The sequence below is a fragment of the Amycolatopsis kentuckyensis genome (assembly GCF_002155975.1).
GTDB lineage: Bacteria > Actinomycetota > Actinomycetes > Mycobacteriales > Pseudonocardiaceae > Amycolatopsis > Amycolatopsis kentuckyensis.
In genome coordinates, this window is sequence record NZ_MUMI01000313.1 from 1 (window position 1) to 51,531 (window position 51,531).

Sequence of the window (51,531 nt, forward strand, 5' to 3'; positions counted from 1 at the left end):
CTTCGGTGCGGACGAGCACACCGCCTCGCACCGGTGTGAACGTCCAGACGTGCACGCCGCGGTCGATGCGCAGCCCGTCGCCGATCGCCGGGCCGGTCCAGCGGACGCACCGGCCCGGCTGCAGCTGCCCGACCGTCGAGGTGATGACCAGCGTGGTCGCCGGGGTGGTGGGCGTGGGCGGTGCGGGCGTGGTCCAGCGGAACCGCGAACCCGGGCGCAGCGGGCCCGCGTCGAGCCGGTTCGCGCTGGTGACGGCCGGTTGCCACGCGGGCCAGCGCGCCACGTCGGTGTGCAGTTTCCAGACCGCGGCGGCCGGCGCCTCGATGAACGTCTCGGTCCGGTGGTGCAGCCGGGCGGCCGGATCGATGCCCACGCCGCGGCAGCTGAGGGCCGTCACCGGGGTGGCGTCGGCGACGGCGGCGGTGCCGGTGAGCCCCGCGGTGACCGAAAGTGCGAGCAGTGCCGGACGGAGCCGGGTGCCGATCATGCTGTCCTCCAAGTTGTTAGTGCTTGTTGTGATGGTTAGAAGCTATAATCGACCTGGCGTGAGTGTCAATAAGAAAAGTGATAACCTCTAACGGTGATGAGCGAGAGTCCGCGAGAGCGTTATCGAGCCCAGGTCCGCGAGGAGATCAAGCGCCACGCGTGGGAGCAGATCGCCGCGGCCGGCGTGCCCGCGCTGTCGCTCAACGCGATCGCCAAGCAGCTCGGCATGAGCGGCCCGGCGCTGTACCGGTACTTCGCGAGCCGCGACGAGCTGATCACCGCGCTCATCCGCGACGCCTACCGCAGCCTCGCCGACACCGTCCGCGCGGCCCGCGCCGCCGGGGCGGGCCTGCCCGGGCTGGCGGCCACCATCGGCGCGTGGGCACGCAGCGATCCGCAGCGGTACTTCCTGATCTACGGCACCCCCGTGCCCGGCTACCACGCCCCCGATGACACGACCGCGATCTCGTTCGAAGTCATGGCCGTGCTGATCGACGCCTGCGCCGACGAGGGCGGCGACGAGCCGCCGACGCCGTTCGACACCCACCTCGAGACCCGCCGGGAGTGGGCGGGCGGCCACCCTGCACCGGCCCCGGTCCTGCACCGCGCGCTGTCCTTCTGGACCCGCCTGCACGGCGTGCTCTCCCTGGAGCTGGCCGGGCACTTCGCCGGCATGAAGTTCGACCCGGACCTGCTGATCACCGAGGAACTGGCGCCGCCGGAGCGGCCGTGATCACCCGGTCTGTTCGCGGATCCAGTCCGCCACGACGTCCACCCGGGCGATCGTCTCGGGCCCGGGCTGGGGGCACGGCGGCCCGGTGTTGACGATGGCCACCAGCGTCCCGGTGCGGTCGTCGTCGGAGACGAAGAACGGGCCGCCCGAGTCCTCGGGGCACGGGCCGTTTTCGACCGTGCGCCGGCCGACCGGCTGGGCCTCCAGGGTCGCCTGGCCGATGCCGGACACCGTGAACCGGCCGCGTTTGAGGTGGTCGGACGGGCCGAGCACGGTCGCCGAGAGGGAACCCCAGCCGGCGAACTGGAGCTGCTTGCCGACCGACGGCCGGGTCGTGGCCAGCCGCACCGGGACGATGTCGTCGATCGGGCTGCCGAGCTTGGCCACCGCGAGGTCGTTGACCGGCGACTGCCGGACGTCGACGACCTCGCTCGTGTACCCGCCGGGGTCGCTGTCCTTCAGCCGTCCGACGGTGACGGTCATCGTGTACGGCGGCCGCCCGCCGATCCGGGCGTCCTTCAGGTCGTGGAAGCAGTGCCCGGCGGTGACGATCCACTGCGGCGCGACCAGCGCTCCGCTGCAGGCGCCGCTGCGCACCCCGCCGCCGGGGACGGGGATGTCGTCGGAGGTCAGCTTCGCGTTGAACGGCAGGACCGGGTTCGGTGCCGGCCGCGCCGACGTGGTCACCGGCTCCCGCGCCGGAGCCGAAGCCGGAGCCGCGGCCGCCGTGTCGGGCAGGCTGTGCCCGCCGGCGGCCGCGGCCAGGATGGAGCCGGCGATCGTCGCGCCGGTGACGGCGTGAGCGAACGCGAGGCCGGCCCCGGCCAGCACCGCGACCGCCACCGCTCGTGCCCGGAACTGCCGTCGTCGATCCGAAGAGGTCCTCACACCTGTAATGCACGGGTGGGAGCCCGGAATGGTTGCGAGGACCGGGCGGGACTTGCGTCGGCGCCGGTCAGGGGCGCTGTCCCACCTCGTCGACGTAGGTCTTCACGGTCACCGCGCTGTCGGTCGTGCCCAGGAACTGGTACGTGGTGGCGTCGAAGACCATCACGATCGGCTTCGCTTTCGGGCTCGAGCCGGGGGGCACCGGGAACGTGATCCCGACACCCGGGCGGCCGGCGCCGTCGGTGACGTGGTCCAGGGCCGTCAGTCCCGGTATCCTCGCCGCCGCCTCGAACAGCGCCGCGTAGGACGCCGGCGGGAGGACCTGCTCGTGGGCGAGGCCGTAGACGTCCTTGCCCATGGCCGTGGCGTTGTCCTTCTGGGCGCCGGGCTGAGCGTTGAGGTAGGCCAGCATCCCGTCGGCGGTCGTCGGCAGGTCCGTCCGGTAGACCGGCTTGGGCTCGCAGTCCTCGAGCATCCCTTCCTTGCGCGGGTCGTTCGTGCCGTAGTTCGGCGCTTTGCCGTTGCGGCAGCCACCGATCTTGGTGGTGCCGATCAGCCCGTCGCGGGTGCCGTCGACCGAAAACCAGACCTCGCGGACGTGGGGGCCGGGGGACTCGGTCTTCACGTACAGGAACTGGTTCGGGCGGGGCGGCTTGGCCGGTTCCTTCAGCGCGGTGCTCGCCGCTGCGGTCAGCACCTTGACCGGGTCGGCGTGCGCCACGCCCGGTCCGACACCGACCTGCTCGGCCGGGGCCAGCGAGACGACGGCGGTGATCGCGGCGGCCAGGCCGATCGAGGCGCCGGCGAGCCAGAACCAGCGTCGCGGCCGGTGCCGCCGTTCGCCGCGCGCGGCGGCCAGCAGCCGCTCGCGGGCCGGGGCGAGGTGCTCCGCCGGCGCGAAGCCGACGGTTTCCGCGCGCTCGCGGATCAGCTCCAGGTCATCCATGATCCGAGGTCTCCTTCACGAAGTCGAAGGCGCCGAGCTCGGCGCGGACGCGGCCGCGAGCCCGGCTGAGGCGGGATTTGACGGTGCCGACGGGAATGCCGAGTGCCTCGGCGACTTCCTGGTAGGGCAGGCCCTCCGCGGCGACGAGCAGCAGGACGTCCCGCTCGCGGGGCCGCAGGGCGGCCAGTGCCCGGTCGAGCCGGGTGGCGAGGGCTTGCGCGGTGACCCGGTCGGCGACCCGGTCGGCGTGCCCTTCGTCGGCGGACGGCGGTCCGACGGCGAGCCGGAGCTTCAGCTCGCGCACTTCCGTCCGCCGCTGCCGCGAAACGAGGTTCGTGGCGATGCCGTAGAGCCACGGCCGGGCGTCGGACCGGGCCGGATCGAACTTCGCCCGCTTGTCGAAGGCGATCAGGAACGTGTCCGCCAGGACGTCGTCGGCGGTCGTCGGTCCGAGCCGCCGGACGAGGTAGCGGTGGATGTGCCGCGAATGGCGGTCGAAGATGACCGCGAACAGGCTCGGCTCGTGCCGCGACCGCGCGATCACGCTCGCGTCGTCGTCGGAATCGGTGTCTTCCGGGGTCATCGCCCGCCTTTCGATCCAGCCAGTGTCATGGGCTGTTCCCGGGCGGCGCGGAACGGGTTCCGGAATCGGCGTCGATCAGCGAAGAAAGTGACGCAGGTCACTCAGGAGCAGGGGTCTCCGGTGGCGAGCATGCGGCGGTTCGCCTCACCGAGGCCGTCGGCGAGCGCGTGCAGCTGGTCCGGCGTGAGGACGTCGATCAGCAGCTCGCGGACCAGGGCGACGTGCCCGGGCGCGGCCTGTTCCAGCAGGGTCATGCCTTCGTCGGTGAGCACGGCGTAGACGGCGCGGGGATCGTTCTCGCACGCGCGGCGGCGCACCAGGCCGGCCCGCTCCAACTGGCCGATCTGGTAGGTGAGCCCGCTCTTGGAGTTCGACACCGCGCAGGCGAGCTCGGCCATCCGCAGCTCGTGGTCCGGGGCCGCGCTCAGCCGCGCGAGGATCACGTACTGGAGGTGGGAAATCCCGGAGTCCTGCTTGAGCTGCTGGTCCAGCCGCCGGTTGAGCAGCTCGTAGGTGCCGAGGAACGCGTTCCAGGCGCGCTTCTCTTCGGCGTTCAGCCACCGCGGACGACCCATGTCACAACGGTACCTGTTGTTCAAATTCGAACTCAAGGGGTACGGTGCGATCAAGGTTCAAATTTGAACGGAGTCGCCATGATGCCCGTCGCCACCGTCCGCACCCGGGTGCGGGTCCCGTTGCGCTTCGCCGACGGCTACTCGGCCTCGGCCGAAGTCGTCACCTTCGACGGCTTGGCCGACGGTGCCGAGCACCTGGCCCTGGTGTTCGGCGACCCGGTCCGGCCGCTGGTCCGCCTGCACTCGGAGTGCCTGACCGGCGACGTGTTCGGCTCGGCCCGCTGCGACTGCGGGCCGCAGCTGCGCGAGGCGGTGGAACGGATCGACGGCGCCGGCGGTGTCCTGCTCTACCTGCGCCAGGAGGGCCGGGGCATCGGCCTGTACGCCAAGCTGGACGCCTACGCCCTGCAGGACGCGGGGCTCGACACCTACCAGGCGAACACCGCGCTGGGCCTGCCCGAGGACGCCCGCGACTACACTGCCGCGGCCCAGATGCTCGCCGCGCTGGGCGTCACCGAGGTCGACCTGCTCACCAACAACCCCGACAAGGTCCGCCAGCTGCGCGAGCGGGGTGTCACGGTCGCCGGGACGGTGCCCACCGGCGTCCACGCGACCCCGGACAACCTGCGGTACCTCGACGCCAAGGTCCGGCACACGAACCACACCCTGGCCCTGCCCGAGCTGGCCGGCTGAGGCCGGTTCCGCACCGGCGCGACCGACACGGTCCGCCTCGACGGCCCACGCTGGGATCGTCGCCTGCGCCGGCCCGTCTCAGCGCCGTGCGGCCACGGTCGCCAGCTGCTCGGTGATCTCCGCCAGCAGCTCGGTGGCCGCGTCGCCGAGTGCGGCGAGGTCGGCCAGGGTCGTCTCTTCGGTCGTCACGGGCACAGCTCTTCCTCCAGGGCCTCGTGGCGGGCGACGACGGCCTCGGCGAAGGCGGTGTGCACGCGCAGGTACTCGTCGCGGCCGACCGCCGTGTCGGCCCATTCGTGCCAGCGGATGTGTGCTTCGGCGACGTCGATCTTCGCGGCCGCCGCCACGGTGGCGGGGGAGGTGCCGGCGAGGATCGCGTGGTGCATCAGCGACGGCGAGGAACGCCGGGCGAGCTCGGCCAGCGCGGCGAGGCGGCCGAGCTCCGCGAGCGTGTCGGACGTGACCGGACGCGGGCGCGGCCGGGGCACCGGACGCGAGTTCCCGAGGTTGTCGGCCAGGACGCTGGTCATCAAACGACTCCTGAGGCGGAAAGCAGCTGGAGCAACCCGAACGGCGGATGTTTACCCCGGCCAAGCGGGGGTAAACGCTGTCGCTCGTGATCTCCGTCTCACCGCATCGGGTGGGCCACCCGGACGAGTGGCCCACCCGGAGTCAGCCGGCCCGGACCGCCCCGCAGTGCCACGGGATCCGCTGCGGCCGCACGCTTTCCAGCGTCGGGACGACCGGGGCGATCGTGCCGTCGCGGCGGAACGTCAGCTTGTCGATCGTCGTCTCGCGGTGGGTGCCGTCGCCGCCCGGGATGCCGAAGCGGTGGTAGGCGAGGTACCAGTCGTCGGTGCCCGGGACCTGCAGCATCGAGCTGTGCCCGGTGCCGAGGACACCCAGGTGGGCGTCCTTGCTCAGGATCAGGCCGCGGTTGGTGAACGGCCCGGTGGGGCTCGGTGCGGTGGCGTAGCCGACGTGGTAGTCCGGGCTGCGGGTGTCGTCGATCGACCAGCTGAGGTAGTACGTGCCCTTGCGCTCCACCATGAACAGGCCCTCGCGGAAGTCGGTCAGGCCGGTCAGGCGCGTGATCTTCGCCGGGTCGTAGGACACCATGTCGTCGTTCAGCGGGACGACGTAGGCGTTGCCGTTGCCCCAGTACAGGTACGGCTTCCCGCTGTGGTCGATGAACACCGCCGGGTCGATGGCCTGGCCGCCGTCGGGGTTCTTCGCGATCAGCGGCTTGCCGGAGTCGACGAACGGGCCGGTCGGGGAGTCGCTCACCGCGACACCGATCTTGGCCTCGGCGCAGAAGTAGAAGTAGTACTTCCCGCCGCGCTTCGCGATCGTCGGCGCCCAGGCGTTCTTGTCGGCCCAGCTGACGTCCTTGCCGAGGTCGAGGATGACGCCCTCGTCCTTCCAGTCGACGAGGTTCTTCGACGACCACGCCGAGAACTTCGTCCCGCTCCAGCCGTCGAAGCCGTCGGTGGTCGGGTAGAGGTAGTACGTGTCGCCGAACGCGACGATGTTCGGGTCGGCGTGGTACCCGGGGAGCACGGGGCTGCGCACCTCGTGCGCCTCGACCGTCCACACGCGACGGTCGCCGCCGGCGCCGGTCACGGTGAACTGCTTCGGCGAGCTGAGGTTGACCGGCTTGACGGTCGCCCCCGGCGCCAGGCCGAACTTCGGCGCGAGCCGGCGCAGGTCGGTGCCCGGCTTGACCGGCAGCACGACCGTCCCGGCGCCGGCGTCGATGACGGCCGGGGTCTTGAGCGCGTCGAGCTGGACCGAGCGGATCGCGGTGCTGTTCGACGGGAGCGTGGCGACCTCGAGCCCGGACAGCGCCCGGTTGTAGAGCCGCACGTCCTTCATCTTGCCGGTCAGGGTCTTGTCGCCCGCGTACACCGAGCGGCCGAGGTAGTTCGCCGCCGTGACGCCACCGCCGAGGTCCGACGGCTTGATGGTGGCATTGGCGTTGCGGCCCACCTCGACGCCGTCCAGGTACAGCACCTCGACGCCGTTGCCGACCGTGAGCGTCACGTTCTTCCACACCCCGCGCGGCAGCCCGCCGCCGGAGTCGGCCGCCTGTTCGGTCGTCCAGTTGCCGGTCGCGACGGCGCCGCGGAAGCCGCCGCTCGCGGTGCCGCCGGTGGTGAACAGGTAGCCGTTGCCGGTGCCGTCCTTGGCCGTGTTGCCCAGGCCCCACAGGAAGTACGGCGTCTGCTGGTTCGGATCCACCAGGACGTCGGCCGACACGGTGGCCGCGGCGGCGCCGGTGAGCAGGTTGTTCGGCAGCTGGACGTGCCCGTTCTTGCCGCCGAAGGCCAGCGCGCCGTCACGCCAGCTGACGTCGCCGGCGAGCGCGCCGTCGTAGCCGTGGCCGGTGGAGTCGGTCGCGACCGTGCCCGACTTCGCGTCGAGCGGCCAGTGCGCGACCAGGCCCTTGGCGTCGGCCTTGACCGGCGCCGGGGGAGCGCTCAGGCGGTTCATCTCGGCTTGGGTGACCGGCAGGACGGTGCCGTGCCGCGGCGACGCGGGCAGGTGCGCGCCGGTCGACATCGTCCACTTGCCCGAGTTCAGGTCGGTGGTCTCGAACGGGACGTACCCGCGGCCGCCGAACTCGTCGATGAACAGGTACCACTTGTTCTCGGTGTTGGACTTGAACCCCGTCGGCCCCTCACCCGCCGACAGGCCCGGGCTGGTCGCGGTGGCCTTGCCGATGCAGTCGGCGACGAAGCCGTAGTGCGGGTCGAGCAGGTCGGTGGCCTTCTCCTCGGTGATGAACTTGCTGCACGGGGTGGACGAGGTGTTGTTGCGCTCGTCCTTGGTGAACCGGTAGTAGGTGTCCTGGTTCTTGATGACCGTCGAGTCGATCACCGAGTAGCCCGGGTCGATCCACACCTGCGGCGCGCTGAAGGTGCGGAAGTCGCGCGTGGTCGCGTACATCATCCGGTTGTAGCTGTCGCCGAGGTGGTTCGGGTCGTTCTCCGCGTACAGCTTCGAGGCCCAGTAGACGACATACGTGCCGCGCTTGGCGTCCCAGAAGGCTTCCGGGGCCCACGTGTTGCCCGCGGTCGGCGGTGACACCTGGACACTGCGCTGGCGCGACCAGTGCGCGAGGTCGGTCGACTCCCAGACCATGATCGACCGGCTGCCGGTGCGCTGGGCGGCGTCCCAGCCGCGGCCGGCGTAGATCCGCAGGTCGGTGGCCAGCAGGTAGAACTTGTCGCCGTCGGGGGAGCGCAGGATGAACGGGTCGCGCACGCCCAGTTCGCCGAGGCTCGACTTGAGCACCGGCTGGCCGTTGTTGAGCTCGCTCCAGTTCAGCGGGTCGTTGCCCTTGCTGAGCGCCGAGTAGATCTGCTCGCCGTTGGAGGTGCCTTCACCGGTGAAGTAGAAGAAGCTGTAGCCGGCCAGGGGTTCCTGGGCGGGCTTGGGGACCACGGTGGCGGTGAACCGCCGCGTGGTGCTCTCGCGGCCGAGGCTCAGCTTCGCGGTCAGGACGACCTTCGCGGCGGCCGCGCCGGTCGGCGGCCGGGTGACCTCACCGGTCGGGGTGATCACCGACGGCGCGGACGACGTCCAGGTGACGCTCGTGCCGTCCGGGCCGCTCGCCGGCAGCGTGAGGTTGCCGCGGACGTCGTCGATGTCGGGGACGGACAGCGTGCTCGCGGCGGCGCGGAGACCGGTATCGGTGTCGGCGGACGGCGCCGCACCGGCACCGGCGCTGCCGAGGGGGACGAGTGCGGCCGCGACGGCCAGCACGACGCCGAAACGGCGCGGGGAGAACAACTTCATCGTTGTCGGTTCCTTCGGGGCACGTCGGGGACCTGCGCATGTTAACGTTAACATGATTCGGGTACGCTGACTTTAGGTCGACGTGGTCCGGTGGTCAAGAGCCGGACGGATGGCGGGCCAGCCGCTCGGCGATCGCTTCCCGCGGATACGGCGTCTTCCGGCTCTCGGTGTGGAGGGCGAAGTAGAAGTCGTTGACGACGGCGGCCAGCGGGGCGTACCGGCGGAGCACCGGTGCCTGGTCCGGCACTTCTCCGGCGGCGCAGGCGCGGACGAAGTCGTTGCGGGTGCGGGCATCCGGCCACGCGCGCAGGCCGCGGACGTGCCGGTTGACCAGGTGGGTCAGGACATACGCCCGGTCGTGGCCGTCGTGCTCGGCCAGGAACTCCGCTTCGGCGTCCGCGAGGTCGAATCCCGCGGCCACGGTGAGGCCGAAGTCCGTGAGGTACAGCCGCTCGCCGTCGGTGACGATGTTGGCGAAGTGCGCGTCGAAGTGCTGGACACCCCGGGCGGCCAGGAATTCGGTGATGTGCCGCAGGTCTTCCTCGAGCGGCAGGTCGTTCCCCGGCCACTCGGCGAGGCTGTGCGGCAGGTACTCCAGGAACAGCACGAGGTCGGTGGTGGCGCCGGCAAGCGCTTCCAACCGCCGTCGCACGCCGGCGTCGCCGTGCCAGAACGCGACGTCGGCCTCGATGTCGGCGGACGGGCGGGGCAGTCCGGGCCGGAGCCGCCAGTGGTGCAGGAGCGGGAAGTTCGCGCACTCGCCGCCGAGGACCCAGGCGGTCGTCATGCGGTGCGCTGCCAGTTCGCGCCAGGCTCCGCCGCCCGCGGACCCGACGCCGTAGTGCGACCACGGCGGCAGCCCGTAGAGGTCGGCCGTCGAGTGCGGGTTCGCCAGTTCGACGGCGGTGAGCGGGATCCGCTTGACGAAGACGGGCTCGCCGGCCACCTCCAGCAGCCAGGACGACCCGCCGATGCCGGTGCCGAGCGGACGTGCGGTGGCCAGGAGGTCGTCGCCGGCTTCGGTCAGGGCGGCGGCGATCTTCTCGTGGCGCGTGCGCCGGTCGGTCATGCGCGCACCAGCGGCAGGTAGACCTCGTCGACGATGCCGACCAGGACGTCGTCGTCCACTGTGGTCAGTCCGTGCGTGAGGTATTCGTTGCGCAGCAACACGAGCGCCACCGTGGCGACGCGCGGGTTCAGGGCGTCCGGCCGGGCCTCGCCGCGGTCCACCGCCTGGCCGACGATGGTCAGCCAGGCTTCGGTTCCGCCGGAAGCGGCCTGCTCGTGCAGCTGCTCCCGGAGCTCGGGCTCGTCGCCCACACCGGTGAGGAGGCTGCGGAGGGCGCGCGCGGCGGGCGAGGACTGGCCGCAGTTGATCGCCCGCAGCAGCGTCAGCGCGTCTTCGCGGAGGTCGCCGGTGCCGGGCGGCTGCACCGTGTCCTCGGCGAGGTGGCGGTAGGCGGCGACGCCGAGCGCGGCGCGGTTCGGCCAGCGCCGGTAGATCGCGTTCTTGTTGGTGCCGGCGCGCCGGGCGACGCCTTCCACGGTCAATCCGGGGTAGCCGGCCTCGGCGAGCTCGGCGGCCGCCGCGCGCAGGATCGCCTCTTCCAGCTCGGTGCCCCGGCGCCGGGTCTTCGGTGTCGCCACGGGCCCATCCTAGCGACGATGCGGTACGGTACGGACCGTACCTTAAATCCACTGGGAGGACGACATGCGAGCCAAGGGGATCGGCTACGACACCGGGTTCGAGGTCGGCGGGCGCGTCAACCGCCCGTTCGACCCGGGCCTGGTGCGGCGCGAGCTGACGATCATCCGCGACGACCTGCACTGCACGGCGGTGCGGCTGATCGGCACGGACCTCGACCGGATCGAATCCGCCGCCCGCGAGGCGGCCGCGCTCGGGCTGGAGATGTGGTTCTCGCCGTTCCCGTGGGACCGCGGCCCGGAGGAGCTCCTGGACCTCTTCGCCGACGGCGCCGAGCGGGCCGAACGCCTCCGCGAGGCGGGCGCCGAGATCGTGTTCGTCACCGGCGCCGAGCTGAGCCTGTTCTGCGCCGGCTTCCTGCCGGGTGGCAGCATCACCGAGCGGCTGGAGAACCTCCTGGCGTCGCGGGAACTCCTGGCCGGGCTGCCGGAGCGGATCAACGCGTTCCTGGCCCGCGCCGCCGAAGTGGTCCGCGCCCGGTTCGGCGGCCGTGTCACGTACGCGGCGATTCCGCTGGAGCGCGTCGACTGGGCACCGTTCGACATCGTCTCGGTGGACGCGCACCGCTCGAAGGAGGTCGAGCACCTCTACCGCGAAGGCGTCCGGAACCTGGTCGCGGCGGGCAAACCGGTGGCGATCACGGAGTTCGGCGTGACGCCCTACCGCGGAGCGGCCGATCTCGGCGCCCGCTGCGGCGAAATCCTCGAGTACGAGGACGACCTCCCGGTCCGGCTGAAGGGCGACTACGTCCGGGACGAACAGGAGCAGGCCCGCTACCTGCGCGAACTGCTGGAGGTCTTCACGGCGGAGGGCGTCGACGCGGCGTTCGCCTGCACTTTCGTGTGCTACGGGCTGGTGCACCGCGCCGATCCGCGCACCGACCTCGACATGGCGAGCTGGGGCGTGGTGAAGGTGCTCGAAGAGGGTGCGGGGGAGACGTACCCGGACGTGCCGTGGGAGCCGAAGGCCGCGTTCGGCGCGCTGGCGGAGTGCTACGCCTGAGCCGGGAACTCCACCGTCGCGGCCGCCGGTTTCGGGCTGCTCGTCGCCGTGCGGTGGTGCCCGGCAGCCGGGCGGGGACGCGGCGGGGTCATCCGGCGCCCTGCGGCCAGGCAGGTCCGGGTCGATCGCCCGGTGTCCGTAGTTCGCGACCCTCCCGCTCGGCCGGGCCAGTCGCGGCCCGAGCCGGTGGTCCCGGGAAGAGCACCTTGGCCCGTCCGATGAATTCTTGGCGAACCCGGGCGGTAACTGGGGTGGCGTTGACAGAAAGCGCTGTCTCTTCTAGCTTCATAGCGCAAGACATCGGATGTCCAGCCCGGTTTGCCGGGTCCGTCCGCCGACCGATGTGCACCCCTGCCGAACTGCTCGTCAGGAAGGACACACCGACGATGCCGGAATTCCCCCGCCGGACGGCGCTGCGCTCGCTCGCCGTCTCCGCTCTCGCCGTTCCGATCGTGCTGGGCGCGGCCGTCCCCGCCCACGCGGCCCCGCTGTGGCACCCGGACCCCGCCACCGACGGCCTGAAGGCCTTCGAGGGCATCGAGGCCGACCGCGGCAACCACCACCCCGACCGCAAGTACGTCGTCGTCGAAGGCGACCACTACCGGTTCAACATCTGGAAGGACGACCGCGACACGACCGGCGGCGGCGACCGCCAGCGCACCGAGTCGAAGGGCATGGTGCAGAACGGCACCACGCTGAAGATGCACAACGGCGAGACGTGGACCCTCTCCTACGAGATGTACATCCCCGCCTCCCTGCACGGCACCAGCAAGTTCACCCACATCTTCCAGACGAAGACGCCGTCGACCAACGGCGGCCCGTGGGTGACGCTCGACCTGACCCGCAGCGGCGGCAAGGAAATGCTCAACGCCCGCGCGTACGCCAACTCGGGTTCGCCGAGCATCGCGGCCACCGATCTGGCGCCGCTGCGGAACAAGTGGATCACCATCGAGTGGACGTTCACACCGGGCTCGAAGGGCAAGGCGGCCTGCGTCATCCGCAACGGCACGGGGTCCGGCGCGCCGGTCGCCGCGCAGGGCAGCATGAGCAATGTGAACCTCCCCGACCAGGGCGACTACGTCCGCCCGAAGTGGGGGATCTACCGGTCGGTCCAGAGCGCGTCGTCCGACATCCTCGACACCTACCTGCTGTTCCGGAACTACACGGCGGCCCGCAAGTAGGTGCGCGTTCGCGCGACCAGGGTGACACTGGCGGCATGAGGGTCGTCGACGGGTACCCGGGCACACACCACCCGTCGGCGGCCGCGCGCTACGTCGGACCGCCCCCGCTCAGACGGGGTCCGGTGCTGGTCACGGCCGCGTTCGCGGCCCTGGGCGGCGCGTTGATCCCGGCCGCTTCGGTGGCGGGCCTGTGGCGGGTCTGGCAGTTCTACGCGATGTTGTTCGCCCTGGTCGCCGCGGTCGGGTTCATCGCCTTCGTCGCCGTGTTCGGGTGGCCGACGCGCAAGACCGCCCACGCCGGCGCGGTCACCTCGGCCGCCGGCCTCGCGCTGTGGGTGGCGAGCCGGCCGCTCGGGCTGCTGACCCGGCTCGATCCGTGGCAGCCCGCGGACACCGTCGTCGGCTTCACCGACTACGTCGCGGCCGCGCTGCAGGTCATCGCCATCCTCGGGTTCCTGGTCGTGGCGCGGCGGGGAGCGCACCCGCGGCCGTCGGCGCCGCGGCGGGTGGCGGCGTGGATCGTGCTGTTCCCGGTGCTGCTGCTGGTGCTCGCGGCCGGGGCCGCGGGCACGATCGCGGCCGGCGACCGCATCGCGAGCCCCGCCGCGTCGACCCTGCTCGACGGCAGCACCGTCGAATACTGCCGCGCGGGCGGGATCCCGCTCGCCATGGACCTCACGCGCCCGGCCGCCCGCGGCGCCCCGGTGGCGCTGTTCCTGCACGGCGGCGGCCTGATCGCGGGCAACCGCAGGCCGTCCGGGCCGGGCGCGCTGCTGGCGGGGTCGCGGCTCGTGCCGTTGCGCGACGCACTGACCGCGCGCGGATTCGCGGTCGCCTCGATCGACTACCGCCTCGCGCCCGCCGCGCGCTGGCCGGCACCCCTGGACGACGCCCGTTGCGCCGTCCGGTTCCTCCGCGCCAACGCGGCCGAGCTGGGCATCGACCCGGCCCGGATCACGGCGGTGGGGACGGGCGCGGGCGGAACGCTGGCGTCACTGCTCGGGGTGGCCGGGCCGCCGCAAGTCCGCGCGGTGGCGGCGATCGAGGCCCCGGCCGCCTTCGACCTCGCGGGCCTGGACCCGCTCACCCGCGCGTCGGTGCTGGTGGCACTGGGCCGGTCGCCGGCAACGCTGCGCGAGGCGAGCCCGCTGACGTACCCGGGCACGGGCGCCCCGCCGTTCCTGATCGCCGGCGGCCGCCGGTCGGCCGAGTTCGCGGACCACCTGCGCGCGGCGGGCGTGGCGGTGACGACCGGCGGCGGCGACCCGGCCGAGGTGGCGCGGTTCCTGGCGACGGCCACGGGCACACTGACACCATGACGACGGACGCCTCCGCCCGAGCCGAGATCCGGTACCTGCTCACCCCGGACATCGAGCCGGAGACCTACGTCCCGGAAGACCCCGAGCGGTTCATGTTCCTGGTCCAGCTGATCGCCGGGCCTGCCGGAGAGCCCGGTGAGGAGTCGTTCGACTTCGAGGTCTGCAGCCCGGGGTGGCTGGCCGAGCAGGCCCGCGGCGGGCCGGTGTCCGGCCGTCACCACGTGATCGTCGGGCGGTTCGACTGGCCCGCGCTGGTCGCGTACTTCGAAGACCTGGTCGCCCGCTGCACCGGCGCGGACTGGGCCGAGGTCGCCGCGAAGCTGAGCCGGTACGGGCACTGGGAGTTCGAGGACTACCGGCCCTGAGCCTCACTCCCAGACGACGACGTTGCGCCGCGTGGGCACCGACGTCGGGTCCGTGCTGAACAGCTCCGGCGACTGCTCCCGGATCCGCTCCACGTCCTCGAACACCGCGCGCAGGTGGCGGCGCATCGCCGCGCGGGCCACCGCGACGTCGCCCGTGCGGACCGCGTCGAAGATCTCCACGTGCTGGGTCGCGAACTCCGCCGGGGACTGGGCGTCGTAGAGGCCCAGCCGGCGGGCCCGGTCCAGGTGGCCCTTCGCCGACGCCACCGTCGTCCACGCGTTGCCGTGCCCGCTCAGCTTCAGCAGGCCGTGGTGGAACGCCTCGTCCAAGGCGAAGAACTCCTCGAGCCCGATGTCCGGGTGCTGCTGTCGCGCGAGGTTGTCCAGCAGGTCCTCGACCACGGCGTCGTCCAGGGCGGCCGGCAGGTCGTCGAGGGCCGCCAGTTCCACGGCTTCGCGGAGGAACTGCGCGTCCGCGACGCGCTGGGGGTCGACTCGGGAGACGAACGAGCCGATCTGCGGGAAGACCTGCACCAGGCCCTCGTCCGACAGCAGGATCAGGCCCTCGCGCACCGGGGTCCGGCTCACGCCGAGGCTCGCCGCCAGCTCGTTCTCCGACAGTGCGGCGCCGGGCGGCAGCTCCAGTGTCAGCACCTTGCGCCGCAGCGTCTCGTACACCGCGCGCCGGTTCGTCCCGCGTTTGTTCCGCTCGCTCACCCTTGACATCCTAGCCGACAGCAACTTGTATACAAGTACTGATGAACAGGAGGTGCCGTGAGCAGGATCGAACGCGCCGAGGTGCTGGTCGCCTCGCCGGGCCGCAACTACGTGACGCTGCGGATCACGACGTCCGACGGGGTGACCGGGCTCGGGGACGCGACGCTCAACGGCCGTGAGCTCGCCGTCGCGAGCTACCTGCGCGACCACCTCGTCCCGCTGCTGATCGGCCGCGACCCCGCGCGCATCGAGGACACCTGGCAGTACCTGTACAAGGGCGCGTACTGGCGGCGCGGGCCGGTGACGATGACCGCGATCGCCGCCGTCGACACCGCGCTGTGGGACATCAAGGGCAAGGTCGCCGGCCTGCCGGTCTACCAGCTGCTCGGCGGCCGCGCCCGCGACGGCGTGCTGGTCTACTCCCACGCCAGCGGCGAAGACGTCCCGGCGCTGCTCGACGACGTCGCCCGCTTCCGCGACCTCGGCTACCGCGCGATCCGCGCCCAGGCCGCGGTGCCCGGCGTCGCGGGCAGCTACGGCGTCCGGCACGGCAAGGTCTACGAACCGGCCGCGACCGCGCTGCCCGACGAACAGCCGTGGAGCACCGAGGCCTACCTCGACTTCGCGCCGACGTACCTGCGCGAAGTCCGCGAGCGCTTCGGCTTCGGCTTCCACCTGCTGCACGACGTCCACCACCGGCTCAGCCCGATCGAGGCCGCCCGGTTCGGCAAGAGCGTCGAGGACTGCCGCCTGTTCTGGATGGAAGACCCGACACCGGCGGAGAACCAGGAGGCCTTCCGGCTGATCCGCAGCCACACGACCACGCCGATCGCCGTCGGCGAGGCGCTCACCTCGATCTGGGACGTCCAGCACCTCATCACCGAGCAGCTCATCGACTACGTGCGCACCACCGTCGTGCACGCCGGCGGCATCAGCCACCTGCGCCGCATCTTCGACCTCGCCGCGCTCTACCAGGTGCGGACCGGTTCGCACGGCGCCACCGACCTCTCGCCGGTGACGCTCGCCGCGGCGGTGCACGTCGACATCTCCGTGCCGAACTTCGGGATCCAGGAGTACATGGGCTTCGCCGACGAGACCGCCGAGGTCTTCCACGGCGGCCCCACGTACGCCGACGGCATGCTGCTGCCGTCCGAAGAGCCCGGGCTGGGGGTCGAGTACGACGACGAGGTCGCGGAGAAGTTCCCCTACGACCCCCGGTACCTGCCCGTCGCGCGCCGCCTCGACGGCTCCGTCCACGACTGGTGACGGCGATGAAGCGACTCAGCTCGTCCACTGCGGACCTTCCGCGGGCGGCACGGCCCCAGATCGTCCACTTCGGACTCGGTGCCTTCCACCGTGCCCACCAGGCCGTGTACACCGAGGCGCCGTGGGGCATCGCGGCGGTGGCCCCGCGCTCCACCGACGTCGTCACCGCGCTGCGCGCCCAGGACTGCCTCTACTCGGTGACCGACCCGGCGACCCGCGTGGTCGGGTCGATCGTCGAGGCGCTGCACCTGGGCTCGGACGCCGCCCGCGTCGGCGAGCTGCTCGCGTCACCGGAGGTCACGGTCGTGACCCTCACCATCACGGAGAAGGGCTACCGCGGCGGCCCGGTCATCGGCGCCCTCGCCGCGGGCCTCGCCGGCCGGTTCCGACGCGGCGGCGCGCCGATCAGCGTCGTCTCCTGCGACAACATGACCGGCAACGGCCGCGTGCTGGAGCGCGCCGTTCGCGAGTCCGTGACCGGGCCCGGCCGCGACCGGGAGCTGGCCTGGCTGGCGGAGTCGGTGGCGTTCCCCTCCACCGTGGTCGACCGGATCGTCCCGGCCACGACCCCGGAACACCGCGCGCGAGCCGCCGAAGCGCTCGGCCTCGACGACGCCGTGCCGGTGTTCGCCGAGCCGTACCGCCAGTGGGTCCTCGAAGACGCGTTCGCCGCCGGAACCCCGCCGTGGGACGGCGCCCGGTTCGTCCCCGACGTGACACCGTTCGAACAGCAGAAACTGCGGCTGCTCAACGGAACGCACTCGGCGCTGGCCTACCTCGGGTCCGCCGCCGGGTACGAGACGGTCGCCGATGTTCTGGAAAGCGAGTGGGGCGAGCGGTTCGTCCGCTGCTTCGGTGCCGAGGCGAGTGCGGCCCTGCCCGGCGACCACGGGCCGTACGTCGAGCAGCTCGTCGACCGGTTCCGCAACCCGGACATCCGGCACCGGCTGAGCCAGATCGGCTCGGACGGTTCGCTGAAACTGCCCGAACGGTGGTTCGGCACCCTCCGCGACCCCGGCAGCACCCCCCTGCTGGAACTCGCTCTCGCCGGCTGGGCGCGCGCCACCGAACCGGACGCCGAGACCGGCATGACCGACCCCCTGGCCGGGGAACTGGCCGCCTGCTGGTCCGCGCCGGACGACGTCGAAGCCGTCCGGCGGTTGCTGCACCTGGTCGGCGCCCCCGAGGACGGCACCCTCCCGAAATCGGTCGCCCGCCACCTGCCCGCCCTGCGGGCCGGGCGCATCGAAGTCTGACCCCCTGATCACGAGCAACGGAGCACAGTGATGACGGACAACCCACCGGCGGTGGCCGTGCAACCCCAGCAGAACCGCACCACCCGCGACCTGGTCCGGGCCGCGGTGTCCGGCTGGCTGGGCACGGCCATGGAGTTCATGGACTTCCAGCTGTACTCCCTCGCCGCGGCCATCGTCTTCAACAAGATCTTCTTCCCCGACGTCAGCCCGGCCATCGGCCTGATCGCGGCGATGGCGACCTACGGCGTCGGGTACGTCGCCCGCCTCGCCGGGGCCGTCTACTTCGGACGGATGGGTGATCGCCTGGGCCGCAAGAAGGTCCTCTTCATCACCATCGCGCTGATGGGCGTGTCGACGACGTTGATCGGCGCGCTGCCGACGTACCAGGCCGTCGGCCTCCTGGCCCCGATCCTGCTCGTCGCGCTGCGGCTGATCCAGGGCTTCGGGGCGGGCGCGGAGATCGCGGGCGCCACCGTGATGCTCGCCGAGTACGCGCCGGTGCGCCGCCGCGGCCTGATCGCCTCGCTGGTTTCGCTGGGCACCAACTCCGGCACGCTCGCCGCGTCCGCGCTGTGGGCGCTGCTGATCGGCGTGCTGTCGGACGAGCAGCTGCTGTCCTGGGGCTGGCGGCTGCCGTTCCTGCTCAGCTTCGTGCTGATGGTCTTCGCCGTCTGGCTGCGGCGCAACCTCAAGGAAAGCCCGGTGTTCGAGGAGCGGCCGGACGTCGTGGCCGGCGTCGCGCTGTCCCGCGCCGAGCTGGCGGACCAGGGCGTGCTGGAGACGGGCCTGCGCCAGCGCAAGGGGAAGGCGTTCTTCCTCGCGCTGGGCCTGCGGTTCGGGCAGGCGGGCAACTCCGGCGTCGTGCAGACGTTCCTCGTCGGCTTCGTCGCGACGACCTTGGCGGTCAGCAAGTCCGTGCCGACCACCGCGATCGTCTACGGGTCGCTGCTCGGGTTCCTGACCGTCCCGCTGGTCGGCATGCTCGGCGACCGCTTCGGCCGCCGCCCGGTCTACATCGCGCTGACGCTGCTGACCGCCGTTCTCGCGTTCCCGCTGATGTTCCTCATCACCAGCGGCACCACCCTCGCGCTGGAAGTCGGCATGATCATCGCGCTCAACGTCGGCGTGCTCGGCCTGTTCTCGCTGGAGAGCGTGGCGATGGCGGAGCTGTTCGGCGCCCGCACCCGGTTCACGCAGCTCGCGCTGGCCAAGGAGATCGGCGGCATCCTGGCCACCGCGATCGGCCCGGTGGTCGCGGCGACGCTCACCGCGGCGACCGGGCACTGGTGGCCGGTCGCGGCGATGCTCGTCGGGTACTCGCTGATCACGCTGGTGGCGACGATCCTGTCGCCGGAGATGCGCGGCCGCGACCTGGTCCGGCTGGAGGACGCGGCGTGAAGGCGGTGATCGTCCACGGTGCGGGGGACGTGCGCGTCGACGACGTCCCGGACCCGGTGCCCGGCCCGGGCGAGGTGCTGCTCGCCGTCGAGTGGGGCGGGATCTGCGGCTCCGACCTGGCCTACTGGCGCCACGGCGCGTCCGGGACGGCGACGCTCAGGCACCCGCTGGTCCTGGGTCACGAGGTCGCCGGGCGCGTCGACGGCCGGCCGGTCACGGTCCACCCCGCGCAGGTCGTCGGCGACGAGCCGCTGCCGGAGCGGCTCGCCGGGCGGACCAACCTGCACCGGCAGGTCCGCTACTTCGGGTCGGCGGCCTTCGACCCGCACACCGACGGCGGGTTCTGCGAGTACAAGGTGGTCCCGGCCGGCCAGGTCCGGGCCCTGCCGGACGGGGTCGGGACGCGCGAAGGCGCGCTGGCCGAACCCCTCGCGGTCGCCCTGCACGCCGTCCACCGCGCCGGCGACCTGCGCGGCCGGGAGGTCCTGGTCAACGGCGCCGGGCCGATCGGCGCGCTGGTCGTGGCGGCCGCGAAGCACCGGGGCGCCCGCACGGTCGTCGCGGCGGACATCGCCTCGGTGCCCCTGGACATCGCGCGGGCCATGGGCGCCGACGAGGTGCGCGACCTCGGCGCGGGGGACCGGCTCCCGGACGACATCGAGATCGTCTTCGAAGCCTCGGGAGTCCCGGCCGCGCTGGGCGGGGTGCTCCGGGCGACCGCGCGCGGCGGCACGCTCGTCCAGGTCGGGAACCTGCCCGGCCGGCCGGCTCCGGCCGAGCTGGGCGACCTGGTCACCCGCGAGATCACCTGGACCGGGTCCTACCGGTTCGCCGGCGAGCTCGACGACGCGCTGGTGGCGTTGGGCGACGGCCTCGACGTCACGCCGTTGATCACGCACACCTTCGGCCTCGACCGGGCCACGGAAGCACTGGCCGCGGCCGCCGGGGGAGCCGGCAAGGTCCTGCTGCGGATCGGGGAACGATGACGGGCTCGGTCGTCACGCTCGGCGAGACCATGGCCCTGCTGACCACCCCACCGGCCGGCCGGATCACCGGAGGCACGGGGCTGGCGGTCGGCATCGGCGGCGCGGAGTCCAACGTCGCGATCGCGCTGGCGCGGCTCGACGTGCCCTGCACGTGGATCAGCCGGGTCGGCGACGACGCGCTCGGCGCCATGGTGGTCAAGGAGATCCGCGGCGAAGGCGTCGACGTCGTCGTGCGGCGCGACGGCGACGCGCCGACCGGGATGATGCTGAAGGAACTGCGCGGCGGCCGCCCGTGGCGGGTCCGGTACTACCGGCGGGACAGCGCGGCGTCCCGGCTGTCCCCGGACGACGTCGAGGAATCGCTGATCGCGTCGGCCTCGATCCTGCACCTGACCGGCATCACGCCCGCGCTCGGTCCCGGGCCGTCGTCTGCGGTCGAGCGGGCGATCGCCGTCGCCCGCACGCACGGCACGCTGGTGTCGTTCGACGTCAACCACCGGCGATCCCTGTGGTCCGAAGCCACGGCGGCGCCGGTACTGGCGCGGCTCGTGGCGGCCGCCGACCTCGTGTTCGCCGGCCCGGCGGAAGCGACACTGGTGCTCACCGGCCGCTGGCCCGAGTCGGACGACTCGACGGTGGCCGAGGGAGCCGCCCTGGCGGCCCGACTGGCCGATCTCGGGCCCGGCACCGCCGTGGTCAAGCTGGGCGAGCTCGGGGCCGTGGCCCGGCAGCGGGGCGAACCGGTCCACGTCGCGGCCCGGCCGGTCGAGGTCGTCGACACGGTCGGCGCCGGGGACGCGTTCGTCGGCGGCTACCTGGCCGAACTGGCCGCCGGCCGGTCCGTTCGCGAGTGCCTGGTGACGGCGACGGCCGCCGGGACGGCGGTGTGCACGGTGCCGGGCGACTGGGAAGGCCTTCCGACGCGGGCCGAGCTGGCCGCGGCGGACCGCGAAGTCGTGCGGTAGCCGTGGCTTGACCTGGAGCGCGCTCCAGCCTCTAGCGTGAGGTCACGCCGACCAACCGTCAGGAGCACGCTTCATGGAACTCGGTTTCCACCTCCCCATCTTCGACATCGACGGCGGGACTCCCGCCATCGCCGGTGAGCTCGCCCGGGTGGGCGCCGCGGCCGAGGAGGCCGGGGCGACCTGGCTGTCCTTCATGGACCACTACTTCCAGATCGAGCCCACCGGCCTGCCCGCCGAGTCGAACATGCTGGAGGGCTACACGACCCTGGGCTTCCTCGCCGCGCACACGTCCCGGGTCGAGCTCGGCCTGCTCGTCACCGGGGTCACCTACCGGCACCCGGGCCTGCTCGCGAAGATCGTCACCACCCTCGACGTCCTTTCGGGCGGCCGGGCGGCGCTGGGCATCGGCGCGGCCTGGTTCGAGCGCGAGCACCGGGGGATGGGCGTGCCGTTCCCGCCGGTCGCCGAGCGGTTCGAGCGGCTGGAGGAGACGCTGCGGATCTGCGCGCAGATGTGGGACCCCGCTGACAACGGCCCGTTCGAGGGCCAGCACTACCAGCTCGCCGAGACGCTCTGCGCGCCCCAGCCGATCAGCCGGCCGAAGGTGCTCATCGGCGGCGGCGGGGAGCGCAAGACGCTGCGGCTCGTCGCCCAGTACGGCGATGCGTGCAACCTCTTCGCGTCGTCGCCCGCGGACGTGACGCACAAGCTGGACGTGCTGCGCCGCCACTGCGACGACCTCGGCCGCGACTACGACGCGATCCGCAAGACGGTCCTGGCCAACAACCCGCGTCCGACACCGGAAACCCGCGACGAGTTCGTCCGCGCGATGGCGGACTACGCGAAGCTCGGGATCCAGCAGGCGATCATCACGCCGACGACCGGTTCGCCGGCCGCGTGGATCGAAGGCATGGCGCCGGCCGTGCCGCAGCTGGCCGGACTGGGCTGAGCCTTTACTTCCCGATAACCCCGGCTCTGGTAGTCAGGAACCGGACCGGTGGACCGCCGGATCCGGGCCTGTCGCGCCCTCTTGGTCCACAATGGACTCTCTCTGGTCGTTTTTCCTTTCCGGTGAACCATTCTCGATGGAGCGCCGTGTGCCCTGGTGAGGTGGCGACCAGAGAGGAGGGGCTCGATGCCCCACGTGCGCAGTACCGGACGACACCGCAAACCGGCGACGATCGGGCTGGTCGCGCTGCTGGGAGTCGCGGGAGCGACCGCGACGGCGATCGCGCTCAGCAGCCCGGCGAGCAACGCGGCCACGGAAAGCTGCGGCGGCCTGGACACGGCGCTGCAGAACAACTTGACGTTCATCGCGGGCCAGCAGGCCGCCCCGGACGCCCAGTCGGCGGCGAGGATCACCAACCGCCAGGCGGTGGTGGAGCAGATCCAGCAACGCCGAGCGGCGGCCGGCTGCGACGGCGCGGTGGCGGCGAACGCGGTGGCGGCCGAATGCGCGGCGATCGCCCAGGCCGGCGAGGCCGTGGACCAGCAGGCCGAGGCGAACGGCAAGGCCGAGGGCAACGGCAAGGCGAAGAACGGCAAGAACGGCAAGGAAGCCAAGGACAAGGCCGCCGAGCAGGGCATGGCGGGCGAGAACGGCATGGCCGCCGAGAACGGCATGGCGGATCAGCAAGGTATGGCCGGCGAGCAGGGTATGGCCGGCGAAAACGGTATGGCGGACCAGCAAGGGATGGCCGGCGAGCAGGAAGCCGATGCCCAGGACGGATCCGCCGCCAACGGCAAGGCCAAGAAGAACAAGGCGGCCGAGAAGAACGCCGAGCAGGACGCGGCCGACCAGGGCGACGCGGCCGCTCAGGCGTGCGACGTGGTCGAGAAGTGCGTGGCGCAGGCCGCCGGGGTCGCCGACGAGAACGGCATGGCCGAGCAGAACGGCATGGCCGACGGCAACGGCGCGGCGAAGCAGAACGGCATGGCCCACGAGAACGGCATGGCCGGCCAGCAGGGCATGGCCGACCAGAAGGGTGCCGCCAAGCAGAAGGACATGGCGGGCGGCAACGGCATGGCCGACGAGAACGGCATGGCGCAGCAGAACGGCATGGCCGACCAGAAGGGCGCGGCCGAGCAGAACGGGATGGCCGAGCAGAACGGTATGGCCCACGAGAACGGCATGGCCGGCCAGCAGGACGCGGCCGAAAACGCCGCCGCCGACCAGAACTGTGCGGCCGTCCTCGAGTGCGTCGCCCAAGCCGCCGCTGCGGACCAGAAGGGTGCTGCCGCGGACCAGCAGGGTGCCGCCGCGGAGGACAAGCAGGGCGCCGCGGCCGGGAACGATGGCCAGGAGAAGGCCAAGAACAAGAACAAGAACCAGGCCGACGCGGCGAAGCAGGCCGCCGCGGTCGCGGAGAAGTGCGTAGCCGAAGCCCAGGACGCGGCCGCGACTGCCACCGCCGGGAAGTGAGACCAGGAGGGTGTGCACCGGGAGCGGGCCGGTGCACACCCTCCGTCACCGTCGCCACCCGATCCGGTGACCCACGGGAACTCCGCGCCGCCGTCGTTCGTTCACTGAACGCACCCCAGTAATCTGGTGCGTGCACCCGACGACCGACGACAGCACGAGGCTTCAGTGACCACCGACCCGGCGGCCGAGGACCTGCGCGAGGCGGCCGACGAGCTCGCCGTCGCCGGGCAGCTCCCTCGGTTCCTGCTGATGTACAAGTTCGCCATCGAAGAGCTGATGACGAAGCTGCGGATCCTCAGCGAGGAGTTCGACTTCGTCCACCAGCACGACCCGATCGAGCACATCACCAGCCGGGTCAAGCGGCCGGAGGCCATCAAGGAAAAGGTGCGCCGCCGGGGGCTGACCGGCGACTGGGTTTCCGCGGCCGCCGCGCTCGACGACATCGCCGGGATCCGGGTCGTCTGCCCGTTCGTCTCCGACGTCCACGAGGTCGCCCGGATGCTCACCGCGCAGGACGACGTCGAACTGCTGCGCACCAAGGACTACATCGCGCGCCCGAAGGCGAACGGCTACCGCAGCCTGCACCTCATCGTCCGCATCCCGGTCTTCCTGTCCGACCGCGTCGAAAAAGTCAAGGTGGAAGTGCAGCTGCGCACCATCGCCATGGACTTCTGGGCGGCGGTGGAGCACAAGCTGTCGTACAAGTACCGCGACAGCGTCCCGCCCGACTTCGCCGGCGAACTCGCGGCGGCGGCCCGGACGGCGGCCGACCTCGACCGCCGGATGGCCGCGCTGCACGAACGGATCCGCTAGGGCTCGCCGAGGGCGTCGAGCATGATCCGGAGCCCGAATTCGAACTCCGCTTCGTGGTCGCACACCGCCAGGTAGGGCGCCGCCACGGAGACCGCGGGCAGCCCCGAACCTTCGAGGTCCGCGAGGCGCTGGACGCTGCCGCCGAACGTCGGCGCGGCCTCGACCTCGCGCATCAGCGTGCCGATGAGGAACGCCAGCACCGCCCGCAGCCCGTGCACCGCGCGGTCCGGCTGAAAACCCGCCGCGAGCAGCGGCGCGAGCACCGCCTCCACCGGCGCCAGCGCCGTCATCGACGCGAGCCGGCGGGTCAGCACCAGCGGCGCCGCCCGCGGGTGGCCGAGCATCGCGGCCCGGAACCCGTGCGCCAGCGCCGACATCGTCTCCCGCAGGTCCGCCTCCGCCGGCGGCGTGGGGATCGCGGCGAGCAGGACCTCGGCGATCCCGTCCAGCAGGGCGTCCTTGCCGTCGACGTGGTTGTACAAGCTCATCGGGTCGACGTCGAGCCGCCGCGCCAGCTTGCGCATGCTGACGGCGTCCAGGCCCTCTTCGTCGACGAGGGCGAGCCCGGCGAGCAGGATCCGCTCGCGCGACAGGACGCCCTGGGCCGGACGGCCCCGCCGGGTGGTCACGGCGCGAGCACCGCGGGCAGGTTCTCGTAGCCACGCAGGATGCGCGTCGGCCGGCGGCGCCCACCGGGCAGCACGCGCAGGCCGGGGAACCGGTCGAAGATCGTGCGCAGCCCGATTTCCCCCTCCATGCGCGCCAGCGACGCCCCCAGGCAGTGGTGGCGGCCGGCGCCGAACGACACGTGGTCGCGCGCGCCGGCCCGGGTGACGTCGAAGACGGCTGGGTCGGCGAACACCCCGGGGTCGCGGTTGGCGCCCGCCAGCACGGTCGTGACCAGCGCCCCGCGCGGCAGCGGAACCCCGGCGACCTCGGTCGCGCGGGTGGCCATCCGGCCGGTCAGCAACACCGGCGGGTCGTACCGCAGCACCTCCTCGACGGCGTTGCCCCACAGCTCCGGCCGTTCGCGCAGCACGGCGAGCTGCCCCGGATCGCCCGCGAGCAGCGCGATGCCGCTGCCGAGCAGGTTGACGGTCGTTTCGAAGCCGGCCGCCAGCACCAGGCCCGCGGTCGACTTCAGTTCCGTCTCGGTGAGGCCGACGCCGCCGTCGCGGGCCGCGACGAGCTTGCTGAACAGGTCGTCGCCGGGGTTGCGGCGCAGGTGTTCGAGGTGCTCGCCGAGCCAGGTGTCGAACTCGGCCAGCGCGGTCTCGACGTGGCGGAACGTGCGCCAGCCGAGCCCGAGGTCGAGGCTGGGCGCCGCGGCCGCGCCGAGCGAAAGCACCTTGCCGAGGTCGGACGGCGGCACACCGAGGATCTCGCTGATCACCGTCACCGGCAGCAGCCCGCAGTAGGCCTCGACAAGGTCGATCGGGGCGCCGGGGTCGAGCGCGTCGAGCAGGCCGTCCGCGATCTCCTGCACCCGGCCGCGCAGCTGCTCGACCGCGCGCACGGTGAACACGCCGGTGACCAGCTTGCGGTAGCGGGTGTGCTCGGGCGGGTTGACGGCCAGCAGCGACGGCGGCCGCACCGGGTGCAGGTGCCCGGCGGCCGACCACTCGGCGAGCCGGCCGAGCGCCGAGCCGTCGGACCCCATGAAGCCGACGCGGAAGTCCTCACTGGCGAGCACTTCCCGGACGGCGGCGTGCGTGGTGGTCATCCAGCCGAAGCGGGTGCGCGCGAGCGGGCCGGCTTCGCGGATCTCCTCGAACAGGCCGGTCAGGTCCCGCCCGTCCGCCGCGGCGACGACCATCCGGCCCTGCAGGTCACCACGCCGGGCCTCGCGGCGCAGCACGGTCCGGGGGAGTGCGTGGCCGAGGCTCCAGCGCACCACGGGTTTCGTCCAGGCCAGGGCTCCGGTCATGACATCCCCTCCGGTCGGCGTACCTACAGTGTAGGTTATCGGCGATCCAATTCGACACGCCGTCGATGCTCAAGCAGCTGGTCGGCGGGGTGGACAAGAAGAAGCCCAAGAACTGGCTCCTGCTGGCCCGGGGTTCCTCCGGATGTCCGGCGGGCAGCCCGACCCGCGGCTGACGGACACCGTGGAGCCGGAGCTCGGCTGAGCCGCCCTACCGTGGTTGTCCGGACCTGTCGCCGACCGGGGCCAGCAGCACGCCCAAGGCGATCAGTTCCGTCAGCGCCATCCCGCGTTCCACCAGGCCGAGCGGGATGAGCGTCCACCAGCGGCCGTCCTCCGCCGCGGCCACCACCACCGCGCCCAGGATCACCGCGAACCAGCCCAGCGACAGGATCCCCAGCACGATCGCCAGCCGGCGGCGCCCGGGCGACGACGGGAACGCCGTGCGCGCCGCGACCAGGACCGCCAGTGGCAGGGCCACGAACGCCACCACGCTCGCGATCCGGTGCAGCGTGCCGCCGAAGTCCGCGCGGGAGACCGTGGCCCAGTCCGGTTTGGGGAACGCCACGATGACCAGCAGCCCGACTGTCCACAGTGTCCCCAGGATCGCCGCGGGCACCGGGAGCCGCCGTTGGCCGCGCAGGACCGTCAGGCCGGCCGCCGAGCCGAGGGCGACCAGGACGACCGCGAGGTCGAAGACCCACTTGCGATCGGACAAGCCGTATTCGCTGATCGTGCGGCGGGTGACGCTGATTTCGTCCGTCGGCGGGATGACCTGCAGCAACAGCACCAGGCCGGCGCCGATCACCAAGGCCGCGATGCCCGTCAGCGAGACCGCGACCGACACCCGTCGCGCAGGGAACGTGACCATGGACCGACAGTAGCCGACCGGTGGTTGAACTCTCCGTGAAAGTGTGGAGCGGGTTGAACGCTGTACGACTTACGGCGGTGTCCGCGGCCGGATTTCCTCCATTATGGTCGCTCGGTTCCGGTACGTCCGTGCGTGCCGGTCTCGGTCAAGGAGGTCGCTTCCTGTGGGGAATTCACCAAGACGGCTGGTGATGCTGGCTTCGGCCGTCGCACTGGCCGGAACGTTCGTCGCGCTGCCGTCCGGCACGGCGGGCGCGGCGCAGAACATCCTGCGCGCCGACAAGTCGGTGGCGCGCTCGTGCTTCGCGAAAGTGCTGCCCAAGGGCACCGCGGGCACCGATCGCCGCGAGCTGACGTCCACCGTGGACGGACTCGTCCAGGCGCGGCTCAAGCCGGCGCAGGGCGCGGAGGGCGACTGGGACGTCGCCGTGTTCGACAAGGCCACCGGCGCGGTGGTCGCCGCCTCGGCCGCGTTGCGCAGCCACGAACTCGCCGAAAGCTTCGTGAAGAAGGGGCAGGAACTCGTCGTCCAGGGCTGCCGGTACGGCGGCTCGGCCGGCCAGGCGCAGCTGGGGGTCGACTTCCTGGCGCTGACGCCGCAGGGCACGCCGACCGGGACGACCCCGGCGGCCCAGCGCGCGGAGCTCGTCCGCGTCGAGACGCCCACGCGCGCCGACAAGAACAAGCTGACCGCCCTCGGCCTCGACGTCACGGAGAAGGGTGACGCGACCGGCGTCGAGGTCGTCCTCGCCGGCGACGCCGACCGCAAGACGCTCAAGGACAGCGGCTTCAAGTCGAAGGTCATCGAGGCGGACCTGTCGGCCAAGTCCGTCCAGGACGCGAAGACCGACCGCCAGTACGCCGCCAAGACCGACGCGTCGGCGCTGCCGTCCGGGCGCACCAGCTACCGGCACCTCTACGAGTACAACTTCGAGCTGAAGGAACTGGCCCGCAAGAACCCGGGCCTGGTCTCGGCGTTCACCATGCCGGAGTCGACCTGGGAAGGCCGGGACGTCGTCGGCGTCGAAATCGCCACCGACGTCAAGAACGTGACCGACGGCAAGCCGGTCAACTTCACCATGGGCGTGCACCACGCCCGGGAGTGGCCGGCCGGCGAGCACGTCATGGAATGGGCGTACGAGCTGGTCAACGGCTATTCGCGGGACGCCGCCATCCGCTCCATGGTCAGCAAGACGCGCAACATCGTCGTGCCGATCATCAACCCGGACGGCTTCGAGATCTCCCGCGAGGCCGAGCCCAAGGGCGACTTCACCCGCTTCGACTACGAAATGAAGTCAAATGGGGAGTCAGCGACCTTGCTCTGACCTGGGGCAGTACGTCTATCAAGATCATCGGGTAAGAAACGGGTAAAGCTCAGATGTCCTGGGCGCTGGCGTATCGGTGCTCTGCGCACATCCACACCGGCGTCTCGTTGCCCCAGATCTCCTCAGCGAACGGATCGGGTGCGAAAGTCACCTCGCCGCCGCAAGATCCGCTTCCCGCATCCACGCACTCGCCCGGCTCCGTCGACTCGGCCGTCATTCCGCGTCCATCACGACCGGGTCGGACAAAGTCGCCGCGACGACGGTGACCATCTCCACGTGTCCGCGCTCCGCGTCCGCCAGCGTGGAGTACCGATCGCACTGTTCGTCGTGGCTAGATCCTTCCGCGAAGACCATCGTCTCGAAGATGATCGGCAGCTCGGATCCGAAGCTGTGATCGATCCCGAGCCAGACGGTCGACACCTCGAAGACCTTGCTGGGATCGGCCGCATCCATGATCGTTGACCGCGCGACGCGCTTGTAGTCAGCTTCGCTGATCAGTACCCCGAACTGGCCGTCGGTGATCGGCAGACCGTCTTTGTCGTAGTAGTTCATCGCTCCTCCATCTCCGGATACCATGACGCCATGGCGACATCGAGTTCGATCACATCTGGGTGTTCGCAGAACTCGGCGAAGTCCGCGGCCTCCAGGGTTCGCATCATCCACGTGAGCTGCTCGACGTTCATGAACATCGCGTGCGCCTGAATGTGCGCCGGGAGGTTGCGGTCGTCGGCGGTCATGCCGCCGCCTGGGCGCACGGGTAATGCGACTCGCCGCCACGCTCGTGCCACGGACCAGGGTAGTTCGCCGTGCCCGGGATGGCCTGGCAGTTGCACCAGGTGTCCATCGGCGGCTTGACACGTCCCTCGACAAGGCCGCACGACTCGCAGTCATCCGTCGGGGTGCCGCCCGGCGTACACATCTGCTCGCCGCAGCCCTCGCAGAACACGGGCGGTCCAAGAATGTAGCTCATCGGTCCTCCTTTTTGCCGGCTCGCCATGCCATGCCGGGCCGCGATGATTCCCACTGTTCGATGTCGGCGAGTCGTTCCTTCTCCCAGCCCGGCGTGTAGGCGATCATGGCGTCCGGCTCGGGGAAGTCAGGGTGGCGGTTTCGCCAGCTGGCGACAGTGCTGACGGTCACGCCGAAATGTCGGGCGATGTCAGCGATGCCGAGGTAGGTCTTCATGCGACACGGCAGGCTTCAGCAAGCGCAGCTTGCCAGGTGAGGAAGCCCTGCTTCCTCCGACCGCCGCCGGATAGCCCATCAGCGGGCCGCGGCGAGCTCGACAACATCCAGTGACCGGTCAGGGAATTCTTCCAGATGTAATATTTGCTCATGCGTCCAGGTTACGCGCCTACTGCAACCCTGTCAACACCTATCTCAGGGTCATTTACCGACGGCATCGTCGCCTACAGAAATGTCATCCGCAAACAGCTCGGCATCCACGATGTCGCGGGTGCGATCCTGCACGTCCGGCCACTCGTGCGTGTAGGTGTTCAGGGTGACCATCGGCGTCGAATGCCCCAACGCCATCTGCACCGTCTTGACCGACTTGCCTTTGTGGATCAGCAGCGTGGCGAAGTAGTGCCGCAGGTCGTGCAAGCCGTAGCCTGCCGGCAGGCCGTCGACAGCCGCGACAACGTCGCGCCACACGTCGGACCAGTAGCCGCCGTAGATCGGCCGGCCGCCCTCGTAGCCCGAGCCGACACGGCGGCTCGCGTCGCCCGCTTCGCGCTCCGGCGTCGTGAACAGCAGGTGGACGTCGCGTTCGACAGGTTTACGTTCGTTCGTCCAATCCCACAATCTGACGGGCTTGAACACCTTGATGCCCGCGATGTGCGCTGACAGCTTCTCCGCGACACCAGTCGGCAGGTCGACGTCCCTGCTCGACAGTTTCGTCTTCGGCGCGGCGATGTGCACGCCACGGGCCTTCGTCCACTTCACCTGCTGGCGCACTCGCACTTCGCGGCGCAGGAAGTCGACGTGTTCGAGCTCGAGGCCGAGGGCTTCCGACGGCCGCAGCCCGCAGCCGGCCGCGAGGAACGGCACCGGCGCCCAGCCTGGGCGGATCGCCGCGAGCTTCATCGACAGTTGGTGCACCTGAGCCGGAGTCGCGACGTGATACTTCCGCTTGTCGGGCGGCGGCAGGCTGACCGAGGTGCATGGGTTCTTGCCGATGACGTCGTCGTCGAACGCGGTCGTGAACATCGCCTTGACGTAAACCCAGCCGGTGCCAAGGCTCGAGGCGGCCATCTGGTCGGCGCGGCCTTTCACCCAGGTTTGCAGCGTCGACCGCTTCAGCTCTGCCATGGCCTTGTTGCCAAGTGTCGGCAGGACGTGCAGGCGGAAGAAGCGTTCGACGCCGGCCGCGGTCGAGCCGTCATGGATCTGCGCGGCTCGCCACTTCTCGGCGTATTCGGCAACCGTCACCTGGCCGGCGCGAGGGTCGATGTACTTGCCGCGACTGATGTCGGCGTTGACCTGACTATCCCACTCGTCAGCCCCGCCGGGCCCCATCTTCTTGTCGAACTTCTGCGTCAGGGTCTTCTTGGTGTCCGGGTCGACCCAGTCGACCCGCCAGCGTTTACCGCGGTTGTGACTGGCGCTGGGAACCTTCTTCCCCGTCTTGACCATCTTGCCGGTATTCGGGTCTTCGACGCGTTCGTCCTTGAACCATAGGTCGTGGACGCTCACTTCACCCTCCTGATGTACCCACCTGGTCCTGTGGCCCGTGCCAGCAGGTCGTCAATCGCTCGTTCCTCTTCAAGCGCCGCCTGCCTGGCTTCCATGGCGGCGAAGCGCCGGCGGATGACGTGCGCCCAGTAGACGCCCCAGGAGAACACCACGGCGATCATGGATGCCATGGTCATGCAGGCGATGACAGCGTTCGGCACGGTTTCGTCGGACACGAATCCGATGTAGACGGCGCCGATGGCGAGAACGCTGATCGCGATCGCCATGATCAAAACGCAGTCGAACTCCCGGGCGGCGTCTTGAACCTTCGGCGCTTCGATGATCTTTTCGTGAATCACGGCTACCCCTCCGATGAAATTTCAAGCAACTCTGTGTTACTAACATCATCGTCGGAGATCGACGCAAACGTTGCAGGTTAGAGGTTACGGTCGCGTTGCGAGCCGGTGTCATCCGGCCCCTGGTGCAGATGCATCATCGCTGGTCCCGGCCTTCATCGCCCACGAATAAAGGCCTTCCGGCCCTAGCGCTTTGGCGATGCCGCGCAGTTCGGCCATGGTGTAGACGTTGCCGCCGACTTCGAACCGAGCTTCGTCGCTGTCGGTAGCCGTATCGGCACCGTCGTCGGCGGTCGCCGGGAACTCGTCGATCTCGCCGTCCAGCACGCGCTGCATGGTGCCCAGAGGGAGGCCGAAGAAGTCTTCGAGTGCGTTCATCGACGACTCGCTGACTACCCGACGGCCGGACTCAATGGCCTGAATCGTGTCGTCCGACACCGCAAAACCCGTAGCTTCGGCAAGCCGCAACTGGCTGGTGTAACCTCGAGCCTTCCGCGTGCGCCGGGCCAGCAGGCCGAGGAGTTTCTTGCGGTCACCACGTGCATCCATGCGATGACGATGGACCAGCGGCCGACTCCCATGCAAACCGCGCGTTGCTGGTCGATCAAGGATCTTCCCCACCTGAGTCATGCAGACACCGTAACTTGGCAACCTACAGATCTGCAACTCCTGAACGAATCCTGTTATCGAGCCGTGACAGATCAGGACTTGCGGGATTTTCAGGATTGTAAGTACTGTGATCGTCATGAACAGCGAACAAGACCTCCTCGCCCTGATCGGCCCACTGCCCGAGCAGCCGCAGACGCCCACGGCGCCGACGCCGTGGCGGTGCGTACGGGATGACAGTGGCTTCGTCTACGACGTCAACGGCGTCCTGGTTGCGGAGTTCGTGGCCGCCGATATCGCGGCCCTGGTCGTCAAGCTCGTCAACGCCGCGGCGACCTCGCGCTGCGCCGGAGGCGCAGCGCGAGGTCGACCACTACGTCGATGAAGACGGCACGAAGTGGTGGGAGGTCGCGCCCGACAACTTCCGAATCGGCAAGACTCGCGAGCGCGCCATCGAACGCCATGCTGCGGAACCACTTCGCGGTCTCTCCGCCTGGACCGCCGAGCAGCTAGCCCGCGAGGGCGCCACCCCGGTCTACAAGCCGTGACAACCCCGGCAGCCGGGCCGTCGAAGACGCCGCAGCCGACGCGACCCGCCAAGACGTCCCCGCCCACCAAGCCCCCGACGAAACCGCAGAGGTGACGCAATGAAAGCACAGAACGCGGCCGCTATGCGCGCCTACCGCATCATCAACGGCCGCCAGAAGACCATCCCCATTCCGACCGAGGTGTTTGCCGCAGCGCTCGAGGCCGAAAGCCTGCAGCCGCTGGTCGACTTCCTCGGCGACGGCCTGGTCGCGGCGATCGCGATGGCGGCGAAGCAGTCATGAACGACGAAACCGGCGGCATCCTCTGCGTCCTGCTGTTCTTCGCGGCGCTCGCGCTCCTCGGGGCGTTGCTGTGACCGAGACGCGATACCTGACGACCCCGCAGCTGTCGAAGCGCTGGGGCATCCCCGAAGGCACCCTCATCCACTGGCGCAAAGTCGGACGCGGGCCGAAGTACTACAAGCTCGGCCGCCACGTCCGCTACCGCGAAGCCGACATCCAGAAGTTCGAAGCCGCGAGCGCCGCCTAGACAGCCGGCGGGGCGGAGAGAATAGGCCGCCGAGCCCGTCCGTTTCGCCGGTCACAAACATCCACGAATTCGACGAAGGGCACTGCCATGCCTGAAAGTAAGTTCGATCACGGTCCGATCAAAACGTTCGAGGTCACTTGGACGAACGGCCACGTCGAGGAGATCAAGGCGCATCAGGTAATCCTGCCGCTTCCCGACATGGGGGGCATGTATGGCGAGCTCGCTACGAAGCGCGTCGACTACATCAAGTTCCACGGCGAGATCGATGGGCGATGGCAGCTGGTCCTCGCCGTCCGGGCAGGCCTGATCGACGTCGTTCGCGACAAGGCCACAGAGACGCTGTAATGCCCGCCGATCCTCACGCCGCGAAAGTCGCGGAATTCCTGCGACAAATCGACTTCCAGCGTCCGTGGATGAAAACCTACCTGGGCGATCCGCCGATGCTGGACGGCCGCAACCTCTGCACCTTTTGCGGCAAAGACTTCCCCGCGCACTCCGACGGCCGCACCGCTGTCTTCAGCTACAACGTGTCGCGGACGCTGCGCGAATACCACCGCTTCGACTTCGGCGGACACGGCTACTTCGAGGACGAAAGGACCGACTGATGGAAGAACCATTCTGCGTCTGCGGCCACAACGAGTCGGAGCATCTTGAGATCGTCAACTACGCATGCATGGGGCACGTTGGCGACAGGGTTTGCACCTGCCGTGGCTATCGCGAAGGTCGACGATCCCGGGATCCGGAATGACTGCCCCGCTGCCGCAGCCAGAACCGATGGGGGCCGCCGACTACGAAGAGCTAGCCAACTTCCTCGACGCCGAAGCCATTCGGGAGCGTCTCGCCAACGGCGGCGTCGCCAGCATTATCTACACGCACATCGCGAAAACCGCGGCATACCTGCACGCCAAAGCCAAGAGGATCGAGGAACAGTCATGAACCCGGGCATCAAGCGCCGGTGGGTCGAAGCCCTTCGCAGCGGCGACTACCGACAGGGGACCGGCCAGCTCAGCCGCGATGACAAGTTCTGCTGCCTGGGCGTGCTCTGCGACGTCGCAGTCAAGTCCGGCGTCACGGTCAGCACCAAGACCGACGACAGGTCGACCGGTTACGACAACAGTTTCGTCTTCCTTCCGCCGCGAGTTCAGGAGTGGGCAGGGTTGCCGGAAAACGACCCGAATATCGCCGTCGCAAACACCTGGCTTAGCAGCCTGAACGACGACGGAGCCAGCTTCGCAGAGATCGCCGACCTGATCGACGAACACCTGTAGGCCGCTGTGACCATCCGCATCTACGTCCGTGACAATCAGCCCGGCGTACACAGGCAGATCCTCGAAGCGATCCCGCAGCCGTATCACCGGCAGATCGACGACGTCATCTGCGTCAAACGGTCGGAAATCCCGAAGGCCGCCGACTTTGTGTTGCACTGCGGCCATGGCCGGCCGACGACCGCTGCGGAAGGGTTCGCCGCGACGCGAGGGACGTTCCTGGTGTGTATGCCGGAAGCGACGTCATGGTTTCAGGAGAAGTTCGCGGCGAAGGTCGCGGCCGGCGCGGACGTGGTCGTCCTTGACGCCGGGCTCCACAAAGTCTTGAGGGTGATCTAGATGGACTACGAGTATTTCAGAGACTACCCGGCCCTGAATAGCGTCTGGCGCTATCGGCCAGGAGAAGAGCGCGGCGATTGCCGCAATGAGGACTCCAACGGGTGGCACCGAGCCTGCACGACTCGAAGATCCTGGGATGAAGAGGGCTTCATTCCCTGGCCGTACGAGTCTCTTCCGGATTGGGCGAAGTCATGAACCTCTTCCCGCACGCGAAAGACGTCGTGCAAATCACCGGCCATCCCCGCCATCAAGGCTGCGATCTTCACGGCATGGTCGGCTTCGTCGACTTCGTGGAAGACCAGGTCGTGACGCTGCATTTGGATAACGCTAACTGCGGCATCCGCGCCGCGGTGGATGACCTCGACGTTCTCTATCGAACCAGGTGGTGACAGCAATGGGTGCATGGAAAGACGCGAAGAAGAAGGTCGAAGAGATCATCAAGGAAGAGATCGACGACAAGCGTCAGGCCGGCAAGGAGGGCAAGAACTGATGTCGCAAGATATCAAGCGCGAACGCGAAGCCGTCGTCCGCGTGGGCAGTCGGCACGGTATCCACCTGTACGACGGCGACACGGCGATCGGCACGATGCTGACCGTCGAATGGGACAGCCGCGTGGTCACGGCGTTCAAGGATGCCAAGTACTACCGCGACATGGCGGTAGGCGACCATCGGCGCGTCGCCGAGCTGACGGCAGAACTGCGCAACGTGAACGCCAAGCTCGCCGAAGCCAACGACGCCCTGGAACGGGCGGGGCGTCGTGACCCCCGCGTTCAGCGCGTCTTCGACTGGCTGGACCGCAAGGAAGCCACGATCCGCGACCGCGTCAACTTCGCCATCGCGCCGGCCGACGGCTTCAGCGACCTTGGCGCCATCGAGTCGCGGGCGGCGAAGCTCCGGCACGCACAGTACGACAGCAAGCTGCTCGGCGAACTCCGCGGGTTGTTGGCACCGGCGACCGAAGACGTCCAGCCGTCTGTGCGGTACTGGCGATGTGGTTGTGGCTACTTCTACCGTCAGCTTCCTGGACGCGAACTTGAGGCCGCGGAACGCGGTGACAAGCTGTGGAAGCCGTCGCCGTTCAAGACGTTCGAAGGCATGAACGAGGACTCCTGCGACGTCCAGGAGCTGACCTACGCAGGGCTGACCAAGGCCATGACGTCATGAAGCCACTGACGCCGAAGCAGCGGCAGACACTCAGCCTCGCCGCCGATGGCGCCTCCTACGCCGAGATTGCCGCCGCGCTTGGTATCCCCGCCTTGACCGTCCGGGAACGCATGAAGGCCATCTACCGCATCTACGGCGTCAACAGGCGCACCGAGGCGGTCCTGACTGCGATTGAACGCGGTGATCTGCTAGCCGACAACGGTTCGAAGACGCCGACGCCGACAAACATCCGCATGTCGCAGGATGGCGCAGTGGCCGTCTACGAGCCGAAAGGGCCGTCGCGCCCGCGGCCGTGGAAGGTTGTTCACGCCGCCGGCGACTACATGTTCCTGCAGCGGCTGATGCAGCAAGACGTCGCCGGCTGGGAAGTCCTTTACAACCACAACCATCAGGGCGCGGCATGACTGACGACCTCACATGGGCGCCGCCACCGCCCGTCAACCGCGGCGGCCGGCGACCCAGCCAGGAATGGTTCGACATCGCCGCCAAGCTGCGCCAGAAGCCGGGGGAGTGGGCGATCGTCAAGTCGGCGAAGTCGCCGTCGAACGCCTCCGACATCGCGATGCGCATCCGCCGCGGCGGCATCGAAGCATTCGCGCCGGCAGACACCTTCGAGGCAACCAGCCGCAGCGACGGCGGGGACATGTTCGTCGTGTACGCCCGGTACGTGGAGGTTGACGGTGCTTGAGCTGACCGAGCCGCAAGTCGTCGACAGCGGCACTGGCGGCAAATTCGAGATGGTCCACCTGGTCTGCGACTGCGACGAAACCAAGTCGCTGTGCGGCGTCGACGTCGCGGTAGACGTCGACAGTAGCGATCCGGAAGACGAATGCGTCGTCTGTCAAGACTTGCAGCAGTTCGACTGCGAACGCTGCGGTGAATAGGAGGACGTGATGAAACGCATCCTCGCCATCGCGGCCGCCGCAGCCGCCATCTGGTGGCTCGCCGTGAAAGTCCTGCAGCAGATCGACCGCGCCGACCGGTCGCCATTGGACGACCGCCTCGACGAGATCCAGCCGTTCTGGCTTGACGCAGACGACCAGGCGTACCGGGAAGCCGTGGAGCGTGGAGGATGAGGGAAAACTACGGCAGGAAGACGCACTGGGTCGACGCAACGCCAGTTCGCGATCACGTCAACAGGCTGCGCGAGTTCGGCATGGGCACGCCGACGATCGCCCGCGTGGCTGGCGTGCACGTGTCGGTGGTTCAACACCTGATCTGGGGCCGACCGTATGCCAAGCTCGAACCGGCGCAGAACATCCACAAGCTGCTCGCCCGGCGCCTGTTGCGCGTAGAGCCGAAGCTGGCCAACTGCAGCCCAATGGCGCTCGTCTCAGGTGTCGGACCTCGGCGACGGCTGCAGGGGCTCATTGCCGACGGCTGGTCGCCATCGGAGATCGCTCGACACCTCGACGTCGACAAGGTTCTGATCCACCGCTACCTCAAGGCTGACCGTGTCGCGGCAAAGACAGCCATCGAGATCTGCAAGCTGTCTGAAGCCCTGGCCAATGTCGACCCGCCGCGGGCGACGCGTTACGACAAGCAGAATTACACGAAGGCCAAGAATAGCGCGGTGCGTCATGGCTGGGTGACGGCACTGGCGTGGGACGACATCGACGATCCAGACGAAGAGGCGCCCGCCGGATATCAACCACGTAAGGGCAACGAACGCTTCGACTGGGACGACGTTGAACACTTCCGGCGGTTCGGCATGAGCGACGCAAGGATCGCCAACTCACTCGGCGTAAGCGTCAACACCATCAAGGACTACGAGAGAAGAAGGCGTAATGACGCAGCAGCCTGAAACCAAGAGCTCCGGTGTCCGTGACAGCTTCGCCGGCGGAGGCGTCCGCGACGCCGAGGCGGGCAAGCCGCGGTTCGACCTGCTCCGCCCGGTCAACGTGCCATACCAGTCGCAGATGCTGACCCGCTTCGCCGCTCTGATGGGCCGCGGCGCCGGCTACTACGGCGATCGCAACTGGGAGCAGATGTCCGACGCTGCCGCGCTCTCTCGCTTCCGATCGAGCGCGGCGCGCCACTTCGAGCAGTGGTTCGCCGGTGAACACGACGAGGATCACGCGGCAGCGGTGTTCTTCAATATCACCGGCGCCGAGTACGTGCAAGGAATCCAAGACGGACTGTGGCTGCCCCTGGAGGTCGGCTAGTTGGCGCCTCGTAAGGGCTTTCGTCACAGCGCGGAGACGCGTGCGAAGATGTCAGCAGCGAGAAAAGGTAGAAGGTTCTCCGACAAGCACAAGGCTGCATTATCAGCTGCGTCAAAAGGAAGACCAAAGACTCGAAAGACTCTGCAGTGCGGGAACTGCGGGAAGCTTTTCGAAGGAACCGCCAGGGCAAAGTTCTGCTCAGTCAGTTGCGGCCGGGGGTTCAGGGGAACAACCCTCATGAGATCACCCGCCTTTGCGCACTTCGACAAGCTCTGCGCAATCTGCCAGAGGGATACGGAAATTGTTGGAGATCACGATCATTCGACAGGTAGACCACGGGGGATCTTGTGTCGAACGTGCAACCTGGCCGTCGGCAACCTCAGAGATGATCCAGCGCTCGCATTGCGAGCCGCTGAGTACTTAAGACAATCGAAAGAAGCCTAAAATGCTCCTTTACGTCAGTGGGCAAATGTCCAATATGCCCGAACATAACTTCCCCGCCTTCTTCGAGGCTGAGCGCCAGCTGGTCGCGGCCGGCTACGAGGTGCTGAACCCGGCGCAGCAAGGCATCATCGACGGCTGGGAGTGGAAAGACTACCTGAAGCATGACCTTCAGGACGTCCTGAAGGCTGACGGCATCGCCACCCTTCGCGGCTGGCGGAAAAGCCGTGGCGCTCGCCTCGAAGTCCACGTTGGCACGCAGCTCGGGCTGACCGTACAGACCGTGGCATGCTGGGCGCGGATGGCCGAGTTGGCGGTGCCGGCATGAAGCGCATCTGGTTCCTCCGCAATGGCAACCACCTGTGCGAAGGGCTTGCCGGGCAGGCCAGCGACGAGTACGGCCACAAGACGTACTTCCTACGCGTGCCGTTCGGTGTGGTCGTGCTTCAGGGCAAGGCGTACACCTTCGACGAGATCCTAGCCGAAGAAGACGGCGACTTCCTGATGGCCGAATCGTTGTGGCGCGAGTTCGACAGCTGCCGGCGGATGGACGGCCTGGCCGCGATGTCGAAGTGGGCTGTCGTCGACGGCGACCTGCTCGAGCCGTGGCCGACCGAAGAGATCGCCCGCGACGAACTGCAACACTTCTATAGCGAGAACGCCAGGCTGCTGCGATGGGAAGACGAATTCGGCTGGGTGGACGCCGGTGTCTGAACCACTGCCAGCCATCGAATACCCGTGCGCGCATTGCGGCACCGAAACCGGCTCCGACGTCATGACGTGGTGCAGCGCCAAATGTCAGCAGGCTTGGCGGGTGGCGCAGGAGGTAATCCGCATCCGCGAAAACCTGGCGAAGTCGAAGGAGGTCTCGACGTGATCCCAGATCTGTTCGCCGGACCCGGCGGATGGGACGTCGGCGCTCGCCTGGCTGGTTACCGCGGCGACATCTTCGGCATCGACATCAGCGAAGACGCCTGCGCCACTGCCAGGGCGGCAGGGCATCACCGCGTGCTGGCCGACGTGACGACGTACCCACTCGAAGAGTTCGATGGCTGCGACGGTCTGATCAACTCGGCGCCCTGTCCCGACTGGACGGTAGCTGGCAACGGTCTCGGCATGAACGGCAGGTCCGGCCCGCTGATTCTCCAGGGGTTGCGATGGGCACTGGCGCTACGACCGCGATGGACTGCCTGGGAATGCACGCCGGATCGACCGGTCTTGATGCAGTACAACCAGGACGCCGAAGTGCTGCGAGCCAACGGCTACAGCGTCTGGGTCGGGGTGCTCAACGCCTACGACTACGGCGTGCCGCAGACGCGACGACGTGCAATCCTGATCGCCCGACGGGATGGCGTGATTGCCGTGCAACCCGCGCCTATTGCGCGGCGAAGCATGGCCGACGCACTGGGCTGGTCAGGCGCCACGTTCGTATCGAACTACGGCACCGGCGGCAATGCCAAGAAGCGCGGTAAGCGCGGGATGCACGAACCGGCGTACACCATGACCGGGCGTTGTGGGCGGAACAAGTGGGAGTGGCCGGACGGCAGTCGTCGCAACCTCACGGTCGCCGAAGCTGGCATGTTGCAGGGCTTCCCTGCTGACTACCCGTGGCAGGGTGGCAGCACTTCACAGCAACAGCAAGTCGGTGACGCGGTTCCTCCGCCGCTGGCCGCGGCGATCCTCAAACCTCTTCTTACAAGCTGACGAGAAAGAAATCAGATGACTGACCTCTACCTGGTCGCCACCGCCGCTGGACTGCGAGACGTCTACCTCGACTCGGCCGCGGCGACCGAGTCTGCGAAGGCTGCCGGCGGCGTGGTCGCCATGGTTCCGATCACCGCCGACTACCGCCCGTCGCCGACGCCCGTCGTACAGACGACCCGGTCGTTCTGGGTGCACTACAACAGCGTCGTCAAACCGGGCGACACGGCGATCCTCGACGACGTTGCCAAGCGCCGGTTGTACGTCTTGATGAACACCTGGGACAACTGGATGACCGCCGAGCTGAAGAAGCGCAACCCGGCGCTCAAGTGTTTCGTCTACAAAGACTTGTCATCGACGCGGTCGTACGACACCAACCCGGTGGACCTGCTACCAGCCGGCGTCCGCTACGCCGACGCGCCCGACGCGTGGTTCCTGAAGGACTCAAGCGGCCGGCGCATCGAGTACTCCGGCTACCCGGGTCACTGGCTGATGGATGTCGGCAATGCCAGCTACCAGCAGGCGTGGGCGGCAAGCGTCCTCGCATCAGTCGTGAAGTACGGCTTCGATGGCGTGCTGATGGACAACGCGTTGTGGACGCGGACCGCCTACGGCGCCGCGACCGCCAAGTACGCCACCGACGCCGCGTTCCAGCAGGCGTACCAGTCGATGCTGGCCGCGATCAAGGCGAAATTCGCCGACTCCGGCAAGCTGCTGCTGGCCAACCTGACGGACGCTCGAGTTGCGGCTGGACGTTGGGAGTCATACCTGCAGTACCTCGACGGCGCTTTCGACGAGTGGTGGCTGACGTTCAGCGACACCAACCTGCTGTCGGAGTATGACGCCGGCTGGTCGCGAGTGGTCGGCGAGATCGAGAAGGCCGAGGCGGCCGGGAAGATCTGCCTGGTGCAGCCGCACTGCACACAGCGGGGGGCATGGCTGTACGCGTGGGCAAGCTATCTGATGGTCGCCGGCACGAAGGCCGCGATCGCCGAGATGGGGCAGACGGACGGCTACGGCCTGCCGACACCATGGCATCCAGAATACGACTGGAATCTCGGTGCGCCGCTCGGGCCGCGGGAGTCGGCCGGTACGAACCTGTGGCGCCGGCGGTTCGCGAACGGCGTGGCGATCGTCAACTGCAACCGCACCGGTTCGGCGGCTGTCAACGTGCAGCTTGGCTGGACGTATCGCGATAGTTCTGGTAATGCCGTGACGGCAATCACGCTGGCGGGAACGTCCGGGATCGTTCTGAAGTCTTCGTAGCCGCGTTTTCTGTCGGTACCCCTAGGTAGATTTGCGAGAAGAGGTGAAGTATGACCAAGCGGCGTGATCCTGAAGCTAGATTCTGGGAGAAAGTCGATAGATCCGGCGATTGCTGGCTATGGACGAAGACCACGAATCATGACGGGTACGGACGATTCTGGGTTGATCGCGTCGGCTACCTCGCGCACAGGTTCTCATACCAGCTTCGCCACGGCGAGATACCAAAGGGACTAGTGCTCGATCACCTATGCCGCGTGAGGACCTGCGTCAGGCCGGAACATCTTGAACCGAAGACGGACAGGGACAACATCCTTGCACCGGGGTCGCTGGCGCTGGCCAAGATCAATTCCGAGACGCCCGAGTGTCCGCGCGGTCATGCGCTGACGGAGCCGAACCTTATCCCGACGCAGCTCAAGAAGGGTAGCCGCGAGTGTCTCGCATGTAATAGAGCTCGCTCCTATTGCAGACGGCATCCCGAGGTGGAGCTCCTAAGTCTTTCACATCAGTATTACTCAAAAATCATGAGGGCGGCCGCGGCGTGAACTTCGACAGCTTCACCGCACCCGGCGACCATGCGGTCGTCGAACACATCAAGAGCACGATCTATCACGCGTACAACAACGCGCCGCGGAGTCTGCAAGAGGCGCCGGGGCCGTCGGAGCTGGGAGAGCCGTGCGCCCGCCGGCTGGCGTACAAGATCATGCGCGAGCCGAAGCTGACGAAGAACGACCCGCTGCCGTCGATCGTCGGTACTGCAGCCCATTCGTGGCTCGAGAACGCGTGTCAGATGTGGAACCAGCATGTCGGCCGCGAGGACTGGCTGACAGAGATGGAACTGCCGATCGCGCCTGGCATCACTGGCCACGGCGACGCCTACTTTTCGCCGCTACAAATCTGCCTGGACTGGAAGTTTCCCGGGACGGAACCGATGCGCGAGTACCGCAAGAACGGGCCGTCGCAGGTGTATCGAAATCAGATCCACTTATACGGGATGGGTTGGCGAGCTTTAGGTTATCCGGTCGACAAAGTCGGCATCGCGTTCTTCAGCCGTGGCGGTAACCTTGAAGGGCGCTACGGCCTGCACTTCTGGTGCGAAGACTACAACCCGAAAATCGCAGAAGACGCCCTGGCCAGGTACTACGCCATAACCGAACTCGCGATGACCCTCGACGTCGAAAACCACCCTGAGAACTACAAGCTGTTTCCGGCCAGCCCCGACAGCTGCCACCACTGCCCACAGCGTGTCGAGGGCTCGACGATCGGCCGCACCTGTCCGGGTATGCCAAAGCCGGCGAAGGAGAAGAAGACCGCATGACGTGCATTGTCGGAATCAAAGCAGGGGATGGCGACATCATCATCGGGGGCGACTCGGCCGGTGTCGGCGGCCTTGGCATTGAAACCAGGTCGGACACGAAGGTGTTCGAGAACGGCGCCTACCTGTTTGGGTACACGTCAAGCTTCCGAATGGGCCAGCTTCTTCGGTTCGCAGAGATGCCGGACGTGCCAGAAGGCGACCTCTACAGGTTCATGGTTATCGACTTCGTGGATCGCATCCGTCAGGTGTTCAAGGATGGCGGCTACGCTCGCAAAGATAACGACGTGGAGAAGGCGGGAACATTTCTCGTCGGCGTCAACGGGCGACTCTTCAAGATCATGGACGACTATCAGGTTGGCGAGCCGGCGAACGATTACACCGCTGTCGGCTGCGGCGACGACATAGCACTCGGCTCACTGCATTCGACAGCGAATTCCGACCTGGCTCCGGAGGAGCGAGTTTTCGCCGCACTTGAGGCGGCTGAGGAGTTCAGCGCTGGCGTCCGGCGACCGTTCGTCATTCGCAGGCTCACTCGGCAGTCGTCATGAAAGTCGAAGCGATCAAGGCGTACCTGCCGAACGGCTGCAAGCTCTGGCTGGGCTTCATCTGGCAGCTGCATCCGCGACTGTCGAGACATTACGCCTTCAGCCCGCGACTGGCGGCATGGGCGATGATCCGGGCGCACCGCGGCATCGAGAAGCCGCCGCCGCGGAAAGGCGGCCCCGTTGGCTAACTGCGGCATCTGCTACGGCGTCACCGTCGAAACCTGGCCGTCGCGGATGTTCCCGGACGACAGGATCTGCGAGTCGTGCAAAGACTACGAGGACTACTGGCTGTCGCTGACGCCGGCGCAGCAACGCGAAGAACACCGCATGGCAGATGAGTACGCAGAGGAGTGTGAGCGATGATCTACCGTGTCCGCGGATACGACGGCCGCAGAACCGCGCGCCTCCTGCCGTACTGGTCGCGAACCGCAGCGACCGACGCGCGTGACCGCATCAACGACTACTGCGTACGCGTGTCCTTCGGCCGGGCGCACGGACCGGGCGGGGCGCTGGAGCTGCCGCAGTATCCGTACCACGTCGAGGTCCTGACACGTCGCGGCTGGCGGCACGACATCGACCTGGACGACGACCCGTATGGCACCGGCGAGTTCTTCCCGTCCGATCTCTGGGGCAAGCGGAGGCGTGATGCGTGAGAACCGCCTGTGGATCAATGACGCGCGACCGGTCGTCTTCCGCGCCGACTATCGCTTCCCCGATACGCCATGGATCGCGCACTGCCCGTGCACGCCGCGCCTCATCCGCTACGCCGACTGGCGCGAAGCCTACGACGACCTGCGCAGCCATGTAGAAGGGAAGCACCTGTGACCAACGAACAGCAGCTCAACGTCGACATCCGGCAGAAGCTACGTGACTACGCGCGGGAAGACGCCAAGGCTACCGTCCGGGTGTCCACTCGCAGCACGGCCGAGATCGTCGTCGGGCAGCGCGGCGAGATGGCGGGCAAAGTGTTCGTCGCCTTGCAGAATGTCCTCGACCGGCTGCCCGAGATCGAAGAAGTCAACGGCGTGCCACACGTCGCCGGGAAGATCCGCGACGAGATCGCGAAGGCGCTGGCATGACCGACTTCGACATCGACGCCTACGACCAGGCGCTCGCCGCGGCACACCAAAACCTGGCGACCGCAGGCGTCACCCTCGCCGCGCTGCGCCTGCTCTACAGCGAACCGATGGCCATCTCAACCCTGGCGACACGGCTGCAGCAGTCGTGGCCGGCGGAACACCTGGCGTCCACGTTGGCCGCGGCCGTCGCGAAACTGGAGGAAACGCGGTGAAGCACACGTATTTCACCGGCAGGGGCGACGACCACGACGACGTGGCCTACCTGCTGATCGCCAACCGGGAGTTTGTCGGCGCGGTATTCGACTACAGCCAGGCCATCGCCGAGGCGGAAGAGGTCAGCGCCAGAAACGGCTGGACCATAGGGATCGCGAAGCTGCCCCTGATCGAGATGATTCAGCCGGAGTCCGAGACGTGAAGCCCCGCGCCTTCGCCGACGGCATCTCGCAGGCGACGATCTACAATCATCTGCTATTCCACTACGGCCAATGCATGCTACTCCTGCATCTCGGCTACCGGGACGGCAACGACATGGACGCCGCCATGGTGCTTGGGCTTTATGTTCAAGAGCAGGCGTTGCAATGGCGGAAGCTGAGACTGAAAGCCAGGATCGCCGCGCAGAAAGCCAAGTCCGCCGACTCTATTGGCTCTGCGTCGCTCTGATCATCGCCTTCGGCGAGACCATCGCTGCGGCAGGAATTTGGATCTTTTGGAGGTGAATCATGCCCAAGCGAATACTGGTAACCGGTTCGCGACACTGGACGGACAAGGTCGCGATCGCAGACGCTCTGGATCGAGCGGTCGAAGATTTCGAGCGACCTGGCGTGCTCGACAAATCCAAGAAGCTCGACGGCATCTACATTCTCATACACGGCGACTGCGAAGGCGCAGACCGCATCGCGGCCGAGTACTGGCTAGGGCGGCCAGTCCAGGCATACCCGGCCAATTGGGCCGAGTTCGGCAAGGCGGCTGGCCCGATCCGCAACCAGCGCATGGTCAACCTCGGCGCTGACATCTGCCTGGCATTCCCGACAGCAGGCAGCCGAGGCACCTGGGACTGCGTGCGACGTGCACGCGAGGCGGGGATTCCCGTCGAGATCATCGAAGAATCGAAAGAGGTAACGAATGTCTGAGTCCGACGACCTGATCATGGGTGGCGGCGGCCGCAAGCTGCCGGCCCTGCAGCTGTCCGAGATCGGCGAGAAGGTGTCGGGTGTCATCACCCGTATCAGCGATCGCATCCAGATGAAGGAGCAGTCCGGGCCGCGCAAGGGGCAGCCGAAGTTCTGGCCCAACTCGAACGACCCGGTCATGCAGGTCGCCATCGAGATCAAGACCGATCTGCGCGACCCGCTGGTCGACGAAGACGACGGCTCCCGCACCTGGTGGGTCCGGCAGTCCTCCGACGCCCAGCGCGCACTTCGTGACGCCGTCAAGGCGGCAGGGCGATCTGGCACCGAAGTGGGCGCCACTGTCACCGTCGAGCTGATCGGCAAGGACACGTCGTTCTCGATTCCGAAGCACTTGCACCGGGTGGTGTACACGCCGCCGGGTGCGCAGGCCGCCAACGACCTCGTCATGGGCAGCCCGGTGCGGCAGGAAGCCCCGCCCGTGGCGGCGAACGTGTCGACCGTCGACATCAACAACCTGCCGCCGGAGGCGCTCGCGCTGATCGCGCAGATTCAGTCCGGCTCTGTGAAGCCGGCGGCCACTGACGGCCCGCCTTTTTGAGAATGATCATGGACAAGCTGTATCGCGTCGTCGACTGCGAGGGGCGGCCGGTGAAAACCGGCCAGCCCCGGCGCGAACGCACTTACCTCCGCAAGTCGACGGCGCAGGCGATCGCGACATCGTTGAACGACGAGTGCTATGACACTGAGCAGGGTCAGGTTCTCTGGCACGCGATGGCGCCGTACCGAGTGCAGATGACCGTGACCAACTGGCAGGAGATTTGATGCAAACGGCCGACTTGGTTACCGACTTTCACAGCATCTTCGGGTTGGCGGTCAATGCGCCGGACACTCAGGAGCTTCGCATCCTGCGACAGAACCTGATCGACGAGGAATCCGAGGAGGTCTGCAACGCGCTCGGCTGGAACGAACCGCTCGAAGACGTGGCGAAGGAGCTGGCCGATCTCGTCTACGTCGCCTACGGAACCGCGGTCAGCCTCGGCATCGACCTCGACGAAGCGATTCGCCGAGTCCACCGGTCCAACATGACGAAGCTCGGGCCGGACGGCGAGGTGCTTCGCCGCGACGACGGCAAGATCCTGAAGCCGCCGACATATCAGCCGCCCGACATGACGGGCGTCGTCCACGCTGGGAGGCGTTGATGGGCAATAGGAAGCAGGCATTCCGCGAACTCGAAGAGAACTTCGCCAATGCTCAGGCCGAGCTGGAGGCCGTCAAGTGGGAGCTGGCAGTTCAGATCGACGCAACAATCCAGAAGGCTGACGAGAACGAAGCGCTTCTGGAGCGGATCGTCGCCCTCGAAGAGGTCATCGTCGAGCAGTCATTCGCGCTTTTCGTCCGACCGTCCACGCCCGGCCATGTCACCGTTGGCCAAAAGCCGGGTGGCCGGGTCGTCGGATCGATCGACTACGACCAGGCCAAGTACTGCGGCGAGATCCGTTGAACACCTGCGGCGGCTGCGACTCCACATGGGCCAGCCTGAACTACGCACACTGCGCCGCAACGGACTGCCATCGTACCTTCAGCGGCATCGGTTACTTCGACCTGCACCGTCGTGGCGGGGTGTGCGCCGACCCGGCAGGCATCACTCGCGAGGACGGCAAGGCGGTGCTGCGGCTGGACGACCGTGGCATCTGGGTCGGCGCGGAGAAGCGGCCGGCGTGGTGGGAAGACAAGGCTCCCGAGAAGGTAGGTAAGTCATGAAGCGAATCATTCCCCTGGCCATCGGTGGCATCGCGGCTGCGGTCGTGCTCAGCGGCTGCACCAGCGCCGCGGACCAGGCCAACGAGAACCTGAGCAAGGCGGCCGAGAACTTCGAGGTGCCGCGGCGGATCGTCGGCGTCAATGGGATCACCGACAAGGTGCTGTTCAGCGTCGAAGGGTTCTGCTCGATCGAGAACGACGGCCGCAAGCTGGACGTGATCTGCAAGGTGAGCCAGGACGGCGCGATCGAGCGGACCACGTTGGGCCTGAGCGACAACGTCACGTACGTGTCCACTCAGCTGGGCGGCAAGAAGGTGGATCTCTTCCGACCCCGGATCATCTTCCGCCCGGAGACCATCGTCCCCAACTTCGAGCTGAGCACCAGCAACTAAGGCGGCATAGATGGGCACCGATATCCACTGGCGCGTCGAGAAGCGGACCGCCGAAGGCTGGGTCCGCGCCGAGCCGCTGATCAAGAACGACTGGTTCGACAAGTTCGACGGCGAACCAGAGTTCAAGCACGAGGAGATCTTCAGCGACAGGAACTACTCACTCTTCGCCATGCTGGCCGATGTACGCAACGGTTACGGCTTCGCGGGCGTTGACCGCGGGGATCCGGTCACGCCGATCGATGAGCCGCGCGGACTGCCGGACGACGTCAGCGAAGCGTTGCGGGAAGAGTGCGAGGACTACGGTCACACGCCATCGTGGTTCACCCTGGCGGAGCTGGTCGCCGTGCCCTGGCATGACAACCAGATCACCCTTCGCGGCTGGGTCGGCCCGAAGTCACTCCACCGGTTCGACAAATGGGGAACTCTTCCCGATAGCTGGTCTGGCAGCGTCAGCGGAGAGAACGTTCGGCACGTCTCGAACGACGAGATGCGGCAGCTGATCGAAGACGGCACGGTCGACAAAAAGGTCGAAGAGCAGTGGGGCGATGGCACCCTGTCGTACTACACGCAGCTCGAGTGGACTATCCCGTGGGTTGACGCGATCGGAGACTTCCCGGCCACTCTGATTCGCATGACGAAGTTCGCGGCCGACGACGGGCTCGGACTCGACGACGTACGCGCGGTCTTCTGGTTCGACAGCTGACTTTCTTCGCACTCCCTGAAACGCGGCCGTCATCCGTGGCGGCCGCGTTTCCTTCCAACCTTCAGGAGACCTCATGCTTGACGTCGCGCTTGCCTGGCACGCCGCGGGTTGTTCCGTTGGCCGGGCAAGAATCGACGGCAGCAAAGCCCCGATGGGACTCTGGAAGCCGTATCAGTCGACTCGTGCAACCATAACAGAATTGCAAGCCTGGTTCAACGATGGGCACCCCGGAATCGGCATCTTCACTGGCGCCGTCAGTGGCGACCTGGAAATGTATGAGCTCGAGGGCCGAGCCATCCAGGAAGGCGTCCTCGAGAAGCTGACGGCCGAAGTACCGACCGACCTGTGGCAGCGCATCACGACCGGCTACCTCGAGGTGTCAGCCGGCGGTGGCATCCACGTCTTCTACCGCGTAGAAGGGGGCGTCGCTGGCAATACCAAGCTGGCGCAGCGGCCCGCTCGCGACGACGAACTCACCGACGATGAACGCCACCTGCTCGAAACGAAGGGCAAGCGCGCCGTCCGGGCGCTCATCGAGACCCGCGGCGAAGGCGGGTGGTGTGTCATCGCGCCATCCCACGGCCCCGTGCACCCGAACGGCAAAGCCTGGGCGACCGCCTGCAAGCCGGAGAACATCCCGACCATTACCGCGGCCGAACGCGACCTGCTGCATGCGATCAGCCGCTCGCTGGACCAGATGCCGCCCCCGGCGCCGATCCCCGAACGCAAGCCCGCCGCGACCGTCACGACCTCGCCGGGAGACCTCACGCCAGGGGAAGACTTCTGCATTCGCGGAGATTGGCGGGAGCTGCTCGAACCCCACGGCTGGACCGTCGCCTACGTCCGGGGCAATTCCACCTACTGGACGCGACCAGGCAAGTCGCTTGGCGTGTCGGCGGTCACCGGGGGCGACCAGGGTGACTTCATGTACGTCTACACGACGTCGTCCGAGCTGCCGTCGGAAGCGGCGATGGCGAAGTGGCGCGTGTACGCCTACCTCGAGCACGGCGGCGACTTCTCGGCCGCGGCGGCTGAGCTGCGGCGGTTGGGGTACGGCACCGACAGGCCATTGTCGCAGAGCCATGCTGACGCCTTCGACGGCATCTTCGGGGTGACGACACCCGACCTGGTGTCGCGGCCCGCAGAGGCGGCCATCGCAACCCAGGAATCGGCATTCAAGGAAGTCGCCGAAACGCCACCCGCCGGCTCTGCCGACGGCGCCGGAGCCGAAGGCGAAGCGGCGCCTGGAGGCAAGTTCCTCGCCCGTCTCTACAGTCGTAACGCCCTGCGCAACCTGCCGCGGCCCGAACCGCTCATCGAAGACACGTTGGACCTCGGCACCGTCGCCATGCTGTTCGGCTACTGGGGCAGCATGAAGTCGTTCGTCGCCCTCGACTGGGCGGGCAGCATCGCAACCGGGCGCGCGTGGCAGGGGCGCAAAGTTTGCCGGCCTGGGCGGGTGCTCTACATCGCCGCGGAAGGGGCGCACGGCCTCAACGGACGCCTCGAGGCGTGGGAACAAGGCTGGCAGACGCCTATCGAAGACGACCGACTGTCCGTCCTGGGTGCCGCGCCAAGCCTTGGTAACCGGTCCGACGTCGCCGAGGTCTGCGCGCTCGTGGCGGCCGAGGGCTTCACGGCGGTCGTGGTCGACACCTTCGCCAAGTGCATCACCGGCATGGACGAAAACAGCAGCCGCGACATCGGCGTCGCAGTCGAAAGCCTCTACCGCATTCAGGCGGCCACCAATGGCGGCAGCGTCGTCGCCGTCCATCACACCGGCAAGGATCGCGTGACGTCGCGGGGGAGTAGCGCCCTCGAGGCCGGCGTCGACACCGCCTACCTGTCGGAGAAGATCGCCGAAGGGTCGATGCGGCTCGAGCGGACCAAGCGCAAAGACGGCGCGACGTTCGACGAACTACACCTGCAGTTGTCACCTGTCGACTACACCGAGTCGTGCGTCCTCGAGCTGCAAAGCGGCAGCAATGACGCCGGCCTCGAGCGACAGATGGCAGAGATCATGACCGTGTATCGCGAATGCTTCTCGAATACTGGCTGCTCCAAGAAGGAACTACTTGCCGCAACCATGATGCCCGAGCCGCATTTCTGGCGTGGATTCAACGCGCTTTTGGAGTCGGGGCAGCTCAATGACGTCGGCACCGCGGCGCGGCCGCACTACAAGGAGTGATACGTGACGCGACGACGCAATACAGATAACAGCAGCGACGAGCCGCCTTACAAGTTCACCTGGATATCGGCCCTGCTGCGCTGCCGGAAGCTCACCGGCTGGCAGTTAGTGGTCGGGGTGAAGCTCGGCCTGATGGGCACGAACGGTCCGAAGTCGGCGACCACCTACGCCGGCGTCGAGAAGCTCAGCGAGTTCTTCGGCGGCCGGAAGCCGTCGAGCATCTCCGCATGGCGTGGCGCACTGGTCCAAGCCGGCTGGCTGACCGATAGCGGAGAGCGACGTTATCGAACCATTCTGTACAAGCTGACAGTGCCGCAATGCGACTGTGTCGGGTGCTCCACGGAGCCGTCAGAGGCCGAAAACGGGCGCCCGCGTGACGCCAAAGGCAAGTTCTTGCCGAGCTGAGATACCCACGCCATGGGTAAGTGAAGTACCCACGCTATGGGCTAGTCAGGTACCCACGCCAGGGGCACATCTATACGTGAATACGAAGAGAAACGAGTATGAACGTAGAGACCTGGCGGCGAAGTAGACGCAACCGTGACCGCCTCTCGTCGAACCGCGCTGGCGCGCTCTCTCCGATCGACTCAATCATGACAGATATGAAAGCAGGTGTAAGCCGGGATGACTGACGACATCACCCGCAAGCTGATCGAGGCCGCCGAAGCGGTTATCCCTTGCGACCCGAACGACGGGACGCTGCCGGTGTTCTTCGACTGTGCGTGCGTCGACGAGAGCGAAAGCCGCATCGCCCACTGGACGCCGGTGGAACGGGTCGCCCGTGCCGCCGTAACCGCGGTGCTGCGAGAACTGGCGCACGCGCTCGGCGATGAAGCCTACGAGATGGCCACGGCTGGCGAGGAATCGCCGCGGTCCGACGACTACCGGGAAGGCCACTACGTCGGCTGGATGCGCGCTGTCGACAAGGTGGCCCGCCGCTACACGGCCTTGGCCGACGAGATCGAGCGGCAGCCATGACCGGCCAGCACTTCGTCGACCGCAAGCCGAAGTCGGAGCCCTGCCCCCGCTGCGGCCGGCTGCAGCTGATCGGGATAGATGAAGGATGTCCGTACCGGGTGTGCCCGACGCCGCTGACGCCGGAGGCAGAGCTGGCAGCGTTGATGCAGGGCCGGCGCAGCTACTCGA

At 68.3% G+C, this 51,531-nt stretch carries 77 protein-coding genes and 1 pseudogene (1 of these 78 only partly in view); 59 read left to right on the forward strand and 19 right to left on the reverse strand.

What is annotated here, in order from left to right:
- The coding region (locus tag CCN39_RS27975; RefSeq protein WP_086846881.1) for an SRPBCC family protein at positions 1-487 on the reverse strand (487 nt) is incomplete at its 3' end.
- A gap of 96 nt (positions 488-583) precedes the next feature.
- Here CCN39_RS27975 and CCN39_RS27980 point away from each other — a divergent pair.
- On the forward strand, positions 584-1,219 hold the full coding sequence (locus tag CCN39_RS27980; RefSeq protein ID WP_208630412.1) for a TetR/AcrR family transcriptional regulator: 636 nt from the start codon (positions 584-586) through the stop codon (positions 1,217-1,219).
- Here the strand turns inward: CCN39_RS27980 and CCN39_RS27985 are convergent, their stop codons facing one another.
- The 4 genes from CCN39_RS27985 to CCN39_RS28000 all read right to left on the reverse strand — a co-directional run bounded on the left by CCN39_RS27985 (position 1,220) and on the right by CCN39_RS28000 (position 4,211).
- Entirely contained in the window at positions 1,220-2,107 is an 888-nt protein-coding gene (locus tag CCN39_RS27985) for a S1 family peptidase (RefSeq protein ID WP_244211041.1), read from the reverse strand.
- 67 nt (positions 2,108-2,174) lie between these two features.
- A complete protein-coding gene (locus tag CCN39_RS27990; protein ID WP_086846887.1) occupies positions 2,175-3,053 on the reverse strand; it encodes a CU044_5270 family protein in 879 nt (292 codons plus the stop codon).
- A complete protein-coding gene (locus CCN39_RS27995) occupies positions 3,046-3,636 on the reverse strand; it encodes an RNA polymerase sigma factor (RefSeq protein ID WP_086846889.1) in 591 nt (196 codons plus the stop codon). Before CCN39_RS27995 ends, CCN39_RS27990 begins: the two co-directional genes overlap by 8 nt.
- 101 nt (positions 3,637-3,737) lie before the next feature.
- On the reverse strand, positions 3,738-4,211 hold the full coding sequence (locus CCN39_RS28000; RefSeq protein WP_086846891.1) for a MarR family winged helix-turn-helix transcriptional regulator: 474 nt from the start codon (positions 4,209-4,211) through the stop codon (positions 3,738-3,740).
- A 78-nt stretch (positions 4,212-4,289) separates the two neighbouring features.
- Between CCN39_RS28000 and CCN39_RS28005 the strand changes: the two genes are divergently transcribed.
- Positions 4,290-4,904 (forward strand): GTP cyclohydrolase II, encoded by a 615-nt coding sequence (locus CCN39_RS28005; protein ID WP_086846893.1) that lies wholly within the window; start codon positions 4,290-4,292, stop codon positions 4,902-4,904.
- 185 nt (positions 4,905-5,089) lie between these two features.
- Here CCN39_RS28005 and CCN39_RS28010 read toward each other — a convergent pair whose 3' ends face one another.
- The 4 genes from CCN39_RS28010 to CCN39_RS28025 form a co-directional block, all read right to left on the reverse strand.
- Positions 5,090-5,434: a hypothetical protein gene (locus CCN39_RS28010; RefSeq protein WP_086846895.1), complete on the reverse strand. Its 345-nt coding sequence runs from the start codon at positions 5,432-5,434 to the stop codon at positions 5,090-5,092.
- Between the two features lie 142 nt (positions 5,435-5,576).
- Complete coding sequence (locus CCN39_RS28015) at positions 5,577-8,705, reverse strand: family 43 glycosylhydrolase (protein WP_086846896.1); 3,129 nt, start codon at positions 8,703-8,705, stop codon at positions 5,577-5,579.
- A 94-nt stretch (positions 8,706-8,799) separates the two neighbouring features.
- On the reverse strand, positions 8,800-9,774 hold the full coding sequence (locus tag CCN39_RS28020) for a BUD32 family EKC/KEOPS complex subunit (protein WP_086846898.1): 975 nt from the start codon (positions 9,772-9,774) through the stop codon (positions 8,800-8,802).
- Positions 9,771-10,352: a TetR/AcrR family transcriptional regulator gene (locus CCN39_RS28025; RefSeq protein WP_086846900.1), complete on the reverse strand. Its 582-nt coding sequence runs from the start codon at positions 10,350-10,352 to the stop codon at positions 9,771-9,773. Before CCN39_RS28025 ends, CCN39_RS28020 begins: the two co-directional genes overlap by 4 nt.
- Positions 10,353-10,416: 64 nt before the next feature.
- Between CCN39_RS28025 and CCN39_RS28030 the strand changes: the two genes are divergently transcribed.
- The 4 genes from CCN39_RS28030 (at position 10,417) to CCN39_RS28045 (ending at position 14,277) form a co-directional block, all read left to right on the forward strand.
- Entirely contained in the window at positions 10,417-11,412 is a 996-nt protein-coding gene (locus tag CCN39_RS28030; RefSeq protein WP_086846902.1) for a glycoside hydrolase family 113 protein, read from the forward strand.
- A gap of 386 nt (positions 11,413-11,798) precedes the next feature.
- The gene (locus CCN39_RS28035) at positions 11,799-12,593 is read left to right on the forward strand and encodes a hypothetical protein (protein WP_086846904.1); all 795 of its coding nucleotides are present in this window, start codon (positions 11,799-11,801) and stop codon (positions 12,591-12,593) included.
- Positions 12,594-12,628: 35 nt separating this feature from the next.
- Complete coding sequence (locus CCN39_RS28040; protein ID WP_086846906.1) at positions 12,629-13,912, forward strand: alpha/beta hydrolase; 1,284 nt, start codon at positions 12,629-12,631, stop codon at positions 13,910-13,912.
- A complete protein-coding gene (locus CCN39_RS28045; protein ID WP_086846907.1) occupies positions 13,909-14,277 on the forward strand; it encodes an immunity 8 family protein in 369 nt (122 codons plus the stop codon). The genes CCN39_RS28040 and CCN39_RS28045 overlap by 4 nt, the downstream gene beginning before the upstream one ends.
- 3 nt (positions 14,278-14,280) lie before the next feature.
- On the opposite strand, the gene CCN39_RS28050 is transcribed toward CCN39_RS28045, so the two are convergent.
- The gene (locus CCN39_RS28050; protein ID WP_208630414.1) at positions 14,281-14,994 is read right to left on the reverse strand and encodes a GntR family transcriptional regulator; all 714 of its coding nucleotides are present in this window, start codon (positions 14,992-14,994) and stop codon (positions 14,281-14,283) included.
- A 57-nt stretch (positions 14,995-15,051) separates the two neighbouring features.
- On the opposite strand from CCN39_RS28050, the gene manD reads away from it, so the two are divergent.
- The 8 genes from manD to CCN39_RS28090 all read left to right on the forward strand — a co-directional run bounded on the left by manD (position 15,052) and on the right by CCN39_RS28090 (position 24,100).
- Complete coding sequence (gene manD, locus CCN39_RS28055) at positions 15,052-16,260, forward strand: D-mannonate dehydratase ManD (RefSeq protein WP_086846911.1); 1,209 nt, start codon at positions 15,052-15,054, stop codon at positions 16,258-16,260.
- A gap of 5 nt (positions 16,261-16,265) precedes the next feature.
- Positions 16,266-17,516 (forward strand): mannitol dehydrogenase family protein, encoded by a 1,251-nt coding sequence (locus CCN39_RS28060; RefSeq protein ID WP_086847079.1) that lies wholly within the window; start codon positions 16,266-16,268, stop codon positions 17,514-17,516.
- A 30-nt stretch (positions 17,517-17,546) separates the two neighbouring features.
- Positions 17,547-18,914 (forward strand): MFS transporter, encoded by a 1,368-nt coding sequence (locus CCN39_RS28065; protein WP_086846913.1) that lies wholly within the window; start codon positions 17,547-17,549, stop codon positions 18,912-18,914.
- Positions 18,911-19,900, forward strand: coding sequence for an L-idonate 5-dehydrogenase (locus CCN39_RS28070; RefSeq protein WP_086846915.1), 990 nt, complete (start codon positions 18,911-18,913; stop codon positions 19,898-19,900). The genes CCN39_RS28065 and CCN39_RS28070 overlap by 4 nt, the downstream gene beginning before the upstream one ends.
- Complete coding sequence (locus CCN39_RS28075; protein WP_086846916.1) at positions 19,897-20,865, forward strand: sugar kinase; 969 nt, start codon at positions 19,897-19,899, stop codon at positions 20,863-20,865. The genes CCN39_RS28070 and CCN39_RS28075 overlap by 4 nt, the downstream gene beginning before the upstream one ends.
- Positions 20,866-20,938: 73 nt before the next feature.
- Positions 20,939-21,814: an LLM class F420-dependent oxidoreductase gene (locus CCN39_RS28080; RefSeq protein WP_086846918.1), complete on the forward strand. Its 876-nt coding sequence runs from the start codon at positions 20,939-20,941 to the stop codon at positions 21,812-21,814.
- Positions 21,815-22,000: 186 nt separating this feature from the next.
- Positions 22,001-23,287 (forward strand): hypothetical protein, encoded by a 1,287-nt coding sequence (locus CCN39_RS28085; RefSeq protein ID WP_086846920.1) that lies wholly within the window; start codon positions 22,001-22,003, stop codon positions 23,285-23,287.
- A 165-nt stretch (positions 23,288-23,452) separates the two neighbouring features.
- On the forward strand, positions 23,453-24,100 hold the full coding sequence (locus CCN39_RS28090; RefSeq protein WP_086846921.1) for a GTP pyrophosphokinase: 648 nt from the start codon (positions 23,453-23,455) through the stop codon (positions 24,098-24,100).
- Here the strand turns inward: CCN39_RS28090 and CCN39_RS28095 are convergent.
- The 3 genes from CCN39_RS28095 to CCN39_RS28105 form a co-directional block, all read right to left on the reverse strand.
- Positions 24,097-24,729: a TetR/AcrR family transcriptional regulator C-terminal domain-containing protein gene (locus tag CCN39_RS28095; RefSeq protein ID WP_244211042.1), complete on the reverse strand. Its 633-nt coding sequence runs from the start codon at positions 24,727-24,729 to the stop codon at positions 24,097-24,099. The two genes, CCN39_RS28090 and CCN39_RS28095, sit on opposite strands and share 4 nt — an antisense overlap.
- Positions 24,726-26,027 (reverse strand): cytochrome P450, encoded by a 1,302-nt coding sequence (locus CCN39_RS28100; RefSeq protein ID WP_086846923.1) that lies wholly within the window; start codon positions 26,025-26,027, stop codon positions 24,726-24,728. The genes CCN39_RS28095 and CCN39_RS28100 overlap by 4 nt, the downstream gene beginning before the upstream one ends.
- 208 nt (positions 26,028-26,235) lie before the next feature.
- Positions 26,236-26,895 (reverse strand): DUF998 domain-containing protein, encoded by a 660-nt coding sequence (locus CCN39_RS28105; RefSeq protein WP_244211043.1) that lies wholly within the window; start codon positions 26,893-26,895, stop codon positions 26,236-26,238.
- 190 nt (positions 26,896-27,085) lie between these two features.
- Between CCN39_RS28105 and CCN39_RS28110 the strand changes: the two are divergent.
- A pseudogene (locus tag CCN39_RS28110) lies at positions 27,086-28,189 on the forward strand (M14 family zinc carboxypeptidase); the annotation flags it as partial.
- Between the two features lie 243 nt (positions 28,190-28,432).
- Here CCN39_RS28110 and CCN39_RS28115 read toward each other — a convergent pair.
- The 6 genes from CCN39_RS28115 to CCN39_RS28145 all read right to left on the reverse strand — a co-directional run bounded on the left by CCN39_RS28115 (position 28,433) and on the right by CCN39_RS28145 (position 31,878).
- The gene (locus CCN39_RS28115; RefSeq protein ID WP_086846925.1) at positions 28,433-28,771 is read right to left on the reverse strand and encodes a hypothetical protein; all 339 of its coding nucleotides are present in this window, start codon (positions 28,769-28,771) and stop codon (positions 28,433-28,435) included.
- Positions 28,768-28,956, reverse strand: coding sequence for a hypothetical protein (locus CCN39_RS28120; RefSeq protein WP_143264174.1), 189 nt, complete (start codon positions 28,954-28,956; stop codon positions 28,768-28,770). The genes CCN39_RS28115 and CCN39_RS28120 overlap by 4 nt, the downstream gene beginning before the upstream one ends.
- 229 nt (positions 28,957-29,185) lie before the next feature.
- The gene (locus CCN39_RS28130) at positions 29,186-29,404 is read right to left on the reverse strand and encodes a hypothetical protein (protein ID WP_086846931.1); all 219 of its coding nucleotides are present in this window, start codon (positions 29,402-29,404) and stop codon (positions 29,186-29,188) included.
- Positions 29,405-29,605: 201 nt separating this feature from the next.
- Positions 29,606-30,913 (reverse strand): tyrosine-type recombinase/integrase, encoded by a 1,308-nt coding sequence (locus CCN39_RS28135; RefSeq protein ID WP_086846933.1) that lies wholly within the window; start codon positions 30,911-30,913, stop codon positions 29,606-29,608.
- On the reverse strand, positions 30,910-31,251 hold the full coding sequence (locus tag CCN39_RS28140) for a hypothetical protein (protein WP_086846935.1): 342 nt from the start codon (positions 31,249-31,251) through the stop codon (positions 30,910-30,912). The genes CCN39_RS28135 and CCN39_RS28140 overlap by 4 nt, the downstream gene beginning before the upstream one ends.
- 108 nt (positions 31,252-31,359) lie before the next feature.
- Positions 31,360-31,878 (reverse strand): helix-turn-helix domain-containing protein, encoded by a 519-nt coding sequence (locus tag CCN39_RS28145; RefSeq protein WP_158104554.1) that lies wholly within the window; start codon positions 31,876-31,878, stop codon positions 31,360-31,362.
- Between the two features lie 115 nt (positions 31,879-31,993).
- On the opposite strand from CCN39_RS28145, the gene CCN39_RS28150 reads away from it, so the two are divergent.
- The 44 genes from CCN39_RS28150 to CCN39_RS28335 all read left to right on the forward strand — a co-directional run.
- A complete protein-coding gene (locus CCN39_RS28150) occupies positions 31,994-32,239 on the forward strand; it encodes a hypothetical protein (protein WP_086846939.1) in 246 nt (81 codons plus the stop codon).
- Between the two features lie 262 nt (positions 32,240-32,501).
- Positions 32,502-32,684, forward strand: a complete 183-nt coding sequence (locus tag CCN39_RS49535; RefSeq protein WP_143264175.1) for a hypothetical protein — start codon at positions 32,502-32,504, stop codon at positions 32,682-32,684.
- Between the two features lie 70 nt (positions 32,685-32,754).
- On the forward strand, positions 32,755-32,931 hold the full coding sequence (locus CCN39_RS49540) for a helix-turn-helix transcriptional regulator (protein ID WP_143264176.1): 177 nt from the start codon (positions 32,755-32,757) through the stop codon (positions 32,929-32,931).
- Between the two features lie 87 nt (positions 32,932-33,018).
- A complete protein-coding gene (locus tag CCN39_RS28155) occupies positions 33,019-33,276 on the forward strand; it encodes a hypothetical protein (RefSeq protein ID WP_086846941.1) in 258 nt (85 codons plus the stop codon).
- Positions 33,276-33,536, forward strand: coding sequence for a hypothetical protein (locus tag CCN39_RS28160; RefSeq protein ID WP_143264177.1), 261 nt, complete (start codon positions 33,276-33,278; stop codon positions 33,534-33,536). Before CCN39_RS28155 ends, CCN39_RS28160 begins: the two co-directional genes overlap by 1 nt.
- 139 nt (positions 33,537-33,675) lie before the next feature.
- Complete coding sequence (locus tag CCN39_RS49545) at positions 33,676-33,867, forward strand: hypothetical protein (RefSeq protein WP_143264178.1); 192 nt, start codon at positions 33,676-33,678, stop codon at positions 33,865-33,867.
- Positions 33,864-34,199 (forward strand): hypothetical protein, encoded by a 336-nt coding sequence (locus tag CCN39_RS28165; RefSeq protein WP_086846945.1) that lies wholly within the window; start codon positions 33,864-33,866, stop codon positions 34,197-34,199. Before CCN39_RS49545 ends, CCN39_RS28165 begins: the two co-directional genes overlap by 4 nt.
- A gap of 6 nt (positions 34,200-34,205) precedes the next feature.
- Entirely contained in the window at positions 34,206-34,535 is a 330-nt protein-coding gene (locus tag CCN39_RS28170) for a hypothetical protein (protein WP_086846947.1), read from the forward strand.
- 191 nt (positions 34,536-34,726) lie between these two features.
- Positions 34,727-34,924, forward strand: a complete 198-nt coding sequence (locus CCN39_RS28175) for a hypothetical protein (protein WP_086846948.1) — start codon at positions 34,727-34,729, stop codon at positions 34,922-34,924.
- Positions 34,925-35,024: 100 nt separating this feature from the next.
- Positions 35,025-35,699 carry a hypothetical protein gene (locus tag CCN39_RS28180; protein WP_086846950.1) on the forward strand — a complete coding sequence of 225 codons (675 nt, stop codon included), beginning with the start codon at positions 35,025-35,027 and terminating at the stop codon, positions 35,697-35,699.
- Positions 35,696-36,103, forward strand: coding sequence for a response regulator transcription factor (locus CCN39_RS28185; protein WP_086846952.1), 408 nt, complete (start codon positions 35,696-35,698; stop codon positions 36,101-36,103). The genes CCN39_RS28180 and CCN39_RS28185 overlap by 4 nt, the downstream gene beginning before the upstream one ends.
- The gene (locus CCN39_RS28190; RefSeq protein ID WP_086846954.1) at positions 36,100-36,387 is read left to right on the forward strand and encodes a hypothetical protein; all 288 of its coding nucleotides are present in this window, start codon (positions 36,100-36,102) and stop codon (positions 36,385-36,387) included. Before CCN39_RS28185 ends, CCN39_RS28190 begins: the two co-directional genes overlap by 4 nt.
- The gene (locus CCN39_RS28195; RefSeq protein WP_086846956.1) at positions 36,380-36,583 is read left to right on the forward strand and encodes a hypothetical protein; all 204 of its coding nucleotides are present in this window, start codon (positions 36,380-36,382) and stop codon (positions 36,581-36,583) included. Before CCN39_RS28190 ends, CCN39_RS28195 begins: the two co-directional genes overlap by 8 nt.
- Before the next feature lie 9 nt (positions 36,584-36,592).
- Positions 36,593-36,775 carry a hypothetical protein gene (locus CCN39_RS28200; protein ID WP_086846959.1) on the forward strand — a complete coding sequence of 61 codons (183 nt, stop codon included), beginning with the start codon at positions 36,593-36,595 and terminating at the stop codon, positions 36,773-36,775.
- Positions 36,772-37,503 carry a helix-turn-helix domain-containing protein gene (locus CCN39_RS28205; RefSeq protein ID WP_086846962.1) on the forward strand — a complete coding sequence of 244 codons (732 nt, stop codon included), beginning with the start codon at positions 36,772-36,774 and terminating at the stop codon, positions 37,501-37,503. Before CCN39_RS28200 ends, CCN39_RS28205 begins: the two co-directional genes overlap by 4 nt.
- Entirely contained in the window at positions 37,487-37,864 is a 378-nt protein-coding gene (locus CCN39_RS28210; RefSeq protein WP_086846964.1) for a dATP/dGTP diphosphohydrolase domain-containing protein, read from the forward strand. Before CCN39_RS28205 ends, CCN39_RS28210 begins: the two co-directional genes overlap by 17 nt.
- Before the next feature lie 237 nt (positions 37,865-38,101).
- Positions 38,102-38,308 (forward strand): endonuclease domain-containing protein, encoded by a 207-nt coding sequence (locus CCN39_RS53045; protein ID WP_434781126.1) that lies wholly within the window; start codon positions 38,102-38,104, stop codon positions 38,306-38,308.
- A gap of 1 nt (position 38,309) precedes the next feature.
- Positions 38,310-38,633: a DUF4406 domain-containing protein gene (locus CCN39_RS28220; RefSeq protein ID WP_086846967.1), complete on the forward strand. Its 324-nt coding sequence runs from the start codon at positions 38,310-38,312 to the stop codon at positions 38,631-38,633.
- Positions 38,630-39,019, forward strand: a complete 390-nt coding sequence (locus CCN39_RS28225; protein WP_086846969.1) for a hypothetical protein — start codon at positions 38,630-38,632, stop codon at positions 39,017-39,019. The genes CCN39_RS28220 and CCN39_RS28225 overlap by 4 nt, the downstream gene beginning before the upstream one ends.
- Positions 39,012-39,182, forward strand: coding sequence for a hypothetical protein (locus CCN39_RS50790; RefSeq protein ID WP_167455202.1), 171 nt, complete (start codon positions 39,012-39,014; stop codon positions 39,180-39,182). The genes CCN39_RS28225 and CCN39_RS50790 overlap by 8 nt, the downstream gene beginning before the upstream one ends.
- Positions 39,179-40,009, forward strand: a complete 831-nt coding sequence (locus CCN39_RS28230) for a DNA cytosine methyltransferase (RefSeq protein WP_244211044.1) — start codon at positions 39,179-39,181, stop codon at positions 40,007-40,009. Before CCN39_RS50790 ends, CCN39_RS28230 begins: the two co-directional genes overlap by 4 nt.
- A 15-nt stretch (positions 40,010-40,024) precedes the next feature.
- On the forward strand, positions 40,025-41,272 hold the full coding sequence (locus CCN39_RS28235; protein ID WP_086846971.1) for a putative glycoside hydrolase: 1,248 nt from the start codon (positions 40,025-40,027) through the stop codon (positions 41,270-41,272).
- Positions 41,273-41,322: 50 nt separating this feature from the next.
- The gene (locus CCN39_RS52935) at positions 41,323-41,814 is read left to right on the forward strand and encodes an HNH endonuclease signature motif containing protein (RefSeq protein WP_086846973.1); all 492 of its coding nucleotides are present in this window, start codon (positions 41,323-41,325) and stop codon (positions 41,812-41,814) included.
- Entirely contained in the window at positions 41,811-42,587 is a 777-nt protein-coding gene (locus CCN39_RS28245; RefSeq protein ID WP_086846975.1) for a hypothetical protein, read from the forward strand. The genes CCN39_RS52935 and CCN39_RS28245 overlap by 4 nt, the downstream gene beginning before the upstream one ends.
- Positions 42,584-43,135 carry a hypothetical protein gene (locus CCN39_RS28250; RefSeq protein WP_086846977.1) on the forward strand — a complete coding sequence of 184 codons (552 nt, stop codon included), beginning with the start codon at positions 42,584-42,586 and terminating at the stop codon, positions 43,133-43,135. Before CCN39_RS28245 ends, CCN39_RS28250 begins: the two co-directional genes overlap by 4 nt.
- On the forward strand, positions 43,132-43,320 hold the full coding sequence (locus tag CCN39_RS28255; RefSeq protein ID WP_086846979.1) for a hypothetical protein: 189 nt from the start codon (positions 43,132-43,134) through the stop codon (positions 43,318-43,320). The genes CCN39_RS28250 and CCN39_RS28255 overlap by 4 nt, the downstream gene beginning before the upstream one ends.
- Before the next feature lie 171 nt (positions 43,321-43,491).
- On the forward strand, positions 43,492-43,785 hold the full coding sequence (locus CCN39_RS28260) for a hypothetical protein (RefSeq protein WP_086846981.1): 294 nt from the start codon (positions 43,492-43,494) through the stop codon (positions 43,783-43,785).
- Positions 43,778-43,957: a hypothetical protein gene (locus tag CCN39_RS28265; protein WP_086846982.1), complete on the forward strand. Its 180-nt coding sequence runs from the start codon at positions 43,778-43,780 to the stop codon at positions 43,955-43,957. The genes CCN39_RS28260 and CCN39_RS28265 overlap by 8 nt, the downstream gene beginning before the upstream one ends.
- Positions 43,954-44,211, forward strand: coding sequence for a hypothetical protein (locus CCN39_RS28270; RefSeq protein ID WP_086846984.1), 258 nt, complete (start codon positions 43,954-43,956; stop codon positions 44,209-44,211). Before CCN39_RS28265 ends, CCN39_RS28270 begins: the two co-directional genes overlap by 4 nt.
- Entirely contained in the window at positions 44,208-44,423 is a 216-nt protein-coding gene (locus CCN39_RS28275) for a hypothetical protein (RefSeq protein ID WP_086846986.1), read from the forward strand. Before CCN39_RS28270 ends, CCN39_RS28275 begins: the two co-directional genes overlap by 4 nt.
- Positions 44,420-44,626, forward strand: coding sequence for a hypothetical protein (locus CCN39_RS28280; RefSeq protein ID WP_086846988.1), 207 nt, complete (start codon positions 44,420-44,422; stop codon positions 44,624-44,626). Before CCN39_RS28275 ends, CCN39_RS28280 begins: the two co-directional genes overlap by 4 nt.
- Positions 44,623-44,871, forward strand: coding sequence for a hypothetical protein (locus CCN39_RS28285; RefSeq protein WP_086846991.1), 249 nt, complete (start codon positions 44,623-44,625; stop codon positions 44,869-44,871). The genes CCN39_RS28280 and CCN39_RS28285 overlap by 4 nt, the downstream gene beginning before the upstream one ends.
- A gap of 59 nt (positions 44,872-44,930) precedes the next feature.
- On the forward strand, positions 44,931-45,341 hold the full coding sequence (locus tag CCN39_RS28290) for an SLOG family protein (RefSeq protein WP_086846993.1): 411 nt from the start codon (positions 44,931-44,933) through the stop codon (positions 45,339-45,341).
- Complete coding sequence (locus CCN39_RS28295; RefSeq protein WP_086846994.1) at positions 45,334-45,939, forward strand: hypothetical protein; 606 nt, start codon at positions 45,334-45,336, stop codon at positions 45,937-45,939. The genes CCN39_RS28290 and CCN39_RS28295 overlap by 8 nt, the downstream gene beginning before the upstream one ends.
- A gap of 2 nt (positions 45,940-45,941) precedes the next feature.
- A complete protein-coding gene (locus CCN39_RS28300) occupies positions 45,942-46,163 on the forward strand; it encodes a hypothetical protein (protein ID WP_086846996.1) in 222 nt (73 codons plus the stop codon).
- Entirely contained in the window at positions 46,163-46,540 is a 378-nt protein-coding gene (locus CCN39_RS28305; protein ID WP_086846998.1) for a pyrophosphohydrolase domain-containing protein, read from the forward strand. Before CCN39_RS28300 ends, CCN39_RS28305 begins: the two co-directional genes overlap by 1 nt.
- On the forward strand, positions 46,540-46,842 hold the full coding sequence (locus CCN39_RS28310) for a hypothetical protein (RefSeq protein ID WP_086847001.1): 303 nt from the start codon (positions 46,540-46,542) through the stop codon (positions 46,840-46,842). Before CCN39_RS28305 ends, CCN39_RS28310 begins: the two co-directional genes overlap by 1 nt.
- Positions 46,839-47,102 carry an FDXHR family putative zinc-binding protein gene (locus CCN39_RS49550; protein ID WP_208630415.1) on the forward strand — a complete coding sequence of 88 codons (264 nt, stop codon included), beginning with the start codon at positions 46,839-46,841 and terminating at the stop codon, positions 47,100-47,102. The genes CCN39_RS28310 and CCN39_RS49550 overlap by 4 nt, the downstream gene beginning before the upstream one ends.
- Complete coding sequence (locus CCN39_RS28315; RefSeq protein ID WP_086847003.1) at positions 47,099-47,494, forward strand: beta-sandwich lipoprotein; 396 nt, start codon at positions 47,099-47,101, stop codon at positions 47,492-47,494. The genes CCN39_RS49550 and CCN39_RS28315 overlap by 4 nt, the downstream gene beginning before the upstream one ends.
- A gap of 10 nt (positions 47,495-47,504) precedes the next feature.
- A complete protein-coding gene (locus CCN39_RS28320) occupies positions 47,505-48,197 on the forward strand; it encodes a hypothetical protein (RefSeq protein ID WP_086847005.1) in 693 nt (230 codons plus the stop codon).
- A 73-nt stretch (positions 48,198-48,270) separates the two neighbouring features.
- The gene (locus tag CCN39_RS28325) at positions 48,271-50,385 is read left to right on the forward strand and encodes an AAA family ATPase (RefSeq protein ID WP_086847007.1); all 2,115 of its coding nucleotides are present in this window, start codon (positions 48,271-48,273) and stop codon (positions 50,383-50,385) included.
- 3 nt (positions 50,386-50,388) lie between these two features.
- The gene (locus CCN39_RS49555) at positions 50,389-50,790 is read left to right on the forward strand and encodes a hypothetical protein (RefSeq protein WP_143264180.1); all 402 of its coding nucleotides are present in this window, start codon (positions 50,389-50,391) and stop codon (positions 50,788-50,790) included.
- Positions 50,791-51,009: 219 nt separating this feature from the next.
- Entirely contained in the window at positions 51,010-51,363 is a 354-nt protein-coding gene (locus CCN39_RS28330; RefSeq protein ID WP_086847011.1) for a hypothetical protein, read from the forward strand.
- Positions 51,360-51,531 carry the 5' end (the start) of a hypothetical protein gene (locus CCN39_RS28335; protein ID WP_086847012.1) on the forward strand. Its footprint extends 281 nt past the window's final position, so the window shows 172 of its 453 coding nt (coding positions 1-172); it begins with the start codon at positions 51,360-51,362; its stop codon lies beyond the right edge, outside the window. The genes CCN39_RS28330 and CCN39_RS28335 overlap by 4 nt, the downstream gene beginning before the upstream one ends.

Coding starts and splice junctions, on each gene's coding strand:
- CCN39_RS28005 (WP_086846893.1), top strand. CDS start 4,290: ATGATGCCCGTCGCCACCGTCCGCACCCGGGTGCGGGTCCCGTTGCGC.
- CCN39_RS28015 (WP_086846896.1), bottom strand. CDS start 8,705: ATGAAGTTGTTCTCCCCGCGCCGTTTCGGCGTCGTGCTGGCCGTCGCG.
- CCN39_RS28260 (WP_086846981.1), top strand. CDS start 43,492: ATGATCTACCGTGTCCGCGGATACGACGGCCGCAGAACCGCGCGCCTC.
- CCN39_RS28185 (WP_086846952.1), top strand. CDS start 35,696: ATGAAGCCACTGACGCCGAAGCAGCGGCAGACACTCAGCCTCGCCGCC.
- CCN39_RS28310 (WP_086847001.1), top strand. CDS start 46,540: ATGGGCAATAGGAAGCAGGCATTCCGCGAACTCGAAGAGAACTTCGCC.
- CCN39_RS52935 (WP_086846973.1), top strand. CDS start 41,323: ATGACCAAGCGGCGTGATCCTGAAGCTAGATTCTGGGAGAAAGTCGAT.
- CCN39_RS28265 (WP_086846982.1), top strand. CDS start 43,778: ATGCGTGAGAACCGCCTGTGGATCAATGACGCGCGACCGGTCGTCTTC.
- CCN39_RS28205 (WP_086846962.1), top strand. CDS start 36,772: ATGAGGGAAAACTACGGCAGGAAGACGCACTGGGTCGACGCAACGCCA.
- CCN39_RS28210 (WP_086846964.1), top strand. CDS start 37,487: ATGACGCAGCAGCCTGAAACCAAGAGCTCCGGTGTCCGTGACAGCTTC.
- CCN39_RS28300 (WP_086846996.1), top strand. CDS start 45,942: ATGATCATGGACAAGCTGTATCGCGTCGTCGACTGCGAGGGGCGGCCG.
- CCN39_RS28180 (WP_086846950.1), top strand. CDS start 35,025: ATGTCGCAAGATATCAAGCGCGAACGCGAAGCCGTCGTCCGCGTGGGC.
- CCN39_RS28045 (WP_086846907.1), top strand. CDS start 13,909: ATGACGACGGACGCCTCCGCCCGAGCCGAGATCCGGTACCTGCTCACC.
- CCN39_RS28120 (WP_143264174.1), bottom strand. CDS start 28,956: ATGACCGCCGACGACCGCAACCTCCCGGCGCACATTCAGGCGCACGCG.
- CCN39_RS28030 (WP_086846902.1), top strand. CDS start 10,417: ATGCGAGCCAAGGGGATCGGCTACGACACCGGGTTCGAGGTCGGCGGG.
- CCN39_RS28020 (WP_086846898.1), bottom strand. CDS start 9,774: ATGACCGACCGGCGCACGCGCCACGAGAAGATCGCCGCCGCCCTGACC.
- CCN39_RS53045 (WP_434781126.1), top strand. CDS start 38,102: ATGAGATCACCCGCCTTTGCGCACTTCGACAAGCTCTGCGCAATCTGC.
- CCN39_RS28190 (WP_086846954.1), top strand. CDS start 36,100: ATGACTGACGACCTCACATGGGCGCCGCCACCGCCCGTCAACCGCGGC.
- CCN39_RS28040 (WP_086846906.1), top strand. CDS start 12,629: ATGAGGGTCGTCGACGGGTACCCGGGCACACACCACCCGTCGGCGGCC.
- CCN39_RS28060 (WP_086847079.1), top strand. CDS start 16,266: ATGAAGCGACTCAGCTCGTCCACTGCGGACCTTCCGCGGGCGGCACGG.
- CCN39_RS28075 (WP_086846916.1), top strand. CDS start 19,897: ATGACGGGCTCGGTCGTCACGCTCGGCGAGACCATGGCCCTGCTGACC.
- CCN39_RS28105 (WP_244211043.1), bottom strand. CDS start 26,895: ATGGTCACGTTCCCTGCGCGACGGGTGTCGGTCGCGGTCTCGCTGACG.
- CCN39_RS49545 (WP_143264178.1), top strand. CDS start 33,676: ATGACTGCCCCGCTGCCGCAGCCAGAACCGATGGGGGCCGCCGACTAC.
- CCN39_RS28080 (WP_086846918.1), top strand. CDS start 20,939: ATGGAACTCGGTTTCCACCTCCCCATCTTCGACATCGACGGCGGGACT.
- CCN39_RS28035 (WP_086846904.1), top strand. CDS start 11,799: ATGCCGGAATTCCCCCGCCGGACGGCGCTGCGCTCGCTCGCCGTCTCC.
- CCN39_RS28160 (WP_143264177.1), top strand. CDS start 33,276: ATGCCCGCCGATCCTCACGCCGCGAAAGTCGCGGAATTCCTGCGACAA.
- CCN39_RS28100 (WP_086846923.1), bottom strand. CDS start 26,027: ATGACCGGAGCCCTGGCCTGGACGAAACCCGTGGTGCGCTGGAGCCTC.
- CCN39_RS28010 (WP_086846895.1), bottom strand. CDS start 5,434: ATGACCAGCGTCCTGGCCGACAACCTCGGGAACTCGCGTCCGGTGCCC.
- CCN39_RS28320 (WP_086847005.1), top strand. CDS start 47,505: ATGGGCACCGATATCCACTGGCGCGTCGAGAAGCGGACCGCCGAAGGC.
- CCN39_RS28235 (WP_086846971.1), top strand. CDS start 40,025: ATGACTGACCTCTACCTGGTCGCCACCGCCGCTGGACTGCGAGACGTC.
- CCN39_RS28290 (WP_086846993.1), top strand. CDS start 44,931: ATGCCCAAGCGAATACTGGTAACCGGTTCGCGACACTGGACGGACAAG.
- CCN39_RS28305 (WP_086846998.1), top strand. CDS start 46,163: ATGCAAACGGCCGACTTGGTTACCGACTTTCACAGCATCTTCGGGTTG.
- CCN39_RS27980 (WP_208630412.1), top strand. CDS start 584: ATGAGCGAGAGTCCGCGAGAGCGTTATCGAGCCCAGGTCCGCGAGGAG.
- CCN39_RS28085 (WP_086846920.1), top strand. CDS start 22,001: ATGCCCCACGTGCGCAGTACCGGACGACACCGCAAACCGGCGACGATC.
- CCN39_RS28295 (WP_086846994.1), top strand. CDS start 45,334: ATGTCTGAGTCCGACGACCTGATCATGGGTGGCGGCGGCCGCAAGCTG.
- CCN39_RS28325 (WP_086847007.1), top strand. CDS start 48,271: ATGCTTGACGTCGCGCTTGCCTGGCACGCCGCGGGTTGTTCCGTTGGC.
- CCN39_RS28275 (WP_086846986.1), top strand. CDS start 44,208: ATGACCGACTTCGACATCGACGCCTACGACCAGGCGCTCGCCGCGGCA.
- CCN39_RS28150 (WP_086846939.1), top strand. CDS start 31,994: ATGAACAGCGAACAAGACCTCCTCGCCCTGATCGGCCCACTGCCCGAG.
- CCN39_RS28000 (WP_086846891.1), bottom strand. CDS start 4,211: ATGGGTCGTCCGCGGTGGCTGAACGCCGAAGAGAAGCGCGCCTGGAAC.
- CCN39_RS27995 (WP_086846889.1), bottom strand. CDS start 3,636: ATGACCCCGGAAGACACCGATTCCGACGACGACGCGAGCGTGATCGCG.
- CCN39_RS28220 (WP_086846967.1), top strand. CDS start 38,310: ATGCTCCTTTACGTCAGTGGGCAAATGTCCAATATGCCCGAACATAAC.
- CCN39_RS28155 (WP_086846941.1), top strand. CDS start 33,019: ATGCCTGAAAGTAAGTTCGATCACGGTCCGATCAAAACGTTCGAGGTC.
- CCN39_RS28315 (WP_086847003.1), top strand. CDS start 47,099: ATGAAGCGAATCATTCCCCTGGCCATCGGTGGCATCGCGGCTGCGGTC.
- CCN39_RS28225 (WP_086846969.1), top strand. CDS start 38,630: ATGAAGCGCATCTGGTTCCTCCGCAATGGCAACCACCTGTGCGAAGGG.
- CCN39_RS28065 (WP_086846913.1), top strand. CDS start 17,547: ATGACGGACAACCCACCGGCGGTGGCCGTGCAACCCCAGCAGAACCGC.
- CCN39_RS28165 (WP_086846945.1), top strand. CDS start 33,864: ATGAACCCGGGCATCAAGCGCCGGTGGGTCGAAGCCCTTCGCAGCGGC.
- CCN39_RS28200 (WP_086846959.1), top strand. CDS start 36,593: ATGAAACGCATCCTCGCCATCGCGGCCGCCGCAGCCGCCATCTGGTGG.
- CCN39_RS27990 (WP_086846887.1), bottom strand. CDS start 3,053: ATGGATGACCTGGAGCTGATCCGCGAGCGCGCGGAAACCGTCGGCTTC.
- CCN39_RS28250 (WP_086846977.1), top strand. CDS start 42,584: ATGACGTGCATTGTCGGAATCAAAGCAGGGGATGGCGACATCATCATC.
- CCN39_RS28145 (WP_158104554.1), bottom strand. CDS start 31,878: ATGACTCAGGTGGGGAAGATCCTTGATCGACCAGCAACGCGCGGTTTG.
- CCN39_RS28130 (WP_086846931.1), bottom strand. CDS start 29,404: ATGAAGACCTACCTCGGCATCGCTGACATCGCCCGACATTTCGGCGTG.
- CCN39_RS28330 (WP_086847011.1), top strand. CDS start 51,010: ATGACTGACGACATCACCCGCAAGCTGATCGAGGCCGCCGAAGCGGTT.
- CCN39_RS49535 (WP_143264175.1), top strand. CDS start 32,502: ATGAAAGCACAGAACGCGGCCGCTATGCGCGCCTACCGCATCATCAAC.
- CCN39_RS28255 (WP_086846979.1), top strand. CDS start 43,132: ATGAAAGTCGAAGCGATCAAGGCGTACCTGCCGAACGGCTGCAAGCTC.
- CCN39_RS28115 (WP_086846925.1), bottom strand. CDS start 28,771: ATGAACTACTACGACAAAGACGGTCTGCCGATCACCGACGGCCAGTTC.
- CCN39_RS28175 (WP_086846948.1), top strand. CDS start 34,727: ATGAACCTCTTCCCGCACGCGAAAGACGTCGTGCAAATCACCGGCCAT.